Origin of the sequence: Mesonia ostreae (assembly GCF_031845265.1) — a bacterium.
GTDB classification, from domain to species: domain Bacteria; phylum Bacteroidota; class Bacteroidia; order Flavobacteriales; family Flavobacteriaceae; genus Mesonia; species Mesonia ostreae.
Genome location: NZ_JAVRBG010000008.1, coordinates 115,344 through 173,014 on the forward strand (window position 1 = coordinate 115,344; position 57,671 = coordinate 173,014).

Sequence of the window (57,671 nt, forward strand, 5' to 3'; positions counted from 1 at the left end):
CCTTAAAGCAGTAGCTTTGAACTTAAATATCATTCTTGGAGTTGAGCTACATATTAGAAATTATGATAATTGTCCTGCATATCATTGCCATATCTATTTTGACCTAAAAGAAATTACTGGAGATATTCTTGATGATATTAATAATAAATTGGATGAATTGTATCCTAAAAAGGAGGTAGAAAAAAAAGACCCAACCATTCCAACAATCCAAGAGATAATTAATAAATTTGATTCTTATGAGTTTATGCTTTTGCCCCACGGTGGACAATCTCACGCTACGTTCAATACATCAATACCAAAAGACACAAGATTAGATAGTACCTTAGAAAGGAATGTTTATTACAACCACTTTGAAGGATTTACTGCAAGAGGAGATAAAGGATTAGAGAAAACACAAGATTATTTCAAAAAGCTTGGAATAAATGAGTTTGTAAACCTTATAACTTGTAGTGATAATTATACGCCAACAACATACCCAAATGGTAAGGATAAAAATCCATTTAATCCAACTTGGATGTTGGCAGAACCTACCTTTAACGGTTTAAGGTTATCCTTATCTGAGCAGTCTAGATTGATTTATTCAGGGAATAAACCCACGTTTTATTCAGAGAATATTCAGTCGGTATCCCACAAACAAGATAACATCGAAATAGACATTGATTTGACTTCTGGATTGAATGTTATAATTGGAGGCTCTTCTAGCGGAAAAACTTTGCTTGTTGATTCAATAGTTAGATGTTTAAATAAAAACACTGAGGAATCGATATACCATCAGTACGGTATTGAGAAGTTCGCAATTGTTAACCCTTCAGGTATGAAGCCGCACTATCTATCTCAAAATTATATTATGGGCGTTGTTAACAATATAAGTGAAGATAAAATTGAGAATATAGACATCATCAAAAGAGCGTTTCCTGGAGACGAAGACATCAAAACTAGTATCAATAATGGATTGCGTGAGTTTAAAAAAAATATACTTTCATTAATAAGTAGCGTCAAAGTTCTTGAAGAGGAAAGTCAAACATTACAGACTATTCCAGTCCTTTCAAGATTGATAACTAGAGAGAATTTAGAGACTAATATTTATGATAATCTTCAATCAAGCGAATTAGAGAATGAAAAACTAAGGTTTTCGCAAGGTATTTATGACGAATATGTACAATCCTTAGAGACTATAGATGATTTCTTATCAAAATATCCATTTATTACACACGATTCTGAATTAGTATACAAACTTAAAACTGAGTTAGCTGAAGTGTTGAATATATCTAATAAGGAAAAACAAGTTAGACATTTACTTGAAAGTGAGCAAGAGTCATACAATCAAATCTTAAGACATTCTAACTCTGAAGAACAAACTAAAAGGCAAAACTTCAATAAACTTTTAGAATCTTTAAAGAAATATGTTCGAGCCTACAGAAAATTCCATAGAACTATTAATTCTATTTCGAGTTATACTCTCAATTTTGATTCAGAAGAAATAGAATCAATGGGACACAAACTATATATTGAGAATGATTTTATACTTAGCACAGACAAATTTATTGAGGTGGTCAATCACTTCTTAAAAAGTAAGATAAATAGTTTTGAAAGCATTACACCTGAACTATTATTTGAAAGCAATTTCAAAAAACAGAAACCTAAAGTTCACGACTATGATGATTTTGAAAATAGAATATATAACAGCTTCGAAGAGCTAAATAAAAAGAAGTACAAAATAATAACTAACGATGGTCGTGAATTTGATAAACTTAGTCCTGGATGGAAAACGTCAGTTATTCTAGATATAATTTTAGGGTATGATAAGGATAGTGCACCAATTATTATTGACCAACCAGAAGATAATTTGGCAACGGATTATATAAATAAAGGTTTAGTTACTGCAGTAAAAAAAATTAAAAGCAAAAAACAAATAATATTGGTTTCTCATAATGCAACAATACCTATGCTTGCTGATGCACAGAATGTTATTCTTTGCAGAAATGAAAACAACAAACTTATAATAAAATCCAGTCCTTTAGAGGGCGAAATTGATGGAACGAGTGTTGTTGATCTTATCGCCAAGATTACTGACGGCGGCAAATCATCAATCAAAAAAAGAGTGAAAAAGTATAATCTTAAAAAATTTAGCGAATAATGAAATTAATATTCAATAAAGAAGAAAATAATGATATAACGGTCAAAATACAACAAGGAACAGTTCCTGTTGAATTTACTTATACAGAAATGATAAATCAACTTCTTGAAGATAATACAATTGACGATACTGATTTTGGAAATCTTTCAGACGAAGAATCGAAAAATCTAGAAGATATGCTAAACAAAATTTCTGATATTTTTGACGAAGAGGAAATTTCAGAAATAGAGCAAGAAGTGATGGTGCCAAACGAAGAGACCTCCATTAAGGATGAGGACGATAATGACGACTTACCTTTCTAAAAAATAAATTACTAATAATTAATCTCTTAAGACCATTTGAGAAAAAATCAAGAAGAATTCTATTGTTTCAATGAAACTGGTCAATGCAGTTTGCCATCCAAATCTGAAGTTTTAGAACTAAAGCATAAAGGGATAAAACCAGTCGCTTTCTTAGATAGTAATGTTTGCTTAAATATTATTAAGCTGATTGATTATGGCAAAAATGCTACTAACTGTAATCGACGAAAAATACTTCACTTAAAAGAAATTATATCAAAATCGGATATGCGCATCAATGGCCTATTCGGAATTTTGGAACTTTGCGAAAAAGATGGACATTTCTTAAACGATAAATATCGTGACTTTAAATACAGGCTCGAATTTTTTGAGCAAATTCCAAATAAATATTTGAATAAAGGCAATTATGATTTCCTTAGGGATTTTCATCTAATCAGAGAAGTGCCAGATTTTGCAAATGCGAATTCGTTTTATGAAAAACTCTCAATTTTACAATTAAGTTACTGTTGCTTACTGAAAATTCGAGAACTTGCTTTAGGGAGTACTAAAAAGAATAATGCTGAATCGAATATAGATGCTTTTACCCAATGGATTGTCAACGATTTGGGACTTATGCTCGGTATCGAGTATAAACTTGCTATGAGTGTCCTTGGGGGTAGGACAGAATTTAGAAAAATGATTGGATTGGATGATAAATCACCCTCGGCAAAACGAAAAATTAAAGGCTCGGTATGGGATATTTTTCATTCAAGATATTGTATGCATAATGCAAATATAAGTAAGCATTTGGGAGAAAATATTTCGGCATATTTTGTCACTAATGATTATAATTTATTTACACTTTTATCAAAGTATTCTCTAACAGGAATATTAGACCCTGGAGATGATTCAGGCACTACAAGCTGGTATAATACTGATTTTGATTATCCACATTTAGATAATAAATTTTTAGAAAAAAATACTGAGGAAATGTTAAACTTAATGCACGACCGATTAAAAGTTGATTTTCAGTACAATAAAGAAAAAGTAAATAAGATGATTTCAACATTGGAGAAAGAAAACGATATTCTATAAATAATCAAATTGCTGTTTTCTAAATAGTCTATATCGCTTCAAATATTTCCCTTTTTTCACTCATTCTTTTTTGACCAAATTTCGCAATTTAAATTCAATATCTTTACTGTCTGATTTTATTTAACTAAATGACCGAAACAAACCGCATAGAATACAAACGAGAATTGTCCGATGGGCTTGAAAAGGAGGTTGTCGCTTTTCTGAACTATCGCGAAGGAGGCATTATACATATCGGTATCGATAAAAATGGAAATACCTATGGATTAGCAGATGCGGATGCCGACCAGTTGAAGATCAAGGATAGACTAAAGAACAACATCCGCCCTTCTGCACTTGGTCTGTTCGATATTGTGAGCGAGGAAAGGGATAACAAAAACATCCTAAAAATTATTGTGGCAAGCGGCTCCGAAAAACCTTATTATCTCAAAAAATATGGGATGAGCGAAAAGGGCTGTTATATTCGCCTGGGTTCAGCTGCTGAACCGATGCCACAAAAAATGATAGATGAGCTCTTTGCCAAGCGTACCCGAAATTCCATCAGTAAGATTAAAGCAGGACGACAGGATTTGAGCTTCGGGCAGCTAAAAATCTACTACGAAGAATCGGGACATACCCTTGGTAAAGCATTTGCAAAGAACTTGGAACTGCTTACGGAAGACGGTGCATTTAATTATGCTGGCTATCTATTGGCAGATAAAAACAATACCTCTATCAAGGTTGCTAAATATTCCGGCACAACCCGGACAGACCTAATAGAAAGTAACGAATACGGACACGAATGCCTAGTTAAGGCTACTAAGCAAGTGATAGATAAAATTGCGGTCGAGAACAGAACCACCACAAAAATCACGGCCAAAGAAAGACAGCAAGCCAACCTTTGGCATCCCATCGCCTTGCGTGAAGCCATTATAAATGCGTTTGTGCATAATGATTACACAAATGAGATTACCCCAAAGTTTGAAATCTTTACCGATAGAATTGAAATCACATCTGCTGGTGGTCTTCCGGAAGGATTGAGCAAGCAAGAATTTTTTGAAGGCTTTTCAGTGCCACGTAATAAGGAACTGATGCGAATTTTTAAAGATTTGGAACTGGTGGAACAATTAGGTTCTGGCATCCCTCGTATTTTAGAGCATTATGGAAAAGAGAGTTTTAGTTTTTCTGATAACTTTCTTAGAATGACTTTTAGTGCTAAAGAAGTTGCTGATGAATCTACTATTAGAGAAGATGGTCAAAAAGGTGGTGTAACAGGTGGTGCAATGGGTGGTGTAACAGGTGGTGTAATAGATGCCATTGAGGCTTTGACTAATAGACAGAAAGAAGTTCTTAAACTTATTGCAAGCAATACTTCTATTACTTATAATGAAATAGCTGAAGCTTTAAGTATCAATGAATCTGCTGTTGGAAAACATATTACAACTATCAAGAATAAAGGTTTTTTGATACGTCAAGGCGGTACGCAGGGATACTGGGAAGTTAATGTTAAAAGAAAATAAATAAGGCTAATGACAGAATTTAAAATATCGACAACTGCCACACCTGCAAAACTAAACCTGCTCTACAATAAAATAGCCGGGCAAGACCTGGTTGATACTACATTGATATTACCGGGTTATCTGACTAAGTATAGATTCGGTTTGCTTTCGGATATTTTAAAGCTTGTATTTTATCTTAATAGCAAAAGCAATATCAAGTTAGTCAAAATTAATGTTGAAGAAAGTGAACTAGATAAGTTTTATGATCAAGAATATAGTTATCCAATTATATCTTTGTTATGGAATATTTCAAGATTTACCGATGAAGATGGAAAAGATATTAAAGAAAAGTTAAGAGTAAAGCAAAATGAATTTTTTGTTAGAATGAACTCTCTTTCCAAATTTAAAGGCAATAAGTATATTTTAGTAAATACAGATCACCTACCTAAAAATAATGGTTTAATAAGACTATTGGAGGGACCTGAGGGTTTTAACGATGATGAGGATAAGGTAGTGAAAAAAGTAAAAAAGATCCTAAAGGATTATATCCTCACATTCAATAGAAAAAATCTAAATGAGATAGACCCTATTATTGAAGATATCGGCGCCATTATATTTGAACTTGTGAAAAACACATTTGAATGGGGAAGAACTGACACTAATAATGTTGATTTGTCTCCAAGCATAAGAGGTGCTTACATAAGGTTTCATATCGGTAAAGATGAAAAAATTAAAGAAGAGTTCAAGGATACTCCATTAGAGCAATTTTTTACTCATCCTAAGCTACTTCAGCAATCAACAAATGATCAGCAGCAAATCTATTATCTCGAAATTTTAGTTTTCGATTCCGGTGTTGGGTTCGTAGAAAAGTTTGGCAAAGAAGATCAAGTTAGCGATATCAATATTATAAAAAAATGTCTTATAAAAAATCAAACTTCCTCAAAATCTAATTTGAAAACGAAAAAAGGTAAAGGACTTGATAGAATTTTAAATATTCTAGATGATAAAGGATTTCTAAGGATAACCACAGATAGATACTGCTTATATCGAAACCTTATAAAAAATAAATACGAACCTGTAGACAAAAACAATTTAGACAATCTGGTATTGCAAAATTGGAACAACGATGTTCTTAACCGTCAGAATACTATCAAATCGAAAGGGTCTTTCATTAGTATTTTATACCCTTTTAAAAGTTAATTAATGGGAAAATATTATATATACAACGCAAAAATTGAAGACATTAACTATAAGGATGTTACGGTAATATTTAACCCTGATACCAATTTTGATTTTAGTACGCTTAAAAATGAATTGACTAGCCATTTTAGACTTCATCATCAAACGGCAGCGTTAGTATTTGTCCATTGCAAAAAGTTGGAAAACATCAAAGGTTTAGTAAAGGAGAATATTGATATCATTTTAAAGAGCATACCCAAAGTGGAGGAAGCGTCATTGCAAAAAAATATTTTTTATGTTTCATACGACGAAAAAAAATTTGATTTCAAAAAAAAGCGATTTTTAGAGAAAAACAAAAAGGAAATTATAAACCAAGGTTTGGTAGAAATTTTTGTTGGCAATGGGGGTTTAATCGAAAGTAATGGCATATCTCATCATTTTGTTTTCCCATCTGGCAAGCACTCCACTAAATTTTTGAGAACCGCAAATGTTTTAGTGCATAAATCTGAAATTGACTTTATTGCTATAAATACACTTCATCTTTTCCGAAATATGGAATTTGAAAATATCTATTGTGATACATTGTCCATAAATGTTGTAGCCTATTCAATTACGAATTATGTAAAGAGATTTCACACTGATAAAGAAATCAATATTGAATCCTTCAAATCCTATGATGGACTTTATAACAAACAGTCGGTTTTCTATGACAATGCAATATTTCTCATCTCCGCTTCTACATCAGGAGGTTTAATCAATTATTTGCAGAGCACTCATCCGGAAATTCGATCTGAAGAAATTTGTACTCTGTTTTATTTGCCAATAGATAAAAATTCTACAGTAGCTCTAGAACGTGTTTTATGTAATTTGGAAAGAAATAAGAAACAAGGTTATGGTTTAGAGCTATACCATCAATCAAGGCGAAATGAGGAGTGTGTTTACTGTAAAAATTATTCGACTCCTATCAGTATTCAAGGAGATTCATTTAGTTTAGATGAGCCAATAATAAACGCAAGAAATATTTCGGCCTCAAAATATATTACTAAATCAATAAAGGATTTTGTAGAAATTTTTAAATACAATCAGGAAACAGAAAGAACATCCTTAAAGGTTTCATATAGTGAGGAATCTGCAGCTAGAAAAAAATACAATCTATACATAGATTATGAGAGTGTCATCGATGACATTGAAAATAGTCATTTCGAAAGCCATAAAAAAAAGTTAGACGCCTATATAATGCAATATGTTCCAGCTTCGCTAAAATATATTGTACATCTTAATGACAAAGGTTCATTTAAGCTATCAGAATATATTCGAAACAGTATTAAATCTGATAATAGAGATGAGATTTTAATTTATAATCAGTCGGAATTGACAGAAACAATAATTGAGGAAAATGAGGTTGGTTCAATTTTAATCGTTGGATCTTGTATTTCGAATGGAAAAAATCTTCTTTATCTCAGTCGCTTTTTTAGAAATTATGAGAGCTTAAGGTTAATATATTTCATTGGTGTCAATAGAATAAGTGACTCATCTAAATATAGTGAGTTGAAGACAAATGTGAAATTTGGTCTTTATGGTAGAGAAAATAGTTCCTTTGTGGAGATAGAAGCTATTCAATGTGATAATTCAAGTTCTGATACACCTTGGGAAAAAGAGATTGAGCACTTGCAATCGATTCAACAAGATTCAAGCGTACCTCCTAAATTTATTGAAGAGAGACTGAAGATAATAAATGAATTTGCAAATATTCAAACAAGAGGAGGAAGTGAATCCATATTCTATTCTGATATAAACAAAAAGCCTCTTAAAATTCGAAAAAATTCCGCGTTCTTTAATAATAATGATTATCACGAAAATGTAACTCAATCCGATGTTTACTTCACAATATCGTGTGTCTTAAATAATATGAGAAACAATAAAAAAGACGGTCTATATCAAACTAGTTTCGTGAAGAATATTTTGGATCCTTTTGTTTTCAATAGATTTAACGATGGGATCATTCAGGCTTCAATACTCAGATCCGCAAGAGAGGAAGAGCTTAACTACTCTTATAGTCAACAGCACTCTAGCGAAATGTTATCTTTGATAAAAACCTTTATCAAACACGTGAATGAGTATCAAGGAGAAGCAATTATAGAGTTTTTATATGCTCTTTCTATTCGTAAGCTAAAGTTGGTTAAAAGTCATTACACGGAAATTATAAATGAACTTGAGGGTCTGGAAGATGAAAGAATAAACGTTTTTAAAAAATCTATAAAGAAAGTTTATGATAAACTCTACCCCAAAAAATATTACAATTAAAAAGGCCCTTTTTCCCTCGGTCCTTTGTTAGTGACTTTCCATTGGTCATTTTCTTTTATCAATTTGAAAATACCAGATTTTCCATCATAGGTTGTGCTATATTTTACCCAGGCAATTTCTTTATCAATGGCCTCATCCAAAATTTCAACTTTGATTTCTTTATCAGAATCAGGCATCATATTTTGAACCGTAAGCAAGCTAGCATACCCCTCTGATGTAGTATGCTTTTTTAGTACTGATTCATTTTTTGAGAAAAAGCTTTTCGCAACCACTTTGGCAGTTTCTGAAGGTGACATATTCTTGTTTTCTGAACAAGAAAGGAACAGCAGTACGAGCGAGAAAACGACAATTTTTTTCATAATATTCTTAATTTGGGTTATTGATATATCTATGTGATATTTTCAGTTCAATGTTTCGTTCGCCATCCTTTTCATTCAATTCTAAAATCGCCCTACGGTCATTAGATAATGAAAATTTGGGCAATACATAAACGAAGCGCACAGTTTCACTTTCTGCAATTTTTGAAGGCAGATTGTGTTTGTACGTTGGTTCTTGATACAGGCGTTGCAACGATTTTCTTTTCCCTTTTTGTCTTGTTTCAATCGAAAGGTTTAAGAAATTCATATCGTAATCCAAAGTAGAATTATTCTCAATCTGGATAACGAAGTAGAGTTCTTCCTTATCAAAAACAACATTTTCAACAGTCAAGACAATGCCTTGCGTTCGCTTCTTAATCCGACCGATACGCTGGTTTCTGTTAAGAAGATACGAGCAGAATTTTTGATAGTAATACGTTCTATTATCTACACGTTCTTCAGAAGATTCAGCAAGAATCGAATCGACCTTAATTGGTTTCTCATTTCCGATACTACTTGATAGCGGAATGAAATAATTGAGCTTAGATAGCTGTTTTTTATATCTTACAATATACGAAAAAATTGAACCATTTCTATTGACTACCAACAGATTACTTTCCTTCCCAGGCTTTGCCTGAAGAAGTCCAAAATACTGTTCTTTTTCACGATTGTAAGTAAATACAAAATTATCTGAACCGGTTATTCCTTGCCGAATAGGTTCAGGGAAGAATAATGCAACGTTTTTGGTGTCGTTGGCATATATGGTATCGAGAACTGTAGTTGTTTGCGCTTTCGCGAAAGCGGAAATACATATGACTGCTATTATTAAGACTGAATTTTTCATAAGAGTGCGTTTTTAAATACCCATTATAGGCCTCATAATTTTGGTTTTAAGATTATTTTGTAATTGTTCAATACCGTAACTTTTACGTTACGGTTACTACGTCTAAGAACTTTTGTAATGCCACCTACTTGCGGAACGGTAGGTATGTTGATGTCGCCAATAATGTCGTCAAGAACTTCGGTGGTGGCTTCTGCTCGAAAATTGTTCTGTACGTAAATACCTTCACTACCATCAGATAAATCAAAAGCTTTGAGTTTTGTAGGATGGTGCTTTATGTTTTCGATTTCAATAAGTGCACGATTGGGCTGAAAACTTATAAAACCGAAAATAGGGGTGTTCTTAGGCATTTCTTTACCATTGATTGTAGCAGTTTTGGTCAGGCGCATTCGTAATCTGGTATTAGCTTTTACGACTTGGTCGCCATCTACTACCACGTATATAGTTTCATCTGTATTACCTATGATTGAAACTTCATTGGGTTTTGGCGAAGCGGCAAAGAACAATTGATGTTCTAAGCCCAATTCTTTGGCTTCAATTTTTTGTTCCCTTTTTACTTCAGCAGAATCGATCTTTGATACTGTTTTGCGAACAGTTCTTTTTTGCCCTAAATTCTGGTATCGCTTCTCTGAATACTGAATCTTACCAGCCTCATAGATGCTATCTACAATACGCTCTTTTTCACGTTCAGGAAGATCTGGGTCGTAAAATCCCAAAGAGTCTATAAGCTTTTCATCATAGATGCTGGGTGCGTTATTTTCACGCACTTCTTTTAAATCATTGATTGCATCCAATTTAGAATCGTACTCTTTTTGGTCTTCTTCCAAATCAGGAATTAATGTCTGTTGTAGGCTTTCATTTTCGCTATCATCATCGCCCATAACCATTACGGAATAGGAAATCAAGAATATGAAAATCACGGCTAAAACCGCTACAAATACTATCTTGTTTTTTTCTACTTTCATAAGAGTGAGTTTTTAAGTGCCGATTATCGGCTTTCAACTTTCATCTGATATTTTCTTTAAGGTGTTTTCGAAGTAACTGGTAATCAATAATCCGTGTGGATTATTTGGAAAATTTCGGTCAACCATAATCAAGTTTCCGGTAGAAACCAATTCATAAGTGTCGATGATTGAACCTCTATTGATTTCAAAAATGGTCGTCGTGGTAAAACTGTACGAGCCATTATTTTCATTTATCCGCGAATCGATGCTTAGTACTTTTTGAACCAAGGAATACTGAAGTAATCTATTGTAAACACCATCGGCCTTTTTCTGGCGATAGAGATTGTCCACGGAACTGTTACCTAACCAAAGTGCCTTTTCCAAGTTACGTTCATAATTACTGGCATCGATGTTATAGAAGTAATTATGGAACAGATCCAAATGTGCTAATGCTTCGACCCTAAAGTTTTCTTTTTGGGTCACGAGCTTCAGGGGAATTATACTGCCATCTGTATTGATGGCAAAAGCACTATTGAGCGCTTTTTGATTTGTATTGAATACCATCCAAACTGAAAAGGTACTGGACAGTAAGGCACAAACAACAACTGCCAAAACGATAAACCGATTCAATTTTAGGACGTTATAAATATTCTTGTATGGTGTTTTCATATTCTTATTTTTAATCTGCCTTAGGCAGTAAACAATCTGAGCGTAAAGGACGTTGCTCGTTTGTATAATTTGAATTTCAGGAAAACAATAAATGCAACAGAACCTAATTGAACAACAGGCGCAAAAAAGCCTTGACCTGTATCGGTACCAAATAAGTTGACCCAAAAATTGGTGTTGATTTCCGTATAAATAGCGTTAACAAATACATTGACTAAAAAGAATGCCGGCACTAACATATATACAGCAGCATACAACTTGAAGAATGTATAAGCAAGTGAACGGAATTTTTCAAATACTGCAAGGCTAATGACCAAAGGGAAGAACGCTTGCATTATCCCCAAAAGGAAAAAACGCTCTGCCAAAAACAACGGATAAATGAATAGGTCAAGAATCCAAAGTATAGTGCTTAGAATAAATGCCAATATCTTAAACCCATACAATGGTGTTACTAAAGCTTCGTATAAAAGGGTCATTGCTGAGCTTGCAGCATCAAAAAGACTTACGTCTTCCTCTAAAGGAATGTCCTGCATTTGTAATGGTAATAACGCAGGTGCTGTGCCCCTATACTGCCCCTCGATGGCTACCAATATCCCATCAAAGAACCCTAACACCTGCGTTGAAAAAATTACTAATATGACAATGGCAAAATTCTTCATCAAGTCCCCTGGACTCAATCCCCAAGTATAACCGTCTTTATCCGCAACACCTTCATTGTACTTTTTCAGGATGTTAACCAGAAAAAACAGGACAGCAAGCGTTTTCATTCCGGCAATAGTATATTGCGAGAAGCTGCTGTTCTGTATGGTCTGAAATACCGTATCGATGTATTCCAATCCAATCCCTAAAAGTATGGTTGCGGTCATTTTTAATATCCTGTTTCGCGGTTATTTACCTTATCCTGCATTTTTCTGAATGAAATGATATCACGATAGCGTTTTGTTTTTGTCGTGATGGTAGAAACCATTTGCTTTGATTCCAGTTCTTTTTCTTTCAAAATTGCGGCACGCTCTGCATCACTCATTTTTAGGTAATCGCTGGATAAAACTTCATCAATAAAATCTACCGTTTCTAATGAATTTTGGACTATTGCATCGAATGATTCCATAACTCTTGAAACTTCATTGGGTTTGATGTAGGGCGAGTTTAAAATGTCCTGTAAATCATTTTGCATTACATTGATAAGGCGCTGATTATTGTCTGCAATTTCTTGGACAGCGTTGAGTTGTTGAACTACGCTTGATACTTGCTCGATGGCTTCTTTAGCATCCTTTAGGAATTTTACAGACTTAATCATTTGAGCGGTCTGTTTACCTGATTCCAATAGTTGTTTTACCAAACTGATAAAATTGGTATTGTCATAAGTGGGCATTCCTTGTGCGGTAGCATTTCCCGACATAAATAAGGTCAAGGCTACTGTCATTACTAAAATTTTGATTTTTGTCTTCATAATATTATGTTTTAGATGTGAATTGAATTATTGCTTTTTCCATATCGTTATGCTCGTTGTAGAGCTTCATTATTTCTTCGTTTTCCTGTCCATCGGTCAGGTAAGCTGCATATACTTCCTTCGGAACTTCAAGACGGAATATGTTACTTTCCCTACCGATTTTAATAAACATTTCGGTGTACTTCCGTGGTCCGGAAAGGTTGTTTTTGATGGACTTTAATTGGTTTAAATCGTGGCTTGAAAGGTTGAGTCTTTTAACCAGTTCGTCATAACCTTTTTCATTGTTAAGGCTGTAAATAACCTGCGTATTTTCCAATATGCTGGCTGAAGTTGAATTGTTAGGCAATTGATTAATGGATTGTAGAATAATCCCAATCGCACCGTTTTGTTTACGTATGGCTTGATAGTAAAATTCTACGCTTTCCAGAACATTTTCAAACTTCAGTTGCTTGGCAAACTCGTCGAAAAGGATGATACCTTTTTCAGCCCTATTTTTCCAAATGGTTCTTTGGATAGCCGACTTAATCAGCTTCAGCATCACGGACAAGATTTCCTTATTGTCCTTTACTTCATCCAGTTCAAAGACAATCAATCGTTTGTCCTCGATTTTATAGGTCTGATCTTCGCTTACTTCAAAAAGAAAACTATATAGACCATCGCCGACATATTCGGACATTACGTGCAAGAAGCTCGTGATATTGAAATAGTCGGGATGGATTTTTAATGTGTCCAGAAGATCTTCCTGACTCCTTTCTATAAAGCTGTAAAAACCATCTAAAGAGTGATTTTCTGAAATGCTATCATAATAATGGCGAAGTATCTTTTTAACCGAAACCGATTGTGCTTTTGTAACCTTTAAGTCTGATGCAAACAGTTCAAACAGGAAAACAGACAAGTCTTCCAAACGTTCTGGTGTCAGGTCATTTGTATCACTGATGTAAAATGGATTGATACCAAGGTTCTTTCCACTTTCATAGCGAAGCACCGTATATTGTTCAGGATAGAGCTTTGCGAATTTGGTGTATGAACCACCTAAGTCTATAATGACCAAGCGAACGCCACTTTCAAAATACTGACGCAGAATGTTATTGGCCAAAAAGGATTTTCCTTCGCCTGTTGGTGCAAAAATGGCAAAGTTTCGTGCCTTGATGCGTTTCTTCTTTTCGTCCCAAACATCCTTTAGAACTGGAATGTTATGCTCTCTATCATTAAAGATGATTCCGGTTTTATCACTTTTGTAATTGGTATTATTAATGAACAGACAAAGCGCGTGTTTTAAATCGGTAACATATAAATCGTTGTTTGAAAAGTTGGATGAAAAGCAGCAGTAACTATTAAGGATGTAATTCTTACGTTCTTCGCCTCTTGGATAATACGGGATGATATCCAGTTCCTTAAATTCAGTCTTTATTTTTGAAGTTATTTTGTCGAGCTCTTTAGCTTCCTTTGCCCAATAGACAATGTTCAAATGACCACGGATTATTCGTGCATTATCATCGGCATTGATTTGGTCAAGAATGTGCTGTATTTTGCCAAGCACCACTTTATTTTGTGAACCGAAGTTGGAACTTTTGTTGAGTTCCTCAATCTTCTTATCGAGCAGCTTGCGCCACTTCTGTTTGTCATCCAAATAAATAATCTGATTAACAATATGGTTCTCGTTAAGCGTAAGCCCTAAGCCATCAACAAACCCTTGATGAAACACAAAATCGTCAGAAGTGAATTTCTCATTGGTTTTGCTGCTCTGTACACTTTCGCCAAAGCACAGTTCGCTGTTGATGGCCAGGGCATCAAAATGATTTTCGCCAATATTGACGCTTTTTTTGTCCAGTAAAATATCGGTATCATAGCCTTCGTTGAAGCCATTGAAGTAGGCATTAGTTAATTGTTGTATGTCGCCCGCTTTAAGCGAAACAAAATCCATCTTTCGGCTATTGTTGATGAAAGAAACTGAATCACTTACCGAGTTGGCGAAACTCTTTATGTTGTCATCCAGTTCTTGTACGATTCCCTTTGAGACTTTTCTGAAGGGATTCACATACTTAGGATTATTGAGTGTCTTATTTTTGGTCAAGATGAAGAATAAATAACAGCTGTGCTCAATATGTCCGCGACCTTTAAAATGCTCGTGTGTAGCTTTTTCCAAAAAAGTGGTGTTCGGTAGTTCTTCGGAAGAATATGATTTCTTCAAGTAGATATCCTGTTTGTGAACCACAGTCCCAACTGGCAGCGATTTTAACGCTTGAAACCAAGCACCGTGCATATCCTCAAAATCCTTTTCGGACAAGGAATAGATTTCTGGCAGATTGCCTTCATAACACAATACTACATTGCCATTATTAGCAAAAATGATATTGTCTTGAATATCTGCGATAGGCTGATATGCCGAAAGGTTAATCTTGTTCATAATTGAGACCTGTGTTTTGTTTGTTACTTATAATTCTTGGAAATGTTTTTGCTATTTGGAAAATCTGCGGATTGTGTGTTATTCTTGTCAAGGCTATATATAAGGCAGCATTAAAAACCAGTATAGTTATAATCATTCCGAAGCTGAAAGAGAAGATAACGATCAATAGTGATGCAAGAACGGACACCATCATTAAAGCAAAAAGGGAAATGGGCAGTCCAAAAATGACTGCCTTTTTCCTGATATTTTTATAGACTTCAAACTTTTTCATAGGTATTCTTGCTAAATTTTAAAACGCTTCATAGAGATTTAGACTACGATTCCAATTAGGTAAGTGAAGATGCCAACGACTGCACCGGCAATCAAAACAAAGACGAGTACACGAGTAATTCCTTTTTTTAAATCTGCGTTCTCTCCAAAGAAGTGTCCCGCATTAAATAGGAAGCCAATAAGGAAAATAATACCTAGAATAATTGGGAAGATGCTCCGAATGGTATCAGAAACATCATCAACGGAATCTTCAATGCCACCAATTTGAGCAAAAAGTGATGTTGAGATCAACGATAAAAAAGTTGCTATGTAGATTGATTTTTTCATAATAAAAAAGTTTAGAATTTTTATTCATTTTATCCTTCTTAAATTTACATATATTTGCTTATAAATAACTGATAATCAAATATTTGTGAATAAAATATTATTTGGTTTCATTTGAATTCCGTTGTTATTATTTGGTATCAAATACTATGAATTTTTGAAAGCAAGTTGTTGATAACCTGAAAGTTGAAAATGAAAAAATTGCTCAAAAACGTCAGTTTTGTGTTTTTGCTCTTCAAAATGTGTATCAGTTTTGGACAGGAAACAGCAACCCAAAAACGAATAATTATAGACGTTGGACACGGTGGAAAAGATGCTGGTACAATAGGTGTAAAAGTCATCCAAGAAAAAGATGTGGTATTGGATATTGCGAATGCTATTTTGAAGCTGAATAATGAACTGGAAAAGCCTTTAGATATTTATTTGACTCGTTATAGTGATACACTTATTTCGTTATCGGATAGAACGAAGCTGGCTAAAGCTCTAAAAGCTGATTTGTTTGTTTCTTTGCATTGCAATCATTCGGATAATCCGAATGCGAGAGGGATTGAGGTTTATTCCTCAAGAGCGCAAGGGATATATTCTGAAGAATCTGTTTGGCTAGCCTTTCAGCTTCAAGACGAACTTAATAGAAAATTAGGTTTTGAAAGCAGAGGTGTGAAGTTTGCTAATTTTAAGCTGTTGCGGGAAACCGTTGATGATTGTGTATCTGTACTTTTGGAATTGGGGTTTTTATCATCAAAGGATGAAGCGAAGTATTTAGCTAAGAAAGAAAAACAGAATGGTATTGCGATTGCGCTACTGGAATCAATTATTAAAAATGCATAGTTATGGGAGATTTATATTTAGAGGTTGTTAGGTGTTTGAGGAATTTGATTGAGATATTTTTTAGGAGCTAATTGTCAAAGTTTATCAATGCAGCAGATTCAATATCGTTTTCTTTGATATCACTCTTTTTTACAAATGTAATTTCAGTTTTCTCTATGAATAACTCAAAATTCACTTTCGTTCTCAGAAGGTCTTTTTCAATTTCGCCAGGAAAGACCTTAATAGAACTAAATCTTTTAATTCCTTCTTTAAGAATTAAAAGATTCTGATTTGTTGAAGCATTCATTAAATGAAATCTACACGGTGTTACAAAAACTAAATCATTATCTAAACTAGATGGATTAATATTACTTGAAAACATAACTACATACCAATACGGATTCTTTGGATCCATCTCAGTTATAATGCTTATTTTGATTCTGTTGTCACTATCATTTATTCCGAACCTTTCAATCCAATCCTTAAAAATTTTCTCTCCAAACTCAATATTTTCAAAACCAATAATTAAACCAATACCGTTTCTATATGGAGCTACTCCCATACCTTTCCAACTTGCTTTATCCCACAAATGATTTTCTATTACTGTTATTACTTTTCTTTTATTGTGTGGAACGGCGTTTAAGTCGTCGAAGTTTTTTTTAAGTTTAGGCTTCTTAATTTTCGCCTTATTTTTCTTTGAGAGATTATTTATTATGAAGGGCTTTTTCCTGATTGAAATTTTCGATTCTTTACCGTCAGTCCAGTCTTTAAGAGTCAAACGAGGAGAGTTACCTAGAACATTTGAAAGGAAAGCCTTATGATTGATTAGTACGCTTAGCCTCTCATTGACTTCTTGGTTTTTGAAAAGGTCAGTTAAATAATCTTCTACGTCATTAATCAAGAAATTTTTCGCTAAAATTCTAGAAATAAGGTTTAAACAACATTCTATAACTTTATCGAAGTTATTTGCTGAATGAAATGAGCTATCCCAAAAAACCTTATAAGAGTTTGTTTGGTCTGTTTCTTCAATAGCGAATGTGTTTTTCTGGTGTATTAATTCAATTTGAATTTTCTCGGAATTAGGATAAAGATCTTCCATAGATGTACCTAAAAAACCTTCTATATAAGCTATAATTGTTTCTGCTGAAATTAGAAGTGAGTTGTTTGTTTCGAAGCTAATAACGAACTCCGTACCTAAAATTTTGGATGATACAAATGAACTGGGGCTGTCTATAAAATTGATTGGAAAAACAAATTGTTCATTTAGTGGCTGACTAGCAACTGTCTGATAATACTCCTCCAAGTCTTTTATAGAAGAAATACCCGCTTCCTTAAAATTTGGGAGTACTTCACCCGTATGCCCAAGAAGAAATAGACTTGTATCTTCAGCTAAGAGAAATCCTTCTTTTTTTAATATTGAAGGAAGTTTTCCGAGTGTTTCTGAATCTATATCAGCATTCAATAATCTAATGCACATATAAGCATCAAATTTTGTTAGTGCTTCTATTTCTTCTGCCTCTCCTTGATTTTTAAACTGCTGATATATTATTTGATATAGTTCGTGCCAAGTAAGAATATGCGGAAATCGACCATAGAGAATTTCGTGACTTAAATGTTGGTCTAGTAACTGTAAAAGTCTTGAATCAAGATTCCCATCATCAAAAAAAGACTTCAACAGTATAGATATACTCGCAATTTTACTTGAATATGATGCATTATACAATCCCAATTCATTGTAAGCTTGACTTAGACCTCTCGTAGCTAGATAAAAACCATATTGACTTTCGTTTTTAGAAAGTTTAGCTACAGCTTTACCAAAATAAATTAGGCCCTCCTTAAATCTATTGTTTTTCATCTTTTGACCACCTCTATTTATATAAAGCTGTCCAATATCCATTTGCGAATTTCTTTCTCCAGATATTCTGGTTATAGTATCATATAAGTCATCAAACTCATCTGAATCTATAACAACATTCCCCATATTGGCAATCATCTTCTGAAATTGTTCGAAGGGGAATTCTAACCTATTTTCAGCTAAAATTAAATTAGCCTTCATCCTTTTAAATATCTGTTTTAGGTTTTTATTATCCTTAATTCCATCGAATGAGAGCATTATATCAAGAAACATTGAGGCTGCTAAGGACATACTAGATGTATTGCATTGTAACTTGATATTCTCTAAACAACTTTTGAACTCTCTACTTTCCTTTTCAAATATTTTATTGGTAATGACTTCATTGCTATAAAAATGAACAGTTCTGAGCAGAGTAATAAGCGTAGAGTAAGATTCTATCGAGGAGATAGTAGTAAAGGAAGCGAAGGTTTTTTTAAACTTATAGAACTCAGCTAAAAAAGTTTCATAATCATCATAGTAATTTATATATGTCCAAGCTTTTTGGTAACTCAATCTCAAAGATTGACCTTTGTTTTCAGTTTTTGTTAGTAATCTTTCAACTCTATCAAATTTACCTTCTAATTCCGTTCTTGGTTTTTCTAGTTGCCTGCTTAAAATAGCTGCTTGAAGTGCATCTTCGACTAATTGAAAATCGTAGTCTGAATATCTTTTAATATCATTTACATTTTTCTCTAGTTCAGAAAGCTCTTTTTCTCTTCTAGAATCGTTTGAGCCTAACATTTTATCAGGTTGTAGATAAACACTAGATAAATTCAAGGACTCCACAACTAAATTAATTAAGTTCTGAGAGTAAGTGTTTTCTAGTATCCAAACACCATCAAGAATGATGATATCAATTTTAAATTCTTTTATAAATTCATCCTGCGCATCCTTCTTTTTTTTACTTGAAGGTGTTTGATTTGTGATAAAGTAGATACGAGTGTATTCACGTTCAGTCGATAAAATACTTTTGATGTCACTTTTTAATTTGCTCTTCCAAGTGGCTTTTGCACTTATAGCAATAGCCCATTTCTCATCTTTATTCCACCCATTATCAGGAACAAACCACCTATCATAAATTGAATCTGAAACAGGATAGGTTTCTGAGTCGGTTTTACCATCACCTCCACCAGTAGGGCCCACCTGCGGTATTAAATTTGGAGCCACTAATTTCTCTGCCATTTTTCTTGAAAGAGTTTCAAACTGATTCTCTTTTTGATTCTGAGTAATTTTGGAAAGTTCAAATGCTAATAGTTCCTCAGTAAGAATATAAGAAGATGTATTTTCAGAATCTGAAAAGTTTTCTGGTCTAATCATTCTATAAAACTCTGAGGGACTTAAATTATGTTGCTTATTATCTTCTGTATCTTCTATTTTCTTCATATTTATAAACAAAAAAAGCTAATGAAAATCCATCAGCTTGAATCAAAAATCTATCTCTGTTTGGCGAATCCCAATATAATAAATTAAGATTATAACATCTTACGTTTTTACGTAATTATTAGGCTAAGCCATAATATCTTAATTCTTCATAGTACTTACTGCTATTTAAAAGAATCATTGGAATTTCAGTTAAGAACTCATTATTAAAGCCAAATTCAAAAAAGACTGCGTACTTGCAGAATGGTGGTTTAAAGGCTTCCATAGATTCAGCATATAATTCGATCTTAAACTTGAAGGCTCTTGTAGATGGTATTTCTAATTCATCTTGCAATATTGTTTCTTCAATCTCTCCATCAGAAGGCATTTTAATTTTATAGGTAATAGTCGGTCTTAAAATATTTGGTAAAGGAATGTTTGAACCTGATAAACCTATGGGAAGATTTTTTGCTTTAACCCTAACGCTTGTGAGCAATAATGTCTTACTTGAGTTATTTATTAAGCTGAAATTGAATATTGGAAACAATGACTGTTCTTTTACCGCCTCAAAAGCATTTGTGGCATTTCTAAATGGTCTCCATCCACAATTTTCTTCATCAATAGATACAGATATGAACTGAACTAAAGATTCTTTATTTCTTAGGTTTAGTTTTTTGTCGATTACATCTTGTTTTGAAATGTCTTCCTTAGTTATTTTTGAATGACAAGTTGGGCATAATAATAGTAGATTAAAAGTGTCATTATTTGAAGGATCTTCATCGATATGATGAATTTGAAAATGACCTACATCATCGTTCGTACAAAAGGGACAAATTGAACCAATTTCTTTTTGCAGCTCTGCTTTTACTTTTGCTACTTTAGGTATTGGTATACGTTTTTTGTTTCTTTTCATCTATTAAAGTTTTCTATATTACCGATTTAAAACAGTTTTATACCAATAAAAGAAAGCCTCAGGGTTACTCTTTTTTAGCTTATTCAGTTTATTAAATTGAGGATTTTCAATCAACCAATCTTTAACGACTAATGGGTTGGCAAATCTGTCAATCTTAATATCGTCAGACGATTTTATTAGTTCGGATAAGTATGCCACTTTTGAAGCTGCTGTGATTGCTTCCTCGATATTAAATTTCTCAATGGTAAAATTTGTAAAATTGCTAACGCCTGTTTGAAGGTGTTTAAATTCATCAGATGTAGTATCACGGGTTGAAAGCACATAACAGGCCTCTTGCGTATCATTTAAGACCTGTTCTGCGGTCAAATCCAATTTTCTAAAGGAAAGTTCTTCTTTAACTACCTTTGAGTAGCTATTACGTACTACATTCAAATCAGAAATATTATCCATTAAAAAAGCAACGTCAAATAGCTGTTTGATAATTTCTACCGGTCTTCCTTTGGTATATAAAATTCCTGTAGTTTTTGGTGCGAAGGCGGTTAATTTATCGCCTAAAATGGCATCAAAAGTAGGTATCTTCACGTTATTGATTTCGCCTTCTGTTTGAATCCAATCGTGGGCAATCGGCATTTCCGTAAGTTCGGGATATGGATTTGGTGTGTATAGCAAATCTAACAGTATGGGTTCAATACTGCCATCAACATTGCTTTTATAGTATGTTTTGAAATGTCCCACAGGTGCATCAGGTGTATACTTTCTGTTGTTGTCATCTTCCCAATTTATAAAGATGGTCGTTTCACAAATTTTTTCCAAAATGGTTTCGATTTTACTTTGTGTTTGTTCGGTTATAATATCGATGTCAATGGAAAATCTTTTTGGCTTTTCTGTTGCCAATAACAGAGCAGTTCCACCCTTAAAGATAAATTCTAAGCCATTTACCTTTAGCTGTTCTAATAATATCAAGGCATAAATGACTTTCTCTATCAGTTTTGGGTCATACTTTTTACCTAGTCTTTTTTTGACCTCGTAAATCCACTCTGGATGATATGTACTTTCTTTAATCATTTATATTAAGTTTTGGCAAAAAATCAATTATTTGCCAAAGTTAAATTTGTTCTTTTTTCAACTTCTTTCTCTCTATTTCGTCTGTGGGCATAGCGCTTCATTTTCCCTTGGTTAATGCCAAACTTGTCAAATGCCGATTGATATATAAAATCCAATTCCCCTTGTTGGGCAGCATAGAGGTCGGTATCAATAATCATATCTACCAGAAGTTTCTCTAGCGATGGAATTACTACATTTTCGATTTCGACTATGGGTGCTTCGGAAACCAACTGCTTTAAAATAATTACATCATCGCTATTGTGGATGTACAGTTCAAAAGTTTCGGCATCTGGTTCTAAAAAAACGGATTTACCTTGGTCTTTTAATTTGTAAAAAACGGATTGAGCTACATCTTTTTCAAGTTCTACAATGGTATAGAATTTAAAAGGTTGGTGGCGCATAAAATCGTTGAGCCATACCGTGTTCCAAATGCAAAAATCTATGAACGGATAATCCTTTTTTATTTTGTTGAACAAGCGTTTCAGTTTACTATCAATATTGGGAAGGAATTCTTTTTTTTCTTCCAACGCATAAACGCCTCTAGTTGGGTTTTTTAGAAGTCCTGCTTTTTTTAATTTAGATAAATAAACATTGATAGAACTTTCCTTAAATTCAGGGAAATCCTTTAGAATACATTTAACCAAATCACTTTTGGAAATTGATTTATGCTCTTTAAAATAGGATGGTATTTTATTTTCTATTGTATTAGTCAAAATATCACTTTTTTTAAACTTTGGCAAAATACGATAAATTTGCCAAAGTTTAATTATTTCCTCTTATCCCCAGCCCCTTTATCAAAAGCAATCAAATTAAACAGTTCTCGCATCCGGCTTCTCACGCGATTACCATAGCGTTCTTCCAATTCCTCAGCGTTTAAGTTCGTAGTCGCGTGGGTTTTGATCTTGTGTTTGGTCTGAAGGTAAAGCTCATATCGGGACAAAAGGACTTCACCCATCACGTTCAGATCCTTGCCGTAAAACCTTCCGGCGGGTTCTGCGCCCAGATCGTCAAAACAGAAAAACTTAGTGTTGCCATAGTCCTCGATGGTTTTAAAACCAAGATGATTAAAACTGAATGCAACATTCCGACAGGGAATCATTTCATACGGGCGTTGCAACGGTACTAAATGTCGTAAAAGTTTCATTAAGCTGGTTTTACCACACCCTACCGGGCCCGATAGTAAAATACCTTTGTCAACATCGATCTGAAATTTTTGGCAGTTTTCCTTGTCCTTGATGAAGTAGGAACAGAGTTTCAGTAAAATATCCTTGTCCTCTTCATAGATTTTGAATTTTTCGCCAAAAAGCAGCTTGCCCTTTGCATTTAGGTAAATCAGAATTTTTGGAAAATCGTAAAGCACACATTTCCCGTCAAATTTGCCCAGCGAATATTCCACGCCGCCTTCGGTTATTTTAGAGGGGTTGTCCATAATTCTTGGTTTTAGTGGTTTTGAGGTTGTTCCGATTTTGGGACGCTCCCTTTTTGTTTGGTTTGTTTTCTTTGGCAAACAATTCGGTTCGATCCATCCAATTGACGGCTAAAGCCTGCCAATCTCGTATTGGTTTTCCATCACTTGTTTTCCAATCGTTGGCTTCATAATGCTCGAAGAATTTTTTTCCTTCATCAGCATTAAAACATTTTTTAATGAAAAAATTAATAATGGCCTGCCAGCCCTTTGGTTGTTTTATATTGTTTACTTGTTTGGTATTGTTTATATTAGATACCAGTGCTTGTCCACTCACGGGACGGTGCGAGTCCACAGCTTGTCCAGATATGGGATGGTTGTGTCCCACGACCGGTACACTTCTGGGACGGTACTGTTCCGCAATCTGTTCTAATATGGGACTGTACTGTCCCGTATCCGTACCATCAGTTGTCTTGATAATGGTCATCTTTATTTTGCTCCCCTTGTAAGGATTATTTGAAGGATAGTAGATGAGATAATTCCAAGAATGAAGGTCTGTAACGCAGCGGTGATAAGTAGTTTTTGAGCCAATTTTTGCGACGCGCATCAACTCTCTCCGGTTCACAAAAAAATCATCTGCAAAACGGCTGCTATTCCATTCCTGGAATAAAGCCATATAAAGACTTATATGGGTGGGATTTAGGCGGTCATCAAAAAAGAATTTTTCAAAAGCCGCATTGAGTAGCTTTATGTAGTTCATAGCTTAAGAATTTAGACCGTGCTGCACACGGTTGGCTGTCATTACATTCTGAATTTCTTCTGCATCATAGTAAATAATGCCACCTACTTTTGTGTAGGGAAGGGTGCCATTTATTCTTAAATTTTGGAGCGTTCCCGGACTTACTTGCAGTAAATCCATAACCTCTGAAGATTTGAGGTATTTTTTAATTCTTCCTGAAGTTTGTTTGGCAAGAAGATTTTTAATGTCATCGAGCAATTCCATTTTGAATTCTCGAAGATCGTCGGTGGTAATAATACTTGTTGGCATAATAAAATGATTTTAAAAAGAGAGGGGCTACATCATTTCTCGTTTATGAAAAGCCCCTCCCTAAGTTTGACTTTCGTGTAACAAATCTCTCTAACCATTTCCCTAATCTTTCCCTATACGCATCGTAATACCGATAAAATTTAACATTTGTTTTCCCTAAAAAAGGGACTAAACCTTACGATTTAATCCCTTTTAATATAGCTTGAGTAAAGAATATAATTCTCAATGATCTTCTTTATCCATCTTATGTTTTAGATGAATACTTAGCTCATCTAAAAATTTAGTTCGACTTCCTCTACGTTCTTTCATTTCTGAATATGTTTTATAGATTTGATTTAACTTGATGTTAAAAAAATCTTCAAAACTTGAGGTTATTGCTCTTAAATCCGCGGCTCCGTGATTGAGGGAATTCACCGAGTAAAGCGCATAAATTAACTCTATTAAAGCTGTTTTTGGTGCAGTCCATACCAATACCTCATGTTGTTTGCTTTGCCATTCTTTATACTTTCCAGGTTTAAGTCGCTCTAAAGTTTGCCTTATAAAATGAATCAATTTATTCATCGCTTTTACTTTTGACCATAGCATATCATGGGATGTAGAAAACTCAGGAAACTGGTAGTAATCGGCCAGAGGACTTACAGGGAATTCAGGTCGATCTGTACGAGAGAAAAATTGATGATCCAAATAAGTATGCCCCAACTCCATATAGTATACAAAATCTGAGTTTCGATAAAAAAATTTGTTGATTTTCTTTAATTCTTTTTCTAAAAAATTAACTTGGTATTGAATCCCTGCTTTAGGCTTTTGTAGTTCGCAAGTTCTTAATTCAGTAAAATAAATTAAGTAACTCATGGGAACTGTCTTTATACTTTTAAAAAAATATATTTCACTAGGTATGGTTTCAAAATCTTTCTCTTCGACAAATCTTTTTAATTTAGATAAAGTTTTATTGCATAAAGAAATTCCTTGAAGTGCTTTTTTTAAGGGTTTTTCGTTCTCTTCATTTAACGAGTACATTTGAGTCGTGAACTTTTGTATAATATCTTCGGCATATTTCATAACTTAAAACCATTTAACTAATTATTGTTGTGTTTCTAAATAATCCATTTTAAAGTTGGTATCACTCTGAACATAAGCTATTTTAGGTATTACTTTTGCCCCTAATTTTTTCTTCTCAAAGTTTGCACTTATTCCAAAATCAACTTTCTGAAAACCTGCTTTATTAGCTCGCCATATACTTGCAAATAATAATTGTCTATAGGTTTGGTATTTTTCATTATAGGTATAATCTAAACCTATTAAACTTGGGACGTAGGTACTCTGCCCATTTTTATAACAGAACATTACTCCTATCGCTCTTTTTGTCTCAGAACTATTATTCTTAATATATATGCAGATAAACTCCCAATGCTTAGACTTATTCATTTCTTCAAAGACCGTCTTAGGATAGGTAAACGTATTTAACCCAAAATTTTTATTTTTTACATTTTTAAATAATTTATAAAAATGGGATAACTTTTCTTCGTTCACTTCATCTATCGTTTCAATTTCAACCAGGTGACTATAAGCCGCTATGTCTTTCTCAAAATGTTTTTTTGATTTCTTAGATAGCGTGTTTACATATTCTTCTAATGAAGACCATTTCATCTCTTCAATTACACATACCTCTGGCATATGCACAGGAATAAAACCTTGTAACTGAAATGTATTTTTGTATGAACTAGAAAGATTAAAGTCCCTTAATATGATTTGAGAGGCATTATTTTTTGATGCTATATCTTCCAAGGTTTGAAACAATACATTCACTGCTTTTTGCTCTTTGTGGCTATTTTTATTTATGTACAAAGGGAGACCGTCAGAAAAAAGTGAGCCTAAACTCAGTACCTTAGAAGTTAAAAAATAAGGATCGTTTATTCTTTTCAACTCTATTTGTTTTGATATTGATGATTTAGTTAATAAATCATCTTTCCATAAGCTTAGCGTAAAGGCACCCAAAACTAATAATTCACCACTACAATCAAATATTTGTATATAAAAAAACTTCCACTGATGCTCTTTAAGTTGATGATGCCGGAAGCATTTTTCTATAAAGTGGAAACCATCCCAATCTAAGATACCTTCGCCTAAAAAACTTTCATTCCACAACTTCCTATCAATTTCTTCAATACTGTGTTTTTGTATAACTTTAAAATTAACATCTTCTACCTTCTCTTCTTTAAAATAGAAATCCTGCTTAAAAGCTTTACTTAACCTTTCCATCGTGTTTCCTGTAGTTGCCATAACATTAGGATACAACTTTGCTAAAGCTTTGGTTAATTCAAGAATGTCTTCTTTTTGATTGTGTCTTGAAATAGTTATGCGTAGACCTGTATTCGTTGATGGTACTGCTGGAAATAATCCCATATTAACATAAAAACCTCCGTCTAACAAGAGACGTGTAAGTTGATAACCTGTTTCAGGTACTCCTGTAGCAATAAAAAATACTGGAGATTCATTTTTTTCTACTAACGGAAGTTGATACTTCTCCAAAAGCATATTAAAGTAATCAATTTTATCTTTTAATTCTTTTTGAAACTTAGTGATTTCCTTCGATAAATGAATTTTTGCTGAAGCTATCGCCGCTCCTACCGATGCTGGATCTAACTGAGCTGAAAAGGTTAATGGGCCTCCAAAGTTTTTAATTTTTTGTTGGATGAGTTTATCTCCACAAATAATGAACGAACCATTTGCTCCAAAAGTCTTGCTTAAAGTACCTACAATACATACTTTATTTGGTAAAGATTGAAGTTGTTCAAATACATAACCACGTCCATTTTCTCCAAACCAACTCATCCCATGGACATCATCAAAATATAAATGCAATTGTTTATACTTCTTTGATAACTTTAGTAGCTTATTTACGGGTGAAAAGTCTCCATACATGGAATAAACGCCATCCGCCATATACCATATCTTATCTACCGTCGAACTTATTTCTTGAATTTTTTTCTCTAAAATATCCAATCTATTGTGTCTTACCAGCTCCACTTTCACCCCTCTCAACTTTAAACGTTTTGCGGCATCTTGCACACTCCAATGCACTTGATGATCTAATAAAATAGCATCATTATCTCGTGCAATCACTGGTATTGCAGCCATATGAGCCAGTGTTGCATTTTTGGCAATCACTACAGGCTGACCATATATTCTATAAAGCATTTTCTCTAAGTTTTTATATAAGGGATGTGCTATATAAGATTTAGACAAAGGAAATTGAGTTCCAAAATTATCAATTGCTTTTTTTGCACCTTCTTTTAAACGCTCATCTTGCTCTAATCCTAAATAACCAGTTGTTCCAAAATGGAATACATCTTTTCCTTCTATACGTATTGATCTTCCATTAAACTTCTCTCCTTGAGCCTCTAAATGTAGAATCTTTAGTTCTTTTGCATAATTAAATACCTGATCTACTGTATCTAAAAAATGATTGTGTTTTACCTGTGCCATCCTGTTTTGTTTTAGTTATCATATCATTTGAATTCTCCAAGCTATAAAACTTTAATCCTTTATCCGTAAGGGTATTGTAAAATTCAATCAAGAAATCCTTTGTAAGTAACATTACATCCTTTATAGATAAGTATTCATAGTTTAAAAGCAATCTTAAGTGATGAAATTCATTCAAATCCCTTTAAACCAAATGACGAGAAAATAAATATTTACTACTTTAAGGGAAAATTACCAGTGTCTATGGACTTTTTAAAACATGATTACGCCGAGATATTTATTAAGGATGGTATTCTTTATTTTACTTATTTACCTATTCAAAATTTTGATATCCAATCGGCTGAAAAAATTGTTGCTGCACGGTTAGGTATGCAACGAGAACAAGCTTACCCCATTCTCTGTGACATGCGACAGATGAGTTTTCCCGATTTAAAAGCCAGAAAATATTTAGCAATCCAAGGCTCTCTACTTGTTAAGGCCGTGGCTTATTTAGTAAATCCAAATATTAGTGATTACATGACTCGCTTTTTTATTGAAGTGAATCAACCCTTGGTTTCAACTGCTGTTTTTATTACTAAAAACAAAGCCATTCATTATTTAAATCAATTTAAATAATGATGGATCAAGAGGAACGTTTAGAAAAACTAAGAAAAATGATTTACGAACTTGCTAGAGGAAATTTTGCTTTTCGTATTGAATTAAGCGACAAGCAAGATGATATCGAAGCATTCTCTTTAATGCTGAATCTACTGGCTGAGGAGTTGAGCGATTTTTTTGTTCATCCTGGATCCTTTGGAGAAAAAGATTTAGCTGAACCTTATGCTTTTCTTTTGGACTCTGATTTTAATATTTTCGCCACCAATTCTCTTTTCAATAAACTCTTAAAATACCCTCATGAGAAAATTATAAACCAACCTATTCATAAATTTACAAATTCTTATTCATTTGAAAACTTAAGGAAACAGATCAAAAATGCTCAAAAAAGTATAAATCATGGTTTTGTAGTCAAATTATTGCTCACCTTTTTGCCCCTAGATTCTTATCCTATTGATTGCTGGGGTTATTGCCATATTTTGACTTCTTCAGATAAACCTTATTATTTTATTCGAGGTCTTAAAATCATAAAACAGATAAGTTTACAAGAAGAACTCAGTGGTTCTATTAAGCTCCCCTCGTATCGAGCAGGTACTATCTTACAGTTCCAAGCCGATATACAAAAAATTAGAGCAGTTCATCAATTTATTTTAGAACATCTCCATGAACCTCTTCCTTCTATTTCAAGTCTTTCAAGACTTTTTCATCTTAACGAATACAAGTTGAAAAAGGGATTTAAGGAGCTTTATCAAATTACTATCTTCAAATTCCATCTCGAAAAGCGTTTAGGTCAGGCTATGGTAATGATCAAAAATACACCTACTTCCCTAAAGATTATTGCTCATTCTTTAGGTTTTAGGAGTTTCCCTCATTTCTCTAAGGTTTTCAAGAACAAATATGGATATCCTCCTAGTTATTACCGAAAAAGATAGATTTAGCTATCATAAATTTTGATATGGTTTGATTAAATACGCTATAGGTAATATTTACTCCGTAACTAATAAATTAGATGATGCACCTTTAGCCTATCAAACAACTAAAGGATTATGAGCATTAAAAGAAATAGAATTATTATTGGTACTTGTGTTTTGGTCATCTTATTTACTTATGTAGGAATTACTCAGATTATATTTAGAGATAATGTAGAACTCAATTTATTGAATTCCCCTCTTTTGTCTATTCCAGAGACTGAGATCTCTCTATTGTCTTGGTTCATTCCTATATTAGAATTGTTAGCTGTTGTTTTACTCCTTTTCCCTCGCTCTCACCTAATTGGATTATACCTAACCATAAGTATATTAGCAATATACACCTGTTATAATTTGGGGATTCTTTATATCGTACCCTATATTCCTTGTTCTTGTGGCGGAATGCTAAAATTCCTTTCGTGGCAGCAACAGTTATGGATAACTATTAGTTGTTTGATCATTGCAGTACTTACCCTCTATTTAAAAAAAACAATTAAAAGTATATAAGGATTTTGTTGCGCAACAAGACAGGAGAAAGCTGAAAACCTGTAAAAAAGAGTAAGCATATTAATTCATTTAAATTTTTAAATTATGAAAACTAAATTTTTATTACCCGTGTTAGCGATGATTTTCGCTACCGGGATGTCGTTTACCACGGCAGAACTAGGAAAAGAACAGGCCGTGGATTATATCCGCGTGGACAACCAATGGATGGCCATTCCTGAAATTCATTGTGGACAAGTAGGTCCTTACAACTGTAGGGTAAAACTACAAGACGGATCTGAACATCCCATCTATGATATTCAAGACTTGAGCACACTCAAAAAAACGACGCGTACTACGCCGTTCCCTTTGTAATTTTTATTCACCATTAAAAAAGAGAAGAAGCACACTAATCGTGTGCTTCTTTATTTTTCACAAAGCTTCATCACTCATAATCACTTCTATTTTGTTTTTTTCTTTCAAATACTTTTTGGATAGCCTCACCATATCCTCCATCTCAATCTGGTCGATGAATTTTTCATAATTTTTCAAGGACACCCAAGCTTCTTCATAACGTAGATGTTGAAAAAGCAATTCGTGAAACTGACGATGTTGTTTTAGCACAGGAACCTTAAACCTGCCTTTTATGCTTTGCTTGGCTTGTTTCAAGTATTCCTTGGGGATTTCTCCCGCTCTTAACTCTTTTACTATGAATTGGATTTCCTTTTGGATAGGGTATAATTCTTTTGGCTGACAAGCGACTTGAAAATAAAGCCGATAACGTTTTTCATCTGGATTATATATTCCATATCCCCCAAAATTGTAAACGGAAAAGCCTTTCTCATACCGTAAACGGTTTAATTTTCGTTGCATGACTTGCCCCAGCACCCTTAATTCCAAAATCTCTTTCCAAGGACTTTTTCCCCTTTGCTCTTGGTAGTAACTTGCGTCATACATCCCGTTTTCCATGGGGGTATTCGACAGGATTTCTTTTTTAACGGGCCCTGATGCTTTAAAGGTCTTTTGACGAGTTGGGGTACACCTTAATTTTTGTACGGTTGGTTTAATATTCCCCAAGTATCGTTGTAAAAGTGGGATGACGTCTTCTATTTTAAAATTTCCCGTTATCAAAAATGTCCACTGTTCTGGTGCTCCAAATACGTGTTGGTAGATCTCCAAACTACGTTTTTCTTCGGTTTTACCTATACTCAAAATAGCCTCCTCCCCTTTAAGGTAGCGAAAATTAAAACTAGGGGGGATAGCACTATCTTGTACGACTTTTCGAATAGCATTTCTAAAATCTTCATGTATGTTTTTCTGAGATTTTCGAGTTTCTAAGGCTTCTTTTTGCCAAGCGTCAAAATCAATATCTTGAGGATTCACAGGTTGAAAATAAAGACTCAGCAGCTGTAATATTTCTTCGGTATGCTTTAAATTACCTTCCGCTTGTAGGCTAGACTCCTTATAATCAATATAGGAGCGACAACTCATAATTTCCGCATAATCCATCAAGCTCTTGATCTCTTTTGAAGATACACCCCCTACTCCATGGTGGGTAATTACACTGGGGGCATTGAGTGCCGAATAATAATCGGTTTTCGAAAAGCACGTCGCTCCATGGGCTGTATACCCTGAAATTTTAATGGAATGCTCCCTTAATCCGGGAGTCGGCTTATAAGACTTTAGTACCACCCGTACCCCATTGCTCAAAACGATTTCATGGGTTTCTGGAATAGCTGGTGCCTTAGTGGTATAAGCTCCTAAGGCAAGTTCTTCTTTTTGAACTTCATTATATAAACTCTTTACCACTTTTGGAGGTTGGTAGATGGGTACAGGCCTAAGATATGCCTCTTCCACCCAAGCTCGAATCTCTTCTTCTGTAAAATTTAATGCCTTATTGCCTTGAGGAGCAATGATGCCTATATCTTTTGGTGGAGAAGATAAAAACTGAAGAATATAAGCATTCATATTTTCGGTGGAGAGCTCTTGCACCCATTGGTGAAAAATTTCATTTTTTTTGGAAAAAAGAACTTCATTTTTTAACCAATAGTCTCGTAACTCTTCATTCCAATAGGATACCTCCGATTGCAAACTTTCTTTAAGATAATCTTCTTTTATCCTTTTCCATTCCTCCGCCATCACTCCCTGTTCCTTCAGCTGCAAAAGGGGGATCACCACCTGCTGAAAAGCTTCCTTGCTCTTACTAGGAAAAGTGGTAAAATAAAGGGCCAAAGAAAAAGGGTTCCCCCCATAGGTATAGGTATCTTTATTTTTAGCAGAACCAATAAGGGCTGGGGAATTCGCTTCTTCCAACCGTTGGTGTAACACACGAGACAGCAACTGAAAGGCAATATACCGCTGATAGCCTTCTCGTGTGTGCAAGCTATTGACCAATTCAGGTTGGCGAATATACCAATGGTATTCCACCTCTTCTTTTTTTGAGGGGTCAAAGCCCTTCTCCCAAACCTGCACTTTAAATTGTGCGGGGCTTTTCTGATGTGCGGTATGGATGTCGATATGAGGATAGGGTTCTTGATGTTCGGGAATATCTGTAAAGGTCTCTTGAATGTGTTTCTCTGTTTCTTGAATGTCTTTAAGATTCCCTACTACGACGATCGCCATCAAATCAGGTCGGTACCAGTCTTTGTAGAAACGTCTTAAATCCTTGTGGGAAAAGTTTTGGATGTGGTGGGATAACCGGTCATACGATTTACGAAAAGGAAACAGTTGTGCTTCCAAATTGCGTTCCGCCTTAAAGTAATCCTCGTGATCCTGACTCCCAGAGATAAGTTCTTGCCATACAGAACCTTTCTCTTGATTGATATGCTCGCTGGTAAGCGGTAACTGCATCGCAATATCTTTAAACCAGGCCAATCCTGTCTGAAATGCTTTGGGATGATTTTGTGGGGCATCAAATAAATAACGGGTATGAAGGTTGGAGGTGGTTCCCCCTATATCCCGAATGTTCATTCCCAATCGGTCTAAAAAAGCTTCATCTTTGATACTCGTGGGAGTATGCACGGTGGGCTTAAAGGCCAAGTGTTCTATCAAATGTGCCATTTGCTGTTGCAAGGAGTCCTCGTGATCAAAACCAGCCTTTATATAGAGACGCATGGTAGTTTTAGCCACCGGTTCCTCCACATCTTTTATAAAATATTGAAAGCCGTTGGGCAGGGTGCCAGAACGAAGGGCCTCGATCTCTTCTATTTCTTCTTGAGCTTGAATGAAGGAACTGATAAAAAGGATGACCCAGATCAAACCGGGTAGTCTTTTCTTTAATTGTATCATCTTATCTGTTTTTCTATATATTTCTTAATACCCAGGATTCTGGTAAAGATTTGGATTACTTAAAAGTTCTTCTGCAGGGATGGGATATTTTTCATCGGTCGCTTCCCAGTTTGGACTCATGGGTGCTAATACCCCTTGTGCCCTATCCGTTCTTTTTAGATCTAGCCAACGGTGCCCCCATTCAGTAAAGAGTTCTTTTCGGCGTTCGATAAAAAGCTCTTCCAGCAAAGCTTCTTGGCTAATTCCCGGGTTGGATACCGATAGCAATGGGAGTCCTGCCCTAGCTTTGATGTGATCAAGGTCAGCAATTCCGCCCGTCAGGTTATTTTGCCGTGTTCTAGCCTCCGCGCGAATGAGGTATTGTTCTGCCAAGCGCAAGACCATGGAATATTCTGCAGCTTCCCCTGTTGCGTTTTGGATTTTGTATTTGTAAGCGTGATATACCCCAAGATCCTCATGATAACCTATCCAATTGGATTTTCTTAGGTCTTGGGCTTCCATACTGTTCACCAAGCCTTCCGATAGTTTTACATAAGACAAAGAAGGGAGGAAAGGGTTGATGATAAATACCGAACCTTCATTGGTATGGGTGGTCATGGTTCCCGCCCCTAGGGGAGAAAGTTGCCAAATGGCTTCTTGGCTATTGGCTAGGAACACCTCGTTAAGATCGGTGGACAGGCTGTAGGTTCCGCTTGCGGCGATAACTTCTGCACTGTACTGTTCGGCTAATTCCCAATTTTCTAAATAGAGGTGCACCCGTGCCAATAAAGCCTTAGCCGTATAGGCATTGATTTGTGTTCGTTCTCCCGTAAGATAAATATCCCCCAACTGGCTGGTTGCCACCGCTAGATCTGCCAAGATCTGTTCTTCGATCGCTGTGATTGAACTGACTTCGATTGTTGCGTTAAACTCATAATCGGTAGTCAGTACCAAAGGCACCTCCCCATACAAATTCCGTAAATAGAAATAAGTAAAGGCGCGAACAAACTTAGCTTCCCCTTCCAAACGTTGAGCTGTTTCTACCGATATCTTAGTGGATTTTTGCAGTCCACCCAGTAGAGAGTTGACCATATAAATCATATTATAAGCACTCCCCCAAAGGGTTTCGTTATAGGGGTTATCGGGTTGTAAATTGTGCTGCTGAAATTGCAACAAATCCAAGGTATTGGTATTAATAAGTTCTAAATTATCTGCCGACAATCCCGCCAGGACGGTGGTGCTTCCCAACCAGCCTGCACTAAAGCTGGCTTGGTAGAGTTGGTTGTAAATTCCCTGCATTGCAGCTTTTGCGGTTTCTTCCGTGTCAAACACTTCGCTGCTGACCAATTTATGATCGGGTTCTTCAATTTCCAGCCATTCTTGGCAAGAAGTAAGTAGCAATAACACCAATATGATGCCCAGTCCTTGTATATATTTCTTGTTTTTCATCTGTTTTTTTTTTAAAAATTAACTTGTAGTCCTGAGGTAAAAGTGCGCAAACCTGAAAAGGCAAGCCCGCCTATGGGCGTGTCGGGATCCATTCCCCGATAATCGGTGAGCGTCCAAAGGTTTTGTCCCGTCATAAAAAACTTTACCTGACTGATACCCAACGGCGTTATCCAATCTGCGGGAAGGCTGTAACTTAAGTTAAGCGTTTTCAATCGGATAAAAGAGGCGTCTTCGATCACCAGATCTGATTCCACCACTCTCGAATAGGCTAAAGAGGCTTCTGGGGTCTGGGATATTTGATGATGGGTAGCAGAAGTACTGCTAAATTCTTGTAGTTGATTTTCAGGAAAACCTGAATTGAACAAAGAGGTGAAACTCCCTTCCTGTTTAACAAATTGAACTAAAAACTGCAGGGAAATTCCTTTATAGCTAAGGCTATTGTTGATGCCTCCAAAATACTCCCGGGTACGGTCTTGAATAATGACTTGGTCTTCTGGGTTAAACACCCCGTCTTCATTTTGATCTTTCACCGTATAATAGCCTGTCTCGGGGTCTATTCCCGTATATTCGTATAAGAGGGCAATATTTAAAGGATGTCCCTCTCGGTAGGTATTGGCATAAGGAGATTGTTCTAGCCCGGGATAACTAATAAGTTTATTTTTTGGAAAACTAATGTTAAAGGAAGTCTGCCAGCGAAAGTTTCCCTTTCGGATGTTTTCACTAGAAAATTCCACTTCCCATCCCTTATTTTCTACGGTAGCGGGTAAATTGGCCTGTACGCTATTAAAGCCTGTAGTCGCTGGCAAAGGATAGCCCACTAATTGGTTAGAAGAACGGTTGCGGTAGGCGCTTACCCCCAAGCTGATTCTGTCTTTTAAAAATCCTAATTGAATCGCCACCTCTGCTTTTTTATTCACCTCCCACGAATATTGTGGATTGGCTAAAGCTGTGGGATAAAGACCACCCGGGCCTGGTGTGGCTTCATAGGCATCTAGATATCCGTAATCTGGAATCTGATCACTCCCCGTAGTTCCGTAACTTCCACGAAATTTCCCAAAAGATAACCACGCCACCTGTTCTTTAAAAAAAGCTTCTTGGGTAAAGATCCATGCTGCACCTATAGCTCCAAAATTGGCAAAGCGATTCCCTTGGGCAAAACGAGAGGAACCATCCCTTCTCCCCGTCAGGTTCAAATAATATTTTTGATCCCAGTTCAGTCCCAACCTGGCAAATACCGCTTGGTAGCGGTATTGGGTGTTTCTCGCTTGCGCATTGATCAGGCTTTCTGCCGCACCAAGGTTCCCAATCAAAGACTCAGCCACATAATTTTCTCCCTGTACGCTAAAGGTATCGTATTGATTTTCTTGCAGCGTACTTCCTACTAAAGCATGGAGGTTTAATTTTCCCCATTGATGCTGGTAATTTAACTGAGGTTCTATAATCCACGACTGGCGTCGACTTTGGGTGTTCAATGATCTATGCAGAGGCATCCCTGCAGGATTATACGAGCGCTGAGGCATTTTTACGACTTCATCGCTATTGAAATCGGTGAACCCGAAGTTGGTTTTGAGTTCCAGTCCCTTGGCGATCTCATAAGAAAGGTTGAGGCTCGTAATTAAATTGTGGGCTCGGGTGGTACTGCTATTAAAAATCCCTTCTAGGGGATTATTAAGTCCGGCCTCTCCCCACTCCTCCCAATTGAGGCTGCCGTCTTCCAAGTAAAGTGCTGGGGCATTGGGAGGAAGTCTAAAGGCGTTGGTATTAAAATCAACACTGTTGCCCAAGAGCTCGTTCTGGTCTACGCCATAATTGATCGCAAGACCCAGTTGAAATCTCTCATCTTTAGAAGAATGATCCAAATGGGCACCTCCCGTAAATTTTTGATACTGTAGATCTGCCGGATAAATGGTTCCCTGTTGGTGAAAAGCCCCGTTTAACCGAAAGTGCGTTCGGTCACTTCCGCCTTGAGCGGAAACATTTACATCGGTAATGTGTGCCGTACCGCCCAAAAACTCCTCCTGCCAATCGGTTTCTCGGGTTTGATCCCATAACAACAAATCATAGGCATTAAATTCATCGGGTTCTACCCCATCATTGGTAAATGCTTGTCTTCGTACCTTGAGGTACTGCTGGGTACTCAATAGGTCTAGTTTATTGGGAACGGTGGAGACTCCACTATAGATCCGTGCTTGGACTCCTTTTTGTCCTTTCCCCTTTTTAGTGGTGATCAAAATGACTCCATTAGCACCTCGGGAACCGTAAATCGCCGTGGCATCGGCATCTTTAAGCACTTCGATGCTTTCAATATTACTGAGGTTCATCGTACTTAAGGGATCAATCCCTGCAAAACCGAGACTACTGTTACTTTCCACGGGAGTCGAATTGATAGGCACGCCATCAATAATGTACAGCGGGTAATTCCCTTCGCGGCGTAAACTGTTTTGACCGCGAATGCGAATCGTTGGCGCTGCGCCCGGGGTATCACTTCCTGTACTAATCTCTACCCCTGCCATGCGTCCTTGCAGAGCTTGTAACGGACTCACCAAAGGTTGCAGTTCAATTTCCTTAGCGGTGATTTTTGCGATGTTTCCTGTGCGCTCCTTGTCTTTTACCTTATAATACCCAGCATTGATCACCAGATCGCCCAAAGAGTTTTCGTTTTCTTGAAGCTGTATGTTAATTAGGGTCTGCTCACCTACTGCTACTTTTTGCGAGACATAGCCCATATAGGTATACACCAAGGTGTCTTGTGGTCTTGCCACCATTTGGTATTCCCCATCAAAATTAGAAGTGGTTCCTCGATTGGTTCCCTGTATTTGGATGTTCACCCCGGGGATGGGGAGCTCTTGGGGGTCGCTGACCTGCCCCTGGATAATTTGTTGGCAGAACCCCTGCAAGGGAAGTACTCCTATCAGTAAAAGAGTTACCCTTAGCAGGTGCTGCCTGTAAGAAAATTTCATAGATTTGTAATGTTATTAGTTAATTTGATTTAGTTAATACACGCCTTCTCCTCTACCGTCCAAAGTTGGGAGGGGGCTTTTTTATTTCTCCCCTAGCCTCTCCAAAGGAGGGAAACAAAAGGAGTATTGTAATTATAGTTTTATTTCATAGGCATTAGTTTTAAAGTTTAGTTTCCGTTACGACCCGGACGTGGTTTTAGTCTTTCCTGAGCCCTTCGACCCTATACAACATCTATTTTATAGAGTCTAGTATTCATTTATAGGCAGAGCTCTTCATTTCAAAAATAACGCTGTAAGAACTTTTATTACACTAGATACTTTTAATGAACTATCTAGGGCTTATCTATAGAATATCTATGGAGCATCTCCAAAGTAACTTTAACAAAAAACAACGCTAAAGGCTCCTATTTTTATTTGCTTCATAGTCTTTGTTTTTAACGCTAAGCGCCAGTTAATCGAAATTCTTGGATAGCCAATGAAAGAAGAAAAAGCTTTGAATGTTAAAAAAAAGAAGAGTGGTACACCTAATACAAAAAGGCGTGGAAACTCAACTTATCGCATCAGAGGTACTGGTATACCTGCAAACGAATAAGAGAGCCCACGCCCGGGTCGTGAGCAAACTTACTTATCCTCTCGTTTGCTTAAAAATTACCAGTTTTTGATGCGAGATTCAAAGCAATTGCTTCTAATTTTTTTCTATATGAAGAATTGCTAAATTACATCTAATGATGTATTTATATAACAAATATATGAATATATTTTTTAATTGGGTTATATCCCAATTAAATTTTATATGAAATCTAAGAAATTGCTGATAAACTCAGTAACTATGGATAATAAAAATGATTTTCTAAAAGGAATAGGCTATAAAATTATAGAGTACAGAGAAAAAAATGGACAAAAACAAAGTGATATAAGTTTTTACACGGGAATTGAAACTTCCGAAATTAGCAGATACGAACAAGGAAAAATAAATCTTACATTTAAAACATTTTTAAAGTTTGCACAGGTATTAGATGTACATCCTAAAGAATTATTGGATTTTGAATTTGACATAAAGAATTTTAAAATCGAGATGTAAGTCAAGTTTATCTCCTTAATTTTTAATATAACTCATCTTTTCCGTTTTTTTATGGAAAATTGATTTCATTTTTTTTTAATCTAGTCGCACAAAAAAACTCTAATATATTTTAATAAAAACATAAGTTATTGTTTACTTTTTTCTTTCAATTTGACTTATGCATGAATCGTTAGAAGAAATAGAAAAATTTATTATTTCGAGAGTTCGAGAAATTAGAGAAAGTAAGGGTATTAGACAAGAAGCTCTTTCATTATCTATTGGAAAAAATATAAGCTTTATATCTCAAATTGAAGCTCCCTCCAAAAAGTCCAAGTATAATATTATTCATTTAAATCTTATTGCAAAAGCTTTAGAATGTTCTCCAAAAGATTTTTGGCCCGAAAAGGCTTTGTAAAGAATTTATTTGCTGAGCTTGAAAGGCTCTATGAAAAAATTTCTGGTTTAGAATTTAAATTTATTTATCGCATATAGAACTAAACGTCTATTTGTTTCCAAATGAGAATCTATATAAGTGCCCTGTTTAAAAGTAACACTATGTTCTTCTTCTTAGCTAAAAGTTTAAACTCGTATAAAGTAATATGGCTTTTTATAAAAAAGTCCTTTAGATTGGACTTTATCTGATTCTATATTTTATAAAATGCCTAGCTTTGTGAAACTTGAATTTAGCAAATATTAAATTTGTATTTTACGAAAAACCATAAAGACCATAAAAAACAATAATGAACGGACAAAAAACAATAGATTTAATTGGTTTAAACAAAGCCATTTATACTACTTCGAAAGACAAGAAGCTGTCCGAAAGTAAATCTATTGTCTTGAACCAAGCAAAAGAGTTTGGCATAGATGCAGTTTATTTTAATACCGATGAAAACGAAAATAGCTTTCCTGCTATATTTTTAAAAAAAATAAACTCATTTGATATAGATTCATTAAAAGAAATTGCAAGCACTCACAAAAAAGCTTGGAACTTCAAAAAAGTACTTTTTCTGTATGTTTACTCTGAAACAGAAATTCGTATTTATAACTGTTCTGAAAAACCTATAATCATCACTAAAGATAATTTTGATTATGATAAAAAACTACAGAACATTGAAATAAAGTCTTATAAATTTTCTGACAAAGAACAAATTCAGGAGCTTAATCGACTTTTTTCAACTATTGCAATTGACACAGGAATTATCTGGACTTTAGAAGAAGCTCAATTTGTTAGAAATAAAATAAACTTACAACGTAGAGTAGATAAGTATTTAGTAGATAGTTTAGTTAACACAGCTAAACAACTGGAACAACAAGGACTTGAAATTAATTTTATTCATAAAATCATTCTTCGTTCTTTGTTTCTGTTATACTTAGAAGATAGAGAAGCTACAGACGAGAAATTTTATTCCAAAATTAGAAAGGGAGCAAAATCCTATTTTGACATTCTGAATGATGTAAACTCTACTTATGATTTATTCGATAAATTAGAAGAACATTTCAATGGTAACGTTTTTACTTTAGAAGATGGGGAAAACATATCTACCAATCAACTTCAATTAATTAAAAAATGTTTTATTAGTGGTAATGATAACACACCGCAAATAAATCTATTTGAGGATTGGAGACTGTTTGATTTTAGTATTATACAAATAGAATTGCTAAGTGAAATCTATGAAAACTTTTTATTTAAAACTCACCCTGAATTAAAGAAAAAAACGGGAACATATTACACACCACCTTCTTTGGTTGAATTTATTTTAAATGAGAAACTTCCTATTAATAAGGGAGAAACAAATTATGATATAAAGATTTTAGACCCTTCCTGTGGTTCTGGAATTTTTTTAGTAGAAAGCTTTAAACGATTAGTAAAGCGTTATGAAAATTCTCATAATGAAAAACTAACTGACTTTAATAAATTAAAAAAACTACTTACTGATAATATTTTTGGTATTGAATTACATCCACAAGCGATAAAAGTTACTGCTTTTAGTTTATACTTAGCTTTGGTTGATAATCTGAACCCTAAAAATATTTGGCAAAATAAAAATCATAGCTTACCAAATCTTATTAATAACCCAGAAGATAAATCATTAAAAGAACAAGGGACAAATTTATTCTGTAGAGATACTATTTCGGAAAATAAAGAAATAGAAAATATAGAATTTAATCTGGTAGTCGGAAATCCACCGTTTGGAACTACGGGTTTGCTTGAATCTGTAAAAAGCTATTGTAAACAAGAAGGTTTTGCTCAAGAAATGGTTTTACCATTTTTACACAAATCCACAAAGTTTGCGCCAAAAGGAGAAGTAGCATTAATATTTAACACCAAAGTTTTAACTAATACAGGAGGAACTTATCAAAACTTCAGGAAATGGTTATTTAATGATTGCTATGTAGAAAAAGTATATAATTTTTCTATACTTCGTAATGCAAAGAAAAATTTCGGAGGTCAATTATTTGGAGACGCGACTGGACCTATAAGCATAGTATATTATCAAAAAGAGCAACCTATAAATCCTTCCGATAAAATCGCTTATTATGCACCTAAAACTTACATAAAATCAAATATAATTGAAGGTTTAAATATCGATTTTACGGATTTAAAACACCTTCCAAGAGAAGAATGTCAAAAACCTGACACTAAAATTTGGAAGGTTGCAATGTGGGGAGGAATGAATGATTGGAACCTAATTAAACAATTGAGTAATTCTAAATTTGAAAATATTAACGACTTTAACAAAAGTCATAATATTAAATCTGGAGTAGGATTTCAATTATTAACTCAGAAAAAAGATAAGCCAAAATATTCTGACATATTAACTAAATTACCTTATTTAGATTCCAAAGACATAAAAAGATATAATACATCGGATAATGTACTAAAGAATATTAAAAAGTCAATAAAAACACCAAGAGCGACTAACTTTTATAAGAATTTTTATAATTTAACAAATCTTGATGATTTAGAAAGCCTTACTGCTTTTAGACGATTAGGAGATATAGAAGCTTTTACTAACCCTCACATTATAATTAAAAAAGGCCTTGAAAAAAACGCAGTTTGTGCATCTTTTATAGATATACCTTGTTCTTTTAGAGATGGGGTTTATGGATTTTATTCAGACACCAAAAACATTAGCAAATTACATTTACTAATGTCTTATTTTAACTCAAAAATAAGCTCATACTTTCTTTTTATGACAATTTCATCTTATGGAATTGAAAGAGAACAAATAATGAAAAATGAATATTTATCCATCCCAATTAACCTTAACAAAAAACAAGAAAAAGCGATTTCAAAAGCTTCAATGCATATTATTGAAAAGTTGAATTCTGAGAATTTTCTAAACGATGAAATTGAAAACAAAAAACTAGAATTTTATATTGTTGAGAATGTTGACAATATAATTTATGAAAGTTTCAATTTAACAAAGAATGATATTGCATTACTTAATGACGGTATAAACTATAGTTTGGATTTATTTCATAAACAAGAAAAATCAAAAGCATTACTTCCTGTACTTCAAGAGCAAGTAAATATATTTAGCACATTGATTTCTAATGAATTAAATAATTTTCTTGACGGGCAAGATTTATTCTCGAATGCTACAATTTATAATAATATCAATAGATTTTCTCCTTTAATGATGATTAAAATTTCTTTTGATGAAAAGAAAAGTAAAACTTTTCAATCAAATGAATTTATTGATGAGGAATTAAAAAAACTAGATAAACACTTATGGGAAGAGAAAGCAACTAACATCTATTTTAGAAAAAAACTAAACTATAAAACAGGAAACGATATATATATCATTAGACCAAATCAACGAAGATTCTGGTCGCAATCAATGGCATTAGAAGATGCTTCTGAATTAATTCTTGAAATTTTAAACGAGAATTAATTATGGCATTAAATACGATTATTCAAGAAAAATTCAGGAATGCATTTGATTTTAAATGTTTCAGTCTAATTATAGAGGCTTATCAGGTGACGATAAATGAAAAAATAATCCAATTAGATTGGAATGAAAATGATATCGCACAAGAACTCTGTGAAAAATTAGATGGCAATCCTAAAAGATTGCAATGGTTTATATCTGCAACTAGAGAATTTCACTTATCAACTACAACAAATAAAAAGAAAGGATTTGCTGATAAATTACCAAGAGTGGATTTAAGAATGTCTAGTATAATTTCCAAACTAGAGTTTAAGTATTTTTTTGAAGCTAAACGATTAAAAGAAAACGATTCCGGACTTAAAAGGAGTTATATAGATGATGGTATGGACAGGTTTACTTGCAAGAAATATCCTTCTGGCTGTATGTTAGGTTTCTTACTTCAAGGTAATGTGAACAAAACTGTAAAAGGCATTAATAAATTGCTAATTAAAGACAAAAGAAATGCCCAAACTTTGAATTCTAAAAAGAATTATTCGCATAAATATTATTTTGAATCCAAGCATATTGAAATAGGAATCTTAAAACATTTGATATTTGACTTCACCAATATGCAAAATTAAATTCATCAAATATTATCTTTAATTATATCTTCATATAGCTTTTTAATTTTCGGAGGAAATTTTCTAACAATCTCATCTTCATCTTTTTCTGAATTAATATCATCTTCAATTATAATCTTAATAATATTTGCTATTAAGTACCAAGCCTTATTTTGATTTTTGAATTCCATTACCTCTTTTCCTATAAATGGTAAAGCAGTAAATTTATCTAAAGGCCAAGCAAGCTCTTCACCGGATTCAGATTTAAAATTATATTTACGACTCCAATCAATATAATCTAAAATTATAGGAATTATTTTTACTTTTCCATCTCTCTCATAGCGTTTAAAAGTATGCTTCACTTCATATTTGTGTATATATGGAGTAGACATAAATTTTGGGCTAATCATAAAACACACTATGTCTGCTTCATCCAACTTTTCCTTAATAGTTAAATCCCAGTCATCTCCTCCCTTTAATTCTGTACAATACCAAGACTCGATAATGCCAGAGCTTTGTAGGGTTGAAAGATGTTCGATAAAATTATTGACTAATTCCTCATCCTGTTTGGAGTAAGAAATAAATAGTTTTTTGGTCGGTTTTTTCATACTATCTTCTAACAAATTATTAAAGTTATATACACTAATCTGAACACTTTCTTCGTTCAAAAAATCTTTGGCTGTAATATAATTAATTTTATTTTCATAGTTGAATTTCAAATTTTTCAACTCAATAAAATAAATACCATCTAATGTTAACAGCTCATTTATTTGTACTCCTTCTATTTCAATAACTGCTTTTATAATTATAATAAATGTTTTTATAAAATCATCTCCAACGTTACTTTTAAAATTAAAAACATCGATGTAAGCGCATTTATATTTGTAATCTATGTTGAATTTTATAAAAACCTTTTGTTTAGTCTTTTTATCCTTAAATATTAATCCATTTTTCCAATAGTAGAAACCTTCATTAGACACATTTTGCTTATTAAAAACTTCTGAAAATATTGATAAGATTATACTTTTAGGGATGAATCCATTAAATCTAAATCTTCTAAATGGTGTTTTGATGTCAGCTAATAAATCAATTAGTAAATCAGGTTTTTCTTGCAAAAATAAGGGAGCAATATAATTTGAATCTTTTAGTCCTTTAAATAAAATCTTATGATTAACCAGAGTTCTTATAACTTCGTCTTTATGATTGATTTCATTCAGTTCATTTAAATTAATTTTTCCATTATGCTTTTTTGAGATTTCGAGTATTTTATAGACTTCAGTTAAAAAATTATTTTGATTAACGATAATCGAACCCTGATAGTTCTCTTTTTGTGAATGATAGATAACTAAACCAATTTCTTTTAGAAATTTGGCAAACAACACAATCTCTTCATCCTCAAAAAGAATATTAGAAATTTCATTTTCCGATTTATTAAATTTGTTTTTAAGCCAAATAGATATGAAACTATTGATTTTTTCCCTAAAGATGCTCATGTCAATAATGAAATCATCGCTTTTAAAAATTTTATCCCAATTGTCTTTTACATAACCCCACGTTGCTAATAGAGGTCTATTGTAATTGGAATTTTTCTTAATTATATCTAGATAATTTTCCTCAAATTGCTTTTTGCCCTTACTTTCTAAAAGAGAAAGATTAGCAAAGTCATATATATTAGGGTAGTCATTGACTAATTTAAATTGATTTAAGTATCCTTGACTTATTTCTATTTTATTTTGAATAATTAATACATTCCTATTGTTCGCAATCCTACCAATTGAATCAGTAGCATCCAAAACGTCAACTGTCCAATTACCTTTTGTAGGATCTTTAATTTTAGAATTAATTTTCACATCTCTTTCATCCAATAACTGCTCCATTTGTTTTTGCGATTCTGTTAAAGATTTTTTCGCATATATTTTAATAGAATCTAACCAATATTCTAAAGGGAAGACTTGTGTTTTTATGGAAGGTTTAACTCTTTTATCTTCAATTTCTCCTAAATGATTACTATTGTTATCCCACAATAATAAATAGACGGAATCACTTGAAAAGAAAATCTTATGAGTATCGTGGTAATAATCTTGTCCACCAAAATCAAAAAATCTTAATTTTAAAGTTTCATTATTTATTTTGACATTTAGTAATTCCTCTGTAACAAGCCAATGAGTTATTGGAATATTTTTTTTGAACCTCTTCGTTTTTAGATAATTTAATAAAGTTGATTTTCCAGAATTAGAATTTCCAATTAAAATAATTTTAATCTCTTTGTTATAATAAGATTCTAATTCTAGCATTCCTTCATACTTAAGCTGTCTTAAATAAAGAAAAAAACCTTCATTAGACTGTTCCAGTATTTCATATGGAGGGACTATATTGGGAGAGTTTTTACTTATTGATATTACTTTTTTTTCCCAACTTGAATTTCTAATTTTAATACCGGTAGTTGAATTAAGTAATAAATTTTCTAAGGGAATCAAATTACTAATTCTGTTAGAATGCAAATCGACAGTTACTAATTGTAAGCAATCTTTCAAAAAATCAATACTTTCTATTAAATTATTACTTAAATAAATTTCCTTTAAATTTTTCAACTCAACTAATGGAGGAGCTTTATCAATCTTATTGTTATTAATATGCGCAATTTCTAAATGTTGCAAATTAGTAACCTCAGAGATATCTTGAATTTCATTATTACTAATATTTAGAAATTGTAACTTCTTCAATTTGAATAAAGATGAAACATCAATAATCCTCCAATTATTACTTTTGCTGCTATGTTTACTTTTCCAATCACCACTTACAACCAATTTTTCTAAATTTTGAAGTTTAGCAATATCAGATGGTATATTAAAAATATTATTTTTCAAACCTTTATTTTGCGATTCCCGCCGTATCCATCTTTTTTCGACCTCATTGTATTCAGCCCATTCATTACTGATAATTAATTCTTTTAAATCGTGCATTTGGAACAATTCTGGAATCAAGCTCAAGTCAGTTAATCCCATTCGTCCAATATCTAAAATCCTAGAATTAGATTGCTTATTTTCAATTATTTTCTCTTTAGTTGTATTTATTATATTATCAAACCATTCAGTAATTGAAATTTCACCCTTCATTACAATCGCTAAAGGAGGATAAATCAATGGGTTTTCAAATGCATTAATAAAGTTGATTTTTTTTCTTTTTAAGGCTTGATAAAGAGGTGTCAAATCGATAATTTGATTTTGACCAATCATCAAGTCAGTATTAACTGAAATATTTTTCAGGGCTGTTATATCTGTTATCTGATTATGTGATAAATCAAGTGATTCAAAACTTTTTAAATTTTTTAATGTTGATATGTCGTGTATCTTATTTTTATTAACATTAAAATTCTCTAATTTTGTAAGCTTTGATAAATATGAAATGTTCGATATTTGATTATCAGATATATTTAATGATTTTATTGAGGTTAAATATTTTATGTTAGATATATCCTTTATTCTATTAGAATAAGCCCAAAATTCTATTAAGTTGAATAAGTCCAAGTTGGGAATTATAGTAATTTGATTATTATCCAAGTATAGATATTCAAGATTTCCTAGGTTTTTCAAACCAGTTATATCTTTTATTTCATTGGAACCTAAATCAAGATGTTTTAACTTTTTAAAGTTATTTATTAGATTAATTTTATTTAATTTATTTCCAGAAAGATTTAGATGTGTTAATGTATTAGAAGCTTCTAGCAAACCTTCTAAATCACTTATGGCATTATCCTTAAGGTTCATTTTTATAATATTTCCATTTGAATCTAAAGAATATTTATTTTCATTTTTATAAAATTCAACTTTAGATATTTCTCTATCATCTTCAATTAATCGAGATAATTCTATATTATAATAATCTTTAATATTATCAATTATTTGACTTGTATATTTCATTTAAGTTGTTGAGTTCACTAATTTTTCTTAAGAGTTAGTTAAGATGTTTTACGAATGTAATTTATTTTTTGTGTCTTTAGAAGTTGGTTGAATTGATTTTATCCACTTATGCGGTGTGTAATTGATAACAATTTTATCATACTCCAGTATATTGAAGTAAACATACTTCTTCCAGAGATCTTCTAATTTCATTAAGATAATGAATAAAATTATAATTTTCGACAAAATCAAAGAAAGGCTAGATTTTGCAGAAATCAATAAGAAATTAATTGACTGTTATTATTTATAATAATTTTATTTTTTGTCAATCCCTGCCTGTCATTCAGTAATACAAATTATTGAAAACTATCCATCTAGGCGCATCGTGGTTAGACTTAGGGGTACAAGAGCAATGTAATTATAAAGAATATGTGATTCGGGTTTCGTTCAGCCCTAAAGGAAATAAGTTGGTATACGGCTTTGCCCAAATTGAAGCAAGCGATAACTTCATTCCTCGACCCACTACTCCCCCTACTCTACAAAATTGGCGTGGTATAATAGAAAGAGATGTTTTTTTGTAAAGAAGTGATTCTTACTGGAGTTTTATGCTTATAAAACTGATTCCTTATCCTTTAAGATTATACCCGTAAGGATATAAATATACTGTAAGATACTATTTTACACCCGTACAGGATAATGACGCAAGAATAGAATAAAAATATCTCGCTTTACAGAAAAGAACTATTCTTTTAACCTTTGAATTCAACCTATAAACGCAACTTTTAGCGGAAAGCGTATAATCATTTTTCAGAAGGAAAGAAGGGATTATTTCCCTTCTCCCTCTGAACGGACAGTTTAATCTACTTTGTTTATCGGTTTTTAGTCCGTAATAGTGCAACACGTTTGCCATTGTCAGCCCTTGTTTTATCTCGCTTATTTCCATAGGTAAATTATTTTTAGCCAATTTGTACATCGCAAAAGTTCCAATAAATGTACTATTAGGCAACTAATGTAATGACAATATGGATAATTATTGCTTAAAATGGACTATTTGGGTATCTTTGGACTGTATTTAATTCAATATCATTATGAGCGTAGCCAGTAATATCAAGCGTTTAAGGGAAGAAAAAGGACTTTTACAAAAGGAAGTCGCCGCAGAGGTGGATTTGGGCGTTTCCCATTATAGTAAAATCGAGAACGGTCAAAGGGAAGCTTCGGTTGACTTACTGGACAAGCTGTCCAAGTTCTACGGGATTACCATTGATGATATCGTACATATGGGCGATGACATTCCCACGGATATAGTTTTGGAAGACAAGACCACTTCAGAGCAGATGCGGTTGATTTCCGAACTGGATGAAAAAGATAAATCTATTGTCTTTGGGATGATCGAGACGATGCTCACAAAAAAGAAGTTCAAGGACTTCTTTACGAAGAACGTGGCGATGCTGTAACTAAAAAAGCCACCCGACTAGATGGCTTTGTATTTAGTTATCAAACAATTTATTGTGTTTAAAATTTTTAGTACTGTCGCCATCTTTTAAAATTATTGGCTCTGATAAAGACTCTAATTTTTTAGATATTTTGTCTGCCCAATATTCTACATTTTGTGGTTTTCGATACATTTATGAAGTCAAATAGCTTTGGTAAACGGCTCACAGAAGTGAGAAAGGATAAAAAAATGTCGCAGGACGAAGTAGGCAAGCTCGTGGGGGTTCACGGTGCCGTTATTGGACGTTATGAAAGGGAAGAAGTAAAACCGTCCATTGAGATGGCCACGCAGTTGGCCAAGGCCTTGGAAGTGTCCTTGGATTATTTGGTAGGTTCTACCGATGTACTTTTGGAAAAAAGTATCGTTTCCCGTGTACTCGATATCCAAAAACTAAAAGAGGACGAAAAACAGCACGTTTTCGCCCTCCTTGATGCGTTCTTGAAGCAGACTAAGCTTCAAGGTATTATGTAAAAGAAAACCGCCACTTGGGCGGTCTTATTGTGAAATAATTTTTCTTTTTAAGGATAATCAAATCCAAATTTTATTCTGTTAATTTTGTTGTTCTTCAATGTACATTCTAAAAAATATGCAGGCATATTGTATTTTTTTAAAAAATTAGAATTCGGATAATCGTCCATTCGATAAACAATTTTGTTCCCCTCTTTACTATACGATGCCCCCTTTATTTTTATCAATTCTTCGCTGGATAAACCTAACTTCAAACCGCTCTCTGTTTCAAAGTTTTTATAATCTGTATTTATTGTTTCGTTTTCCCCTAAATTACTTATATACCCTATTTCAAAACAGCTAAATTCATTTTTCACTCCTCCTTCATACTGGTACAATAACAGGTACTCTTTAGCTTTACTATTAAAGGCTAAAACCGGGCTTTCCCTCAAGCGCTCTATTAGTTCTACCGAAGAAGATATTTCAGGGTAAAATTGTTTGGACGATTTACTGTTGTTTAAAGTTAGTACATTATTTATCGTACTATCAGGCACAAAATTAACGGTTTGTTGAATAGGGTTGTCTAAGGAAATTTTTTCCTTTTTAGCTACCGTATCTTTTGATTCTTTAGTTCCACACGAAACAAAACCTAAAAAACATAATAAAAATAGTAAGATTGAGAAAATGTTATTCACCGTTAGACTTAGTTTTTTTACCATAACCATTATTATTAGGGTTGTTCAAAATGTTTATATTTAAAGGTATATTATCTTGCGTGGATAAAGTGTTTTGCATTAAACCTTTAAAATTAGTTAATCCACTTTTTCCACAAGTTAAACCTATACAACCTTGTGTCCCAAAATATTTACCTCCATCGGGATGTATTCTCAATAATGACCTTCCTGTTTTAAACTGAGGATCTACATTTAGGCTAAAACCTATCCCATCTTTTGTCATTCCTTTATTATACCATCCCTTTGGGCCTCTGTCAAGTAAAGTATTTACTGAATAATCTCCATTTTCAGGAGAACCATTTCCCCAAGGCCCTCCCACAGCATCAAAACTACTTCTCGTATAATCTTTTCCGTTACTTACTTCTTGTATTACATTAAGTTGTCCATCTGCCTGTTTTGTATTTTCTGAATTAGCTTCTCCGGTAAATGTCATTTTTACATTTTCAACTTGTCCCACATATTCTACATTTAATGCCCCCGAACCTTCAATATCGGAAGATACCCCTGGCGCCTGACTAACCTCATAAACCTTATTATCATCTATCCCGTCATTATATAACCAATTCCCCTGTTTGTCATAATAATCGCCCGGTGGTTCTGCTATCATACCCGTTGGGTCGGTATAAAATACTGGATTGTTGTTGAATGCCGAGTAGGGTTGCATCGTGGTTTCGGCCAACGGGTCGACACTTAACCAAATACTCCATTTCGGGTTATAATAGCGTGCGCCATAATAATACCAGCCTGTTTCCTCGTCAAGTTCTTTTGCATTAAACTTGTACGGCGAGTTATAAGAGTTTAAATGCTCTTCTACCAATGTTTCCCCAAACGGTAAATACTCCATATGCTGAGATATATTCCCATCCCGGTTAGTGATGTAACTTGAACTTCCCAAATGGTCGGGGTGGTACCAGTAAGCATCATACTTGGAATCGTCATGTGCTTTTCCGCAAGCTCTTGCAATTTGCGTTGGTAGGGTTGGAGGTAAGTTCTCTTGCTTATCAAAACTTATGAAATCTTTACCAATAGCCACTTCCGCTTGTTGTAATTTAAGATTTACTTCTTCTATCAAAGCTTGGCCAGGACTATTTGCTTGACAAAGTATCCCCAAGCTAGGCAAGGTTCCTAGTGCACTACTGATGCGTTCAGAGCCAATATAGTAATGCTTGGTGTATTTTGTGATTGTCATGCGTGCCATTTGGTAAGAAGTAATTCCTTTTGGTAAAGGTAAGGTTTTTACTGTTAATAAGGGACTTGGATACATAACAGCTTCCATTCTTGCTTTGCTGCCAGCAGCTTCTGCACTATAATAGGCATCTAATCTGGCTGGGAGATATTTTATGATCCTTTCTCCATTGGCATCATAGGTATAGGCCGCTACTTCGGGTTTATTTTCTGGCGCCTCAGGATTGAGGTCAACCGCGTTTAGCCGGTTCTCTTCGTCCCAAAGGTTTTGTTTGAGGGTGATTTCCCGGTACCCAATGGGTTCTTCAGGATCTGTAATTTCCTCTTTAATGGCAGTCATGTTACCGTTGGCATCATATTCTATCAATTGTTTCTTGGTGCGCGTATCATTTGGGTCATCACTATTTGAAGGATATTGAGTGATAGTTCGCGGCGCGTGCGGCTGTACATAACTTTCCCCATCAACAGAATAGCTTCCAGAAGCATAATCATCATACTTTAATTTGTAATCGGTATTTCCCATAACTTCGGGTTGTTGAAGTTCTCCATTTAAATTAGTAACCGTTCCTTGCTGATGGGTTTGTAACTTTTGGATAATGTTATGGGCTTCATCGTATTCCATACCTAAGCTATAATTTTGTCGAAGTAGGGAGGGGGCGAGGTCATTTGGCCCAATATAAAATCCTTCAGCATCTTTCAATCGATTAAAATCGTCGTACTTATATGAGTGATAAGTAGGCCCTCCTAATTCCCCGCTGGTAGGTAAAATACTTGAATTCTCTAATGTGGCAATTTCAATAATATTGCTTAAAGGATCGTATTGATATTGTTTTTGGACTTGAAAATTGGTGAAATTCTGGCTTAGGATATCTAACCTTCTTCGAGAATCATATTGGTATATGCTTTCCGTACCATTCCCGTACATGATTCTTTCCCTTTCTCCATATTTATTATAGGCAATGTCAGCCACAATATCATCAGAATTTACACCGGGTATATCACTGCTTATAGATTGAAGTTGTCCTGCTGGGTCATAATTATAGATCACCTCTTCTTGATCGGGATAGGTGATTTTTTGAACACGGTTCCAAGAATCATACTCCCATTTTGAAATGTACCAGTAAGACGTCCTACCCGCAACGGCTATCGCTCTCGCGTTAAGGGTGAGTTCGCCCAGATTACCATATTGAAACGATTGTATACCCGTAGCATCTTTTTGTAAAATAAGACGTCCAATTCCATTGGTTCCCGGCTGTGCTTGAGTACCATAAACGTATTCAACATTATTTTCCTGTCGGTTGGGATAATTGATATTCGTCAAGCGATTATAAGTATAGTCATAGGTGATAGGTCCCAAACTACCTTGCTGGAAGAGGTTGGAGGTCTTTTTTTCGATCACGCTCCCGATCTTATTGTACTTAAAAGTAGCTACCCCACGGTCGGGATGTACTTCGCGCGTTCTTCTTCCTGCCTTATCATATTCATATTTCGTATTATAGCCTTGGGTGTTTTTGACCCTTATTAATTCATTAATGCGGTTATAATAAAAATTGGTCGTAATCTCCCCGTTTTGAATGGTTTTGGTTTTTCGTCCCCGCACATCGGTATAGGTCGTATTGGTTTGGTTGTTTTCATTTTCAACTGTTGTAAGCAACCTATTATTATTTATTTCGTATGTAATATTTGTACTCTCGGATTCATTGGGCTGAGTTATTTTAGTTTTTCGGTCTTTTTCATCATACACCATTTCTACGGGTGTGAGAAAATTAGATAAATTTGGCGCATAATAGGTTTTTGAAGTACTTAAAGTGGTATACCCTCCTTGATTTGCAGAAAGGTAGCTTTTAACCACTCTGCCAAAAGAATCTTTTTTTTCATAACCACCCACGAGCCATACCATTCCTCCATTGGTGTAATGCGATTTTTTAAGTTGGACAGCTTTTCCAAAGCCGTCAGCAATGCTAATGGTTAAAAGTTCATCGTTGTAAGCATCCATCACGGCGTGTTTTGTGATGGCATAGTGTTGACTGTTTGTAGGTTGGGAGTTGCCAGCAGGTATGGCCGGGAAACTTCCTGCCGCATAATCAATCAGATAGGTTTCGGTTCCTGCATTGTCAAGCTGACTTATAATCTGTTCTTCTCCTTGATAAATGTTTCTGATGGTCCAATCATTCCAAGCACCATCTTCCATTTCATTGGGAGCGGTTACTTCGATGATCCTTCCGCGGTTATCGATTCGTGTACGTATTTTTTTACCATTCATATCTGTTGTCAACACGGGTATGCCAAATAGGTAATTGTACTGGGCAGAAGAAGTTTGGTTGAATGAATCGGAAAAATTAGTGGGATAGGTATGCACAACAGGATCATAAGAAATGTTCTGTGTAAAAGCACCAGCGGGACCTAAATTGTCTAGCTGCTTTACGCTCGTGGTGTTTCCATAAGTGTCGTAACCTAGTTGGATACGGTTGGTCTGCCCATTGCCCAGATGAACCGTTACGATATTAAGTTTTCCATATCCGTTATAAGAGGCATCCCTATCCCGTAAAACAGTTCCTGAAAGGTCTTTTACCTTTATATTGGTGGGTAGGCCTGGAAAATTGTTAATGCCGTAGGAGATTTCTGTACGATAAGCATCTTGGCCGCCGGTTCCCCAATCGATATACTTCGTGAGATTTCCTTGATTATCGTACGCTTCAAACTCTTTCACCAAATTGAGGGCATTTCCATTTTCGTAATTCGTGGATATCGTTTTGACAATTACTGGAAACAAACGCGTACGGTCAAGTTCACCTGTACTGGACTGTTGATACTCTTCATCCAATCCCACGTTGCTCTCAATGAGTGGCAATTCCGGGTTGAGCATGTTGTAATAGTTTTTACTTTTAGAAAGAAGGTCTCCATTAGCTTTATAACTTGCTGTTTCTTTTACCATTCCCTGTAAATAATAATTTTGGTTATGGTATTTTTTTATGGTGTACCGATAGGGGTCGCCATCTGGATCTGAAGGATAGTGTTGTTCTGCTTTCACACTGGCAAAGCCGTAAGAACTTCGATCACGACGATCATATTTTCCATTTTCATAAGCAAAAGTGGTGAGGGTTTCGTTAGATCCAAAATTGGAATCACCATTGAACCCATCGTTGCTTTTTAATTCGCTCATCACCCATTTATTTTGAGGCATATCGTAGGTGTTGCCGTTTCTTTTGTAATCGACCGTCCAACTTCCACCCAACGGGGTATTTACCTTTTTTAACAAATGTGTTTTCCCCATTTGATTTAAATTGGCATTGACAGAAGAATTGTTATTTTTCTTATGCAATACATCTGGGTATCCGTCACCATTAATATCACGGACGGCTGTTGTGGTTTCGTTAAAACTACCATTTACTCCTCCGGAAACCGAAAAAGTTGCTTTTAAGACGATAAAAAGTATAGGGATCGTAAATCCGTTAGTATAGGATCCAAATAAGTTTCCAGCAACAGATTTATTTTCTTCAATCGAACTATTAAAGAAATTTTTACCTTGTGTTTCAGGTAAAAATCCAAGTCCTGTATTTAAATAATACTTATAATAATATCCTACTTTCCGAACAAGATCGGGCAATCCATCACCATTTACGTCAATAAAAGTAACATTACTATTGGCAACACTTGTAGAAGCCCCAAAACCAGCAGCAAAAGAACTATTAAAGTTGAACGACGGTCCAATTGAACTATTTGTTCTTTCACTCGTTAAAAAAGTACCGGAATAGCCAACCCCCCATGACATTTCATCTGTGAAGCTATACCCGGTATTCAACTGAACCGTTATTTCTGTTTCTTTTACTCTTACCTTATCCGTTAATCCATCACCATTCAAGTCTATCCATAGCCTTTCGTCAAAAGATTTTCCCGAGCTACTATTTATTCCTGAATTAACATTGGTCCGGGTCTGGTTCCCTGTGACTTGATTATTAGAAGACGCGGTCGAATTCGCCTGTAGACCTGATATGGATACCCCCACGGTTTCATCACTACTCTTACTTCCGGCAACAAAATCATTATCCGGCACAAAATTAGGATCATCTGATAGCCCTCCCAACATATTGGTGTATTGAATATTACCTTTGGTAACCATATCGGGATACCGGTCTCCGTTAAGATCAATATACTGGTTTAATACATTGCTTTCCGCATAACTAAATGTACCGTTAAGGCTTGCACCTCCTGTAATATCCCCACCGAGATTACCGGATTTTGCTTTTCCCTTTGATTTAGATCGTTGATTAAGTCCCACAAAAAAACCATTTTCATTAGTTGTAATATCCGCTTCATCAATATAGATGTCATAGATGTCAGCTTCACCAAAACGCCCAATAGTGGAAGTCAGAAGTTGCTGTCCATTATGTGCGGTAAACCCGTAAATAGCATCTTTGATACCTGTGTTTAAATATCTGTTCTGATTGTTTTGTTGTTCATAAAGCGTATACCGGATAGCAGACTCGGTTATACCAGCATCTTCAGGATTTTCTTCATTAATTTGATCTTGTAGGTCATCTATTTCACTTTGGTCATCTAGCTCTTCGGGATCTGGAAAAACATCTGGATCAATAATGCCATCAAAATATTCTGTTCCAGTAATGTTTTCATCATCATCATAAGTTATGCTTAACCCTCCATTATATAAAAATTCTCCCCATCCCCTGTAGGGTAACCCATAAAAGGCAGGGGTGGAAGCCAAAAATGGCGACGACAAAGTTGTTGAAGAAAATGTAGGATAATATTGTGCTTCGTCTTGATGTAATTCTAAAATAATATCGGCGCCATTACCCAAAGCAAATCGTTTATTGCCCACGTTGAAGGACGAAAAAATCGTTCCATTATTATCATAGATGGTTTCCACTTTGTCTTTACTCAAGAAAAATTGGTGATATCCACTTACCGAATTAACTACTGAAGTGAGCTGTTCGTCATTGTAAAAATTATAGTTCCAATTCCCGAATGGATATTGATTCAAACGTTGTAAGAAAAAAGTTTTTTTATATAAAACTTTTGCCGGGGAACCAGGTGTTTTTTCTTTAGTTACCCAATGAATTTTTAACGGAAATTCCTCGTCACTGAACTGGTTTAGAAAAATTTCATAATTCTGAGAAAACATAGTATGCTTAATTTTTAATAAAAGGTCTTGCCCATCATTGGAAATAATTGGAGAAACAAGTTCGTTACTATGATACCAGTATTTTTTTTGATTGGTATTATCGTTATAGGATACGTAATTTACTTGTGGAAAATTTAGTCCTGAATTTAGGCCTGAGGCTTCCGGATCCCATTGAATATTATCCCAAGCAACATTAGAATCACTTTCTGCGGTAAAACGGAAAACGTAATTATAGGAAGAACTTAATGAAGTATTAAATTGATTAGGATCAGTAGTAGTAGGAAAATTTCCGGATGAAGCTTGATAGGTTCTCTTCCAAGTTGTTTCTTGTATCATACTCCCATCAATAGGGTCAAGGGCTATTTTTTTAATTATAAAATCTATATCATCAGAAAATTGTAGTGCACTAAAATTTGAATTTGACAAGTTAAAATTCAGTTGAACTTGAGTATCGTTTTTATCGGGACTCCATTCGCCGCCGCTCACTATATAATCATTTTTTGCATTATATGTTTTAATCGATTTGTTATTCTCGTCAATCAGGTTAAGATCTGAATTGGGCCAAGTATCGACAAAATCATTATCTTCATCAATAATGCTATAAGTGATTTGAGGGTTCCATTCGATTTCCCCGCCACAACCATATTCTGTATTGTGAATTCTGAAAAATACCAAGTCACCTTTTTTTAGATTGGTTATCCCCCTATTAATAGTTTTATAACCTATTGAAGGGGCGTTAAGCGATTCCTGATTACCGACTATGGAGATACCTTGTGCGTTTTGACGCTCCACGGTTAATCTAAAATTATTTGGATTATCGTTGCAATTGTTTTCCTGCCATAATCGGGCCTGTCCACTTATTGAGATATTTCCATCATAGGGTGCACGCCATACCTTTACGTGATCAAACTGCGGAAATTGGGCGCGAAGTTCTTCTTCACTATCCAAATCTAAATTTTGGATTAATTCGGAACTGATCACTCCTGAAGAAATCAGGTTTTCAGATTCATTCGGAGAATCATCAAAAGTCCTCCAAGAATAATCTGCGCCAGCTTGGGTAATATTGAATTTTACATGGTTACCGCCTACCATATCAGGGAGTCCATCACCATTGAAGTCTGTAAAATAATAATCTGTTCTACTTTTTGTGGTACTTTCACTTTTTCCTACACCTATTAACCCTAGTGCATTCGCATCCAAGCCCCAACCTGTTGTTCTTGATTTGGTTTTACTCAACCTGTTTATTCCACTAATTTCTATTGAGTTTTCAAAGCTATTGCCAGTATTTGGCCGATAATAAATGTGATTATTATTATTGAAAACTTTATCTACAAGTCCATCACCATTCATATCAATAAAGCTTATTCGGCCATCTTGATTGCTTTGACTATAATTAACCGAACCACCTACGGTTGTATTGACACTAGTTGGATTAAGTCCTATTCCAAACCCGCCTCTCAACCCTACTGAGAAGCCGTCAGAGGTACTGGTACCCAAAGCGGATCCTTTGGGGATCAGGCTTCCGACTCCACCGGTAGCGATATCATGTAACGGGGAAGATATTTGATCACTGTTTCCATTCCAAGAATTTGGACTGGATGAAATTATTGAATTAGGATTCGCGTTATCGTAATATTCAATAGTATTGCTGTAAAATAAATTACCCCCTTTATCATATTCTGCTATTTTATCTAATAGAGATTTTTGGAAGTTACTGGTTTTGTATGAAAATTCATAACTGCGTATAGTTTGGGAGTTA

General features: G+C 34.4%; 41 protein-coding genes (2 of these 41 cut by a window edge). 18 read left to right on the forward strand and 23 right to left on the reverse strand.

Going from position 1 to position 57,671, the window contains the following annotated elements; all coding sequences use genetic code 11:
• From RLT85_RS09510 to RLT85_RS09535, 6 genes are all read left to right on the forward strand, one after another.
• A protein-coding gene (locus RLT85_RS09510; RefSeq protein WP_311401799.1) for an ATPase crosses the window boundary here: on the forward strand, positions 1 to 2,137 show its 3' portion. The gene continues 167 nt to the left of window position 1, outside the view; 2,137 of the gene's 2,304 nt are visible here — the last part of the coding sequence; its start codon lies off the left edge, out of view; the stop codon is at positions 2,135 to 2,137.
• Positions 2,137 to 2,439 carry a hypothetical protein gene (locus tag RLT85_RS09515; RefSeq protein WP_311401800.1) on the forward strand — a complete coding sequence of 101 codons (303 nt, stop codon included), beginning with the start codon at positions 2,137 to 2,139 and terminating at the stop codon, positions 2,437 to 2,439. Before RLT85_RS09510 ends, RLT85_RS09515 begins: the two co-directional genes overlap by 1 nt.
• A gap of 36 nt (positions 2,440 to 2,475) precedes the next feature.
• Complete coding sequence (locus RLT85_RS09520; protein WP_311401801.1) at positions 2,476 to 3,510, forward strand: hypothetical protein; 1,035 nt, start codon at positions 2,476 to 2,478, stop codon at positions 3,508 to 3,510.
• 128 nt (positions 3,511 to 3,638) lie between these two features.
• Positions 3,639 to 5,006, forward strand: a complete 1,368-nt coding sequence (locus RLT85_RS09525; protein ID WP_311401802.1) for an RNA-binding domain-containing protein — start codon at positions 3,639 to 3,641, stop codon at positions 5,004 to 5,006.
• Positions 5,007 to 5,015: 9 nt separating this feature from the next.
• The gene (locus RLT85_RS09530) at positions 5,016 to 6,185 is read left to right on the forward strand and encodes a hypothetical protein (protein ID WP_311401803.1); all 1,170 of its coding nucleotides are present in this window, start codon (positions 5,016 to 5,018) and stop codon (positions 6,183 to 6,185) included.
• A gap of 3 nt (positions 6,186 to 6,188) precedes the next feature.
• Positions 6,189 to 8,468: a hypothetical protein gene (locus RLT85_RS09535; RefSeq protein ID WP_311401804.1), complete on the forward strand. Its 2,280-nt coding sequence runs from the start codon at positions 6,189 to 6,191 to the stop codon at positions 8,466 to 8,468.
• On the opposite strand, the gene RLT85_RS09540 is transcribed toward RLT85_RS09535, so the two are convergent.
• The 8 genes from RLT85_RS09540 to RLT85_RS09575 form a co-directional block, all read right to left on the reverse strand.
• Positions 8,465 to 8,827 (reverse strand): hypothetical protein, encoded by a 363-nt coding sequence (locus RLT85_RS09540; RefSeq protein WP_311401805.1) that lies wholly within the window; start codon positions 8,825 to 8,827, stop codon positions 8,465 to 8,467. The two genes, RLT85_RS09535 and RLT85_RS09540, sit on opposite strands and share 4 nt — an antisense overlap.
• A gap of 7 nt (positions 8,828 to 8,834) precedes the next feature.
• Positions 8,835 to 9,668 carry a DUF4138 domain-containing protein gene (locus RLT85_RS09545; RefSeq protein WP_311401806.1) on the reverse strand — a complete coding sequence of 278 codons (834 nt, stop codon included), beginning with the start codon at positions 9,666 to 9,668 and terminating at the stop codon, positions 8,835 to 8,837.
• Positions 9,669 to 9,700: 32 nt separating this feature from the next.
• Positions 9,701 to 10,630, reverse strand: coding sequence for a conjugative transposon protein TraM (gene traM / locus RLT85_RS09550; RefSeq protein WP_311401807.1), 930 nt, complete (start codon positions 10,628 to 10,630; stop codon positions 9,701 to 9,703).
• A 33-nt stretch (positions 10,631 to 10,663) separates the two neighbouring features.
• On the reverse strand, positions 10,664 to 11,278 hold the full coding sequence (locus tag RLT85_RS09555; protein WP_311401808.1) for a conjugal transfer protein TraK: 615 nt from the start codon (positions 11,276 to 11,278) through the stop codon (positions 10,664 to 10,666).
• Positions 11,279 to 11,298: 20 nt separating this feature from the next.
• Entirely contained in the window at positions 11,299 to 12,141 is an 843-nt protein-coding gene (locus tag RLT85_RS09560; protein WP_311401809.1) for a hypothetical protein, read from the reverse strand.
• Positions 12,142 to 12,143: 2 nt separating this feature from the next.
• Positions 12,144 to 12,725, reverse strand: coding sequence for a conjugal transfer protein (locus tag RLT85_RS09565; RefSeq protein WP_375712346.1), 582 nt, complete (start codon positions 12,723 to 12,725; stop codon positions 12,144 to 12,146).
• A gap of 4 nt (positions 12,726 to 12,729) precedes the next feature.
• Positions 12,730 to 15,132, reverse strand: a complete 2,403-nt coding sequence (locus RLT85_RS09570; RefSeq protein WP_311401811.1) for a TraG family conjugative transposon ATPase — start codon at positions 15,130 to 15,132, stop codon at positions 12,730 to 12,732.
• 309 nt (positions 15,133 to 15,441) lie between these two features.
• Positions 15,442 to 15,729 carry a hypothetical protein gene (locus RLT85_RS09575; RefSeq protein WP_311401812.1) on the reverse strand — a complete coding sequence of 96 codons (288 nt, stop codon included), beginning with the start codon at positions 15,727 to 15,729 and terminating at the stop codon, positions 15,442 to 15,444.
• A 189-nt stretch (positions 15,730 to 15,918) separates the two neighbouring features.
• Between RLT85_RS09575 and RLT85_RS09580 the strand changes: the two genes are divergently transcribed.
• Positions 15,919 to 16,554, forward strand: coding sequence for an N-acetylmuramoyl-L-alanine amidase family protein (locus tag RLT85_RS09580; RefSeq protein WP_311401813.1), 636 nt, complete (start codon positions 15,919 to 15,921; stop codon positions 16,552 to 16,554).
• A 67-nt stretch (positions 16,555 to 16,621) separates the two neighbouring features.
• Here the strand turns inward: RLT85_RS09580 and RLT85_RS09585 are convergent, their stop codons facing one another.
• From RLT85_RS09585 to RLT85_RS09625, 9 genes are all read right to left on the reverse strand, one after another.
• Positions 16,622 to 19,810 carry a hypothetical protein gene (locus tag RLT85_RS09585; protein ID WP_311401814.1) on the reverse strand — a complete coding sequence of 1,063 codons (3,189 nt, stop codon included), beginning with the start codon at positions 19,808 to 19,810 and terminating at the stop codon, positions 16,622 to 16,624.
• A 118-nt stretch (positions 19,811 to 19,928) separates the two neighbouring features.
• Positions 19,929 to 20,699, reverse strand: coding sequence for an HNH endonuclease signature motif containing protein (locus RLT85_RS09590; RefSeq protein WP_311401815.1), 771 nt, complete (start codon positions 20,697 to 20,699; stop codon positions 19,929 to 19,931).
• 18 nt (positions 20,700 to 20,717) lie between these two features.
• Entirely contained in the window at positions 20,718 to 21,764 is a 1,047-nt protein-coding gene (locus tag RLT85_RS09595) for a nucleotidyl transferase AbiEii/AbiGii toxin family protein (RefSeq protein ID WP_311401816.1), read from the reverse strand.
• A 23-nt stretch (positions 21,765 to 21,787) separates the two neighbouring features.
• Positions 21,788 to 22,516 carry a DUF6577 family protein gene (locus RLT85_RS09600; RefSeq protein ID WP_311401817.1) on the reverse strand — a complete coding sequence of 243 codons (729 nt, stop codon included), beginning with the start codon at positions 22,514 to 22,516 and terminating at the stop codon, positions 21,788 to 21,790.
• A gap of 53 nt (positions 22,517 to 22,569) precedes the next feature.
• Positions 22,570 to 23,232: a P-loop NTPase family protein gene (locus RLT85_RS09605; protein ID WP_311401818.1), complete on the reverse strand. Its 663-nt coding sequence runs from the start codon at positions 23,230 to 23,232 to the stop codon at positions 22,570 to 22,572.
• On the reverse strand, positions 23,216 to 23,968 hold the full coding sequence (locus RLT85_RS09610; protein WP_311401819.1) for a hypothetical protein: 753 nt from the start codon (positions 23,966 to 23,968) through the stop codon (positions 23,216 to 23,218). Before RLT85_RS09610 ends, RLT85_RS09605 begins: the two co-directional genes overlap by 17 nt.
• 3 nt (positions 23,969 to 23,971) lie before the next feature.
• Entirely contained in the window at positions 23,972 to 24,256 is a 285-nt protein-coding gene (locus RLT85_RS09615; protein WP_311401820.1) for a helix-turn-helix domain-containing protein, read from the reverse strand.
• Between the two features lie 222 nt (positions 24,257 to 24,478).
• Positions 24,479 to 25,315: an RteC domain-containing protein gene (locus tag RLT85_RS09620; protein ID WP_311401821.1), complete on the reverse strand. Its 837-nt coding sequence runs from the start codon at positions 25,313 to 25,315 to the stop codon at positions 24,479 to 24,481.
• Between the two features lie 21 nt (positions 25,316 to 25,336).
• On the reverse strand, positions 25,337 to 27,742 hold the full coding sequence (locus RLT85_RS09625) for an aminotransferase class I/II-fold pyridoxal phosphate-dependent enzyme (protein ID WP_311401822.1): 2,406 nt from the start codon (positions 27,740 to 27,742) through the stop codon (positions 25,337 to 25,339).
• A gap of 240 nt (positions 27,743 to 27,982) precedes the next feature.
• Here RLT85_RS09625 and RLT85_RS09630 point away from each other — a divergent pair, with 240 nt between their 5' ends.
• The 4 genes from RLT85_RS09630 to RLT85_RS09640 all read left to right on the forward strand — a co-directional run bounded on the left by RLT85_RS09630 (position 27,983) and on the right by RLT85_RS09640 (position 30,159).
• Positions 27,983 to 28,354 (forward strand): DUF7793 family protein, encoded by a 372-nt coding sequence (locus RLT85_RS09630; RefSeq protein WP_311401823.1) that lies wholly within the window; start codon positions 27,983 to 27,985, stop codon positions 28,352 to 28,354.
• Positions 28,354 to 29,265, forward strand: coding sequence for a helix-turn-helix domain-containing protein (locus tag RLT85_RS09635; RefSeq protein WP_311401824.1), 912 nt, complete (start codon positions 28,354 to 28,356; stop codon positions 29,263 to 29,265). The genes RLT85_RS09630 and RLT85_RS09635 overlap by 1 nt, the downstream gene beginning before the upstream one ends.
• Positions 29,266 to 29,379: 114 nt before the next feature.
• Positions 29,380 to 29,808 carry a MauE/DoxX family redox-associated membrane protein gene (locus RLT85_RS15090; RefSeq protein ID WP_375712347.1) on the forward strand — a complete coding sequence of 143 codons (429 nt, stop codon included), beginning with the start codon at positions 29,380 to 29,382 and terminating at the stop codon, positions 29,806 to 29,808.
• Positions 29,809 to 29,892: 84 nt separating this feature from the next.
• Positions 29,893 to 30,159, forward strand: coding sequence for a DUF6520 family protein (locus tag RLT85_RS09640; RefSeq protein ID WP_311401825.1), 267 nt, complete (start codon positions 29,893 to 29,895; stop codon positions 30,157 to 30,159).
• Between the two features lie 57 nt (positions 30,160 to 30,216).
• Here RLT85_RS09640 and RLT85_RS09645 read toward each other — a convergent pair whose 3' ends face one another.
• Genes RLT85_RS09645 through RLT85_RS09655 form a run of 3 tightly spaced genes read right to left on the reverse strand, consistent with a single transcriptional unit; the run spans position 30,217 to position 37,460 of the window.
• Complete coding sequence (locus RLT85_RS09645; RefSeq protein ID WP_311401826.1) at positions 30,217 to 33,072, reverse strand: M16 family metallopeptidase; 2,856 nt, start codon at positions 33,070 to 33,072, stop codon at positions 30,217 to 30,219.
• A 24-nt stretch (positions 33,073 to 33,096) separates the two neighbouring features.
• The gene (locus tag RLT85_RS09650) at positions 33,097 to 34,500 is read right to left on the reverse strand and encodes a RagB/SusD family nutrient uptake outer membrane protein (RefSeq protein WP_311401827.1); all 1,404 of its coding nucleotides are present in this window, start codon (positions 34,498 to 34,500) and stop codon (positions 33,097 to 33,099) included.
• An 11-nt stretch (positions 34,501 to 34,511) separates the two neighbouring features.
• Entirely contained in the window at positions 34,512 to 37,460 is a 2,949-nt protein-coding gene (locus tag RLT85_RS09655; protein ID WP_311401828.1) for a SusC/RagA family TonB-linked outer membrane protein, read from the reverse strand.
• Between the two features lie 829 nt (positions 37,461 to 38,289).
• On the opposite strand from RLT85_RS09655, the gene RLT85_RS09660 reads away from it, so the two are divergent.
• The 4 genes from RLT85_RS09660 (at position 38,290) to RLT85_RS09675 (ending at position 43,036) form a co-directional block, all read left to right on the forward strand.
• Positions 38,290 to 38,541: a helix-turn-helix domain-containing protein gene (locus RLT85_RS09660; RefSeq protein WP_311401829.1), complete on the forward strand. Its 252-nt coding sequence runs from the start codon at positions 38,290 to 38,292 to the stop codon at positions 38,539 to 38,541.
• Positions 38,542 to 38,698: 157 nt separating this feature from the next.
• On the forward strand, positions 38,699 to 38,935 hold the full coding sequence (locus tag RLT85_RS09665; protein WP_311401830.1) for a helix-turn-helix domain-containing protein: 237 nt from the start codon (positions 38,699 to 38,701) through the stop codon (positions 38,933 to 38,935).
• Positions 38,936 to 39,260: 325 nt separating this feature from the next.
• Positions 39,261 to 42,419 (forward strand): HsdM family class I SAM-dependent methyltransferase, encoded by a 3,159-nt coding sequence (locus tag RLT85_RS09670; protein WP_311401831.1) that lies wholly within the window; start codon positions 39,261 to 39,263, stop codon positions 42,417 to 42,419.
• Positions 42,420 to 42,421: 2 nt separating this feature from the next.
• Positions 42,422 to 43,036, forward strand: coding sequence for a hypothetical protein (locus RLT85_RS09675; protein WP_311401832.1), 615 nt, complete (start codon positions 42,422 to 42,424; stop codon positions 43,034 to 43,036).
• Positions 43,037 to 43,041: 5 nt separating this feature from the next.
• Here RLT85_RS09675 and RLT85_RS09680 read toward each other — a convergent pair whose 3' ends face one another.
• On the reverse strand, positions 43,042 to 46,935 hold the full coding sequence (locus RLT85_RS09680) for a leucine-rich repeat domain-containing protein (RefSeq protein WP_311401833.1): 3,894 nt from the start codon (positions 46,933 to 46,935) through the stop codon (positions 43,042 to 43,044).
• Positions 46,936 to 47,273: 338 nt separating this feature from the next.
• Between RLT85_RS09680 and RLT85_RS09685 the strand changes: the two genes are divergently transcribed.
• The 3 genes from RLT85_RS09685 (at position 47,274) to RLT85_RS09695 (ending at position 48,877) form a co-directional block, all read left to right on the forward strand.
• Positions 47,274 to 47,495: a hypothetical protein gene (locus tag RLT85_RS09685; RefSeq protein ID WP_311401834.1), complete on the forward strand. Its 222-nt coding sequence runs from the start codon at positions 47,274 to 47,276 to the stop codon at positions 47,493 to 47,495.
• A gap of 507 nt (positions 47,496 to 48,002) precedes the next feature.
• Positions 48,003 to 48,368 (forward strand): helix-turn-helix domain-containing protein, encoded by a 366-nt coding sequence (locus tag RLT85_RS09690; RefSeq protein WP_311401835.1) that lies wholly within the window; start codon positions 48,003 to 48,005, stop codon positions 48,366 to 48,368.
• A gap of 173 nt (positions 48,369 to 48,541) precedes the next feature.
• The gene (locus RLT85_RS09695; RefSeq protein WP_311401836.1) at positions 48,542 to 48,877 is read left to right on the forward strand and encodes a helix-turn-helix domain-containing protein; all 336 of its coding nucleotides are present in this window, start codon (positions 48,542 to 48,544) and stop codon (positions 48,875 to 48,877) included.
• 47 nt (positions 48,878 to 48,924) lie between these two features.
• Here RLT85_RS09695 and RLT85_RS09700 read toward each other — a convergent pair whose 3' ends face one another.
• Both RLT85_RS09700 and RLT85_RS09705 read right to left on the reverse strand, forming a co-directional pair.
• Positions 48,925 to 49,572, reverse strand: coding sequence for a hypothetical protein (locus RLT85_RS09700; protein ID WP_311401837.1), 648 nt, complete (start codon positions 49,570 to 49,572; stop codon positions 48,925 to 48,927).
• On the reverse strand, positions 49,541 to 57,671 hold the 3' portion of the coding sequence (locus tag RLT85_RS09705) for a toxin TcdB middle/N-terminal domain-containing protein (protein ID WP_311401838.1). Its footprint extends 2,159 nt past the window's final position; the window shows 8,131 of its 10,290 coding nt (coding positions 2,160–10,290); its start codon lies beyond the right edge, outside the window; its stop codon occupies positions 49,541 to 49,543. Before RLT85_RS09705 ends, RLT85_RS09700 begins: the two co-directional genes overlap by 32 nt.

Bases quoted from the DNA above. Each gene is read 5' to 3' on its own strand.
- RLT85_RS09515 (WP_311401800.1), top strand. From the start codon at position 2,137: ATGAAATTAATATTCAATAAAGAAGAAAATAATGATATAACGGTCAAA.
- RLT85_RS09525 (WP_311401802.1), top strand. From the start codon at position 3,639: ATGACCGAAACAAACCGCATAGAATACAAACGAGAATTGTCCGATGGG.
- RLT85_RS09530 (WP_311401803.1), top strand. From the start codon at position 5,016: ATGACAGAATTTAAAATATCGACAACTGCCACACCTGCAAAACTAAAC.
- RLT85_RS09535 (WP_311401804.1), top strand. From the start codon at position 6,189: ATGGGAAAATATTATATATACAACGCAAAAATTGAAGACATTAACTAT.
- RLT85_RS09540 (WP_311401805.1), bottom strand. From the start codon at position 8,827: ATGAAAAAAATTGTCGTTTTCTCGCTCGTACTGCTGTTCCTTTCTTGT.
- RLT85_RS09545 (WP_311401806.1), bottom strand. From the start codon at position 9,668: ATGAAAAATTCAGTCTTAATAATAGCAGTCATATGTATTTCCGCTTTC.
- traM (WP_311401807.1), bottom strand. From the start codon at position 10,630: ATGAAAGTAGAAAAAAACAAGATAGTATTTGTAGCGGTTTTAGCCGTG.
- RLT85_RS09555 (WP_311401808.1), bottom strand. From the start codon at position 11,278: ATGAAAACACCATACAAGAATATTTATAACGTCCTAAAATTGAATCGG.
- RLT85_RS09560 (WP_311401809.1), bottom strand. From the start codon at position 12,141: ATGACCGCAACCATACTTTTAGGGATTGGATTGGAATACATCGATACG.
- RLT85_RS09565 (WP_375712346.1), bottom strand. From the start codon at position 12,725: ATGAAGACAAAAATCAAAATTTTAGTAATGACAGTAGCCTTGACCTTA.
- RLT85_RS09570 (WP_311401811.1), bottom strand. From the start codon at position 15,132: ATGAACAAGATTAACCTTTCGGCATATCAGCCTATCGCAGATATTCAA.
- RLT85_RS09575 (WP_311401812.1), bottom strand. From the start codon at position 15,729: ATGAAAAAATCAATCTACATAGCAACTTTTTTATCGTTGATCTCAACA.
- RLT85_RS09580 (WP_311401813.1), top strand. From the start codon at position 15,919: ATGAAAAAATTGCTCAAAAACGTCAGTTTTGTGTTTTTGCTCTTCAAA.
- RLT85_RS09585 (WP_311401814.1), bottom strand. From the start codon at position 19,810: ATGAAGAAAATAGAAGATACAGAAGATAATAAGCAACATAATTTAAGT.
- RLT85_RS09590 (WP_311401815.1), bottom strand. From the start codon at position 20,699: ATGAAAAGAAACAAAAAACGTATACCAATACCTAAAGTAGCAAAAGTA.
- RLT85_RS09595 (WP_311401816.1), bottom strand. From the start codon at position 21,764: ATGATTAAAGAAAGTACATATCATCCAGAGTGGATTTACGAGGTCAAA.
- RLT85_RS09605 (WP_311401818.1), bottom strand. From the start codon at position 23,232: ATGGACAACCCCTCTAAAATAACCGAAGGCGGCGTGGAATATTCGCTG.
- RLT85_RS09610 (WP_311401819.1), bottom strand. From the start codon at position 23,968: ATGAACTACATAAAGCTACTCAATGCGGCTTTTGAAAAATTCTTTTTT.
- RLT85_RS09615 (WP_311401820.1), bottom strand. From the start codon at position 24,256: ATGCCAACAAGTATTATTACCACCGACGATCTTCGAGAATTCAAAATG.
- RLT85_RS09620 (WP_311401821.1), bottom strand. From the start codon at position 25,315: ATGAAATATGCCGAAGATATTATACAAAAGTTCACGACTCAAATGTAC.
- RLT85_RS09625 (WP_311401822.1), bottom strand. From the start codon at position 27,742: ATGGCACAGGTAAAACACAATCATTTTTTAGATACAGTAGATCAGGTA.
- RLT85_RS09630 (WP_311401823.1), top strand. From the start codon at position 27,983: ATGGACTTTTTAAAACATGATTACGCCGAGATATTTATTAAGGATGGT.
- RLT85_RS09635 (WP_311401824.1), top strand. From the start codon at position 28,354: ATGATGGATCAAGAGGAACGTTTAGAAAAACTAAGAAAAATGATTTAC.
- RLT85_RS15090 (WP_375712347.1), top strand. From the start codon at position 29,380: ATGAGCATTAAAAGAAATAGAATTATTATTGGTACTTGTGTTTTGGTC.
- RLT85_RS09640 (WP_311401825.1), top strand. From the start codon at position 29,893: ATGAAAACTAAATTTTTATTACCCGTGTTAGCGATGATTTTCGCTACC.
- RLT85_RS09645 (WP_311401826.1), bottom strand. From the start codon at position 33,072: ATGATACAATTAAAGAAAAGACTACCCGGTTTGATCTGGGTCATCCTT.
- RLT85_RS09650 (WP_311401827.1), bottom strand. From the start codon at position 34,500: ATGAAAAACAAGAAATATATACAAGGACTGGGCATCATATTGGTGTTA.
- RLT85_RS09655 (WP_311401828.1), bottom strand. From the start codon at position 37,460: ATGAAATTTTCTTACAGGCAGCACCTGCTAAGGGTAACTCTTTTACTG.
- RLT85_RS09660 (WP_311401829.1), top strand. From the start codon at position 38,290: ATGGATAATAAAAATGATTTTCTAAAAGGAATAGGCTATAAAATTATA.
- RLT85_RS09665 (WP_311401830.1), top strand. From the start codon at position 38,699: ATGCATGAATCGTTAGAAGAAATAGAAAAATTTATTATTTCGAGAGTT.
- RLT85_RS09670 (WP_311401831.1), top strand. From the start codon at position 39,261: ATGAACGGACAAAAAACAATAGATTTAATTGGTTTAAACAAAGCCATT.
- RLT85_RS09675 (WP_311401832.1), top strand. From the start codon at position 42,422: ATGGCATTAAATACGATTATTCAAGAAAAATTCAGGAATGCATTTGAT.
- RLT85_RS09680 (WP_311401833.1), bottom strand. From the start codon at position 46,935: ATGAAATATACAAGTCAAATAATTGATAATATTAAAGATTATTATAAT.
- RLT85_RS09690 (WP_311401835.1), top strand. From the start codon at position 48,003: ATGAGCGTAGCCAGTAATATCAAGCGTTTAAGGGAAGAAAAAGGACTT.
- RLT85_RS09695 (WP_311401836.1), top strand. From the start codon at position 48,542: ATGAAGTCAAATAGCTTTGGTAAACGGCTCACAGAAGTGAGAAAGGAT.
- RLT85_RS09700 (WP_311401837.1), bottom strand. From the start codon at position 49,572: ATGGTAAAAAAACTAAGTCTAACGGTGAATAACATTTTCTCAATCTTA.